The 54,616-nt window shown below is 72.3% G+C and carries 50 protein-coding genes; 32 read left to right on the top strand and 18 right to left on the bottom strand.

All coding sequences use genetic code 11. The features are described from left to right. Positions 1–179 precede the first annotated feature (179 nt). The 4 genes from gatC to AB0I32_RS22890 are packed head-to-tail and all read left to right on the top strand — an operon-like array spanning position 180 to position 4,135. Entirely contained in the window at positions 180–476 is a 297-nt protein-coding gene (gatC, locus tag AB0I32_RS22905; RefSeq protein ID WP_116676601.1) for an Asp-tRNA(Asn)/Glu-tRNA(Gln) amidotransferase subunit GatC, read from the top strand. Positions 477–490: 14 nt separating this feature from the next. Further along, positions 491–2,017 carry an Asp-tRNA(Asn)/Glu-tRNA(Gln) amidotransferase subunit GatA gene (gene gatA / locus AB0I32_RS22900; protein WP_357510257.1) on the top strand — a complete coding sequence of 509 codons (1,527 nt, stop codon included), beginning with the start codon at positions 491–493 and terminating at the stop codon, positions 2,015–2,017. Further along, complete coding sequence (gene gatB / locus AB0I32_RS22895) at positions 2,014–3,525, top strand: Asp-tRNA(Asn)/Glu-tRNA(Gln) amidotransferase subunit GatB (protein WP_357510255.1); 1,512 nt, start codon at positions 2,014–2,016, stop codon at positions 3,523–3,525. The genes gatA and gatB overlap by 4 nt, the downstream gene beginning before the upstream one ends. A 22-nt stretch (positions 3,526–3,547) precedes the next feature. After that, a complete protein-coding gene (locus AB0I32_RS22890; protein ID WP_357510253.1) occupies positions 3,548–4,135 on the top strand; it encodes a GNAT family protein in 588 nt (195 codons plus the stop codon). A 53-nt stretch (positions 4,136–4,188) separates the two neighbouring features. Here the strand turns inward: AB0I32_RS22890 and AB0I32_RS22885 are convergent, their stop codons facing one another. Next, positions 4,189–4,623 (bottom strand): CBS domain-containing protein, encoded by a 435-nt coding sequence (locus AB0I32_RS22885; protein WP_357510251.1) that lies wholly within the window; start codon positions 4,621–4,623, stop codon positions 4,189–4,191. A 185-nt stretch (positions 4,624–4,808) separates the two neighbouring features. After that, positions 4,809–5,678 (bottom strand): glycoside hydrolase family 11 protein, encoded by an 870-nt coding sequence (locus AB0I32_RS22880; protein WP_357510249.1) that lies wholly within the window; start codon positions 5,676–5,678, stop codon positions 4,809–4,811. Between the two features lie 414 nt (positions 5,679–6,092). Here AB0I32_RS22880 and ilvD point away from each other — a divergent pair, with 414 nt between their 5' ends. The 5 genes from ilvD (at position 6,093) to AB0I32_RS22855 (ending at position 11,416) form a co-directional block, all read left to right on the top strand. Then, complete coding sequence (gene ilvD / locus AB0I32_RS22875; RefSeq protein ID WP_357510247.1) at positions 6,093–7,955, top strand: dihydroxy-acid dehydratase; 1,863 nt, start codon at positions 6,093–6,095, stop codon at positions 7,953–7,955. A 163-nt stretch (positions 7,956–8,118) separates the two neighbouring features. Then, positions 8,119–8,787, top strand: a complete 669-nt coding sequence (locus AB0I32_RS22870) for a VOC family protein (protein ID WP_357510245.1) — start codon at positions 8,119–8,121, stop codon at positions 8,785–8,787. Positions 8,788–8,821: 34 nt separating this feature from the next. Beyond that, positions 8,822–9,640 carry an ABC-2 family transporter protein gene (locus AB0I32_RS22865; protein WP_357510243.1) on the top strand — a complete coding sequence of 273 codons (819 nt, stop codon included), beginning with the start codon at positions 8,822–8,824 and terminating at the stop codon, positions 9,638–9,640. Then, positions 9,633–10,454 (top strand): ABC-2 family transporter protein, encoded by an 822-nt coding sequence (locus AB0I32_RS22860; protein ID WP_357510241.1) that lies wholly within the window; start codon positions 9,633–9,635, stop codon positions 10,452–10,454. Before AB0I32_RS22865 ends, AB0I32_RS22860 begins: the two co-directional genes overlap by 8 nt. Then, on the top strand, positions 10,451–11,416 hold the full coding sequence (locus tag AB0I32_RS22855; RefSeq protein ID WP_357510239.1) for an ATP-binding cassette domain-containing protein: 966 nt from the start codon (positions 10,451–10,453) through the stop codon (positions 11,414–11,416). The genes AB0I32_RS22860 and AB0I32_RS22855 overlap by 4 nt, the downstream gene beginning before the upstream one ends. A 23-nt stretch (positions 11,417–11,439) precedes the next feature. Here the strand turns inward: AB0I32_RS22855 and AB0I32_RS22850 are convergent, their stop codons facing one another. Beyond that, positions 11,440–12,753 (bottom strand): cytochrome P450, encoded by a 1,314-nt coding sequence (locus AB0I32_RS22850; RefSeq protein ID WP_357510237.1) that lies wholly within the window; start codon positions 12,751–12,753, stop codon positions 11,440–11,442. 59 nt (positions 12,754–12,812) lie between these two features. On the opposite strand from AB0I32_RS22850, the gene AB0I32_RS22845 reads away from it, so the two are divergent. The 15 genes from AB0I32_RS22845 to AB0I32_RS22775 all read left to right on the top strand — a co-directional run bounded on the left by AB0I32_RS22845 (position 12,813) and on the right by AB0I32_RS22775 (position 29,181). Further along, a complete protein-coding gene (locus tag AB0I32_RS22845; RefSeq protein ID WP_357510235.1) occupies positions 12,813–14,018 on the top strand; it encodes a ketoacyl-ACP synthase III in 1,206 nt (401 codons plus the stop codon). Further along, a complete protein-coding gene (locus tag AB0I32_RS22840; protein WP_357510234.1) occupies positions 14,015–14,809 on the top strand; it encodes a glycosyltransferase in 795 nt (264 codons plus the stop codon). Before AB0I32_RS22845 ends, AB0I32_RS22840 begins: the two co-directional genes overlap by 4 nt. Further along, positions 14,806–16,113, top strand: coding sequence for a cytochrome P450 (locus AB0I32_RS22835; RefSeq protein WP_357510232.1), 1,308 nt, complete (start codon positions 14,806–14,808; stop codon positions 16,111–16,113). Before AB0I32_RS22840 ends, AB0I32_RS22835 begins: the two co-directional genes overlap by 4 nt. Beyond that, entirely contained in the window at positions 16,110–17,819 is a 1,710-nt protein-coding gene (locus AB0I32_RS22830; RefSeq protein WP_357510230.1) for a class I adenylate-forming enzyme family protein, read from the top strand. Before AB0I32_RS22835 ends, AB0I32_RS22830 begins: the two co-directional genes overlap by 4 nt. Continuing rightward, positions 17,816–18,790: an NAD(P)-dependent oxidoreductase gene (locus AB0I32_RS22825; RefSeq protein WP_357510227.1), complete on the top strand. Its 975-nt coding sequence runs from the start codon at positions 17,816–17,818 to the stop codon at positions 18,788–18,790. The genes AB0I32_RS22830 and AB0I32_RS22825 overlap by 4 nt, the downstream gene beginning before the upstream one ends. Before the next feature lie 48 nt (positions 18,791–18,838). Continuing rightward, entirely contained in the window at positions 18,839–20,257 is a 1,419-nt protein-coding gene (locus AB0I32_RS22820; protein ID WP_357510261.1) for an ATP-binding cassette domain-containing protein, read from the top strand. Next, positions 20,254–21,015, top strand: coding sequence for a hypothetical protein (locus AB0I32_RS22815; protein ID WP_357510225.1), 762 nt, complete (start codon positions 20,254–20,256; stop codon positions 21,013–21,015). Before AB0I32_RS22820 ends, AB0I32_RS22815 begins: the two co-directional genes overlap by 4 nt. Before the next feature lie 292 nt (positions 21,016–21,307). Continuing rightward, positions 21,308–23,188: an acetolactate synthase large subunit gene (locus AB0I32_RS22810; RefSeq protein WP_357510223.1), complete on the top strand. Its 1,881-nt coding sequence runs from the start codon at positions 21,308–21,310 to the stop codon at positions 23,186–23,188. A gap of 16 nt (positions 23,189–23,204) precedes the next feature. Beyond that, a complete protein-coding gene (gene ilvN, locus AB0I32_RS22805; protein WP_116676587.1) occupies positions 23,205–23,729 on the top strand; it encodes an acetolactate synthase small subunit in 525 nt (174 codons plus the stop codon). A 60-nt stretch (positions 23,730–23,789) separates the two neighbouring features. Continuing rightward, positions 23,790–24,836: a ketol-acid reductoisomerase gene (ilvC, locus tag AB0I32_RS22800; protein ID WP_357510259.1), complete on the top strand. Its 1,047-nt coding sequence runs from the start codon at positions 23,790–23,792 to the stop codon at positions 24,834–24,836. Between the two features lie 207 nt (positions 24,837–25,043). Continuing rightward, the gene (locus AB0I32_RS22795; protein WP_357510221.1) at positions 25,044–25,649 is read left to right on the top strand and encodes an ASCH domain-containing protein; all 606 of its coding nucleotides are present in this window, start codon (positions 25,044–25,046) and stop codon (positions 25,647–25,649) included. 91 nt (positions 25,650–25,740) lie between these two features. Further along, a complete protein-coding gene (locus AB0I32_RS22790; RefSeq protein WP_357510219.1) occupies positions 25,741–26,139 on the top strand; it encodes a VOC family protein in 399 nt (132 codons plus the stop codon). A gap of 45 nt (positions 26,140–26,184) precedes the next feature. Then, positions 26,185–26,730 carry a pyridoxamine 5'-phosphate oxidase family protein gene (locus AB0I32_RS22785; protein ID WP_357510217.1) on the top strand — a complete coding sequence of 182 codons (546 nt, stop codon included), beginning with the start codon at positions 26,185–26,187 and terminating at the stop codon, positions 26,728–26,730. A 104-nt stretch (positions 26,731–26,834) separates the two neighbouring features. Continuing rightward, positions 26,835–27,893, top strand: a complete 1,059-nt coding sequence (locus AB0I32_RS22780) for a 3-isopropylmalate dehydrogenase (RefSeq protein WP_357510215.1) — start codon at positions 26,835–26,837, stop codon at positions 27,891–27,893. A gap of 157 nt (positions 27,894–28,050) precedes the next feature. Next, the gene (locus AB0I32_RS22775; RefSeq protein WP_357510213.1) at positions 28,051–29,181 is read left to right on the top strand and encodes a branched-chain amino acid aminotransferase; all 1,131 of its coding nucleotides are present in this window, start codon (positions 28,051–28,053) and stop codon (positions 29,179–29,181) included. 52 nt (positions 29,182–29,233) lie between these two features. On the opposite strand, the gene AB0I32_RS22770 is transcribed toward AB0I32_RS22775, so the two are convergent. After that, positions 29,234–30,058, bottom strand: a complete 825-nt coding sequence (locus tag AB0I32_RS22770) for a GAP family protein (protein WP_357510211.1) — start codon at positions 30,056–30,058, stop codon at positions 29,234–29,236. A 109-nt stretch (positions 30,059–30,167) separates the two neighbouring features. On the opposite strand from AB0I32_RS22770, the gene AB0I32_RS22765 reads away from it, so the two are divergent. From AB0I32_RS22765 to AB0I32_RS22755, 3 genes are all read left to right on the top strand, one after another. After that, positions 30,168–31,568, top strand: a complete 1,401-nt coding sequence (locus AB0I32_RS22765; protein WP_357510209.1) for a histidine kinase — start codon at positions 30,168–30,170, stop codon at positions 31,566–31,568. Continuing rightward, positions 31,565–32,224 (top strand): response regulator transcription factor, encoded by a 660-nt coding sequence (locus tag AB0I32_RS22760; protein ID WP_357510207.1) that lies wholly within the window; start codon positions 31,565–31,567, stop codon positions 32,222–32,224. The genes AB0I32_RS22765 and AB0I32_RS22760 overlap by 4 nt, the downstream gene beginning before the upstream one ends. Before the next feature lie 94 nt (positions 32,225–32,318). After that, positions 32,319–34,085 (top strand): cellulase family glycosylhydrolase, encoded by a 1,767-nt coding sequence (locus AB0I32_RS22755; RefSeq protein ID WP_357510205.1) that lies wholly within the window; start codon positions 32,319–32,321, stop codon positions 34,083–34,085. An 81-nt stretch (positions 34,086–34,166) separates the two neighbouring features. Here the strand turns inward: AB0I32_RS22755 and AB0I32_RS22750 are convergent, their stop codons facing one another. After that, positions 34,167–34,751, bottom strand: coding sequence for a DUF6069 family protein (locus tag AB0I32_RS22750; RefSeq protein ID WP_357510203.1), 585 nt, complete (start codon positions 34,749–34,751; stop codon positions 34,167–34,169). Between the two features lie 159 nt (positions 34,752–34,910). On the opposite strand from AB0I32_RS22750, the gene AB0I32_RS22745 reads away from it, so the two are divergent. From AB0I32_RS22745 to AB0I32_RS22730, 4 genes are all read left to right on the top strand, one after another. Then, entirely contained in the window at positions 34,911–36,029 is a 1,119-nt protein-coding gene (locus AB0I32_RS22745; RefSeq protein WP_357510201.1) for a hypothetical protein, read from the top strand. A gap of 113 nt (positions 36,030–36,142) precedes the next feature. Beyond that, positions 36,143–36,544: a hypothetical protein gene (locus AB0I32_RS22740; RefSeq protein ID WP_357510199.1), complete on the top strand. Its 402-nt coding sequence runs from the start codon at positions 36,143–36,145 to the stop codon at positions 36,542–36,544. Positions 36,545–36,581: 37 nt separating this feature from the next. After that, entirely contained in the window at positions 36,582–37,685 is a 1,104-nt protein-coding gene (locus tag AB0I32_RS22735; RefSeq protein WP_357510197.1) for a C2 family cysteine protease, read from the top strand. Between the two features lie 32 nt (positions 37,686–37,717). Further along, complete coding sequence (locus AB0I32_RS22730; protein ID WP_357510195.1) at positions 37,718–38,020, top strand: hypothetical protein; 303 nt, start codon at positions 37,718–37,720, stop codon at positions 38,018–38,020. Between the two features lie 9 nt (positions 38,021–38,029). Here the strand turns inward: AB0I32_RS22730 and AB0I32_RS22725 are convergent, their stop codons facing one another. The 13 genes from AB0I32_RS22725 to AB0I32_RS22665 all read right to left on the bottom strand — a co-directional run bounded on the left by AB0I32_RS22725 (position 38,030) and on the right by AB0I32_RS22665 (position 52,596). After that, the gene (locus tag AB0I32_RS22725; protein ID WP_357510193.1) at positions 38,030–39,430 is read right to left on the bottom strand and encodes a nucleotide pyrophosphatase/phosphodiesterase family protein; all 1,401 of its coding nucleotides are present in this window, start codon (positions 39,428–39,430) and stop codon (positions 38,030–38,032) included. After that, on the bottom strand, positions 39,427–40,632 hold the full coding sequence (gene eboE, locus AB0I32_RS22720) for a metabolite traffic protein EboE (RefSeq protein ID WP_357510191.1): 1,206 nt from the start codon (positions 40,630–40,632) through the stop codon (positions 39,427–39,429). The genes AB0I32_RS22725 and eboE overlap by 4 nt, the downstream gene beginning before the upstream one ends. A gap of 10 nt (positions 40,633–40,642) precedes the next feature. Further along, positions 40,643–41,527: a TatD family hydrolase gene (locus tag AB0I32_RS22715; protein ID WP_357510189.1), complete on the bottom strand. Its 885-nt coding sequence runs from the start codon at positions 41,525–41,527 to the stop codon at positions 40,643–40,645. Further along, positions 41,524–42,213 carry an EboA domain-containing protein gene (locus AB0I32_RS22710; RefSeq protein ID WP_357510187.1) on the bottom strand — a complete coding sequence of 230 codons (690 nt, stop codon included), beginning with the start codon at positions 42,211–42,213 and terminating at the stop codon, positions 41,524–41,526. The genes AB0I32_RS22715 and AB0I32_RS22710 overlap by 4 nt, the downstream gene beginning before the upstream one ends. Then, on the bottom strand, positions 42,210–43,097 hold the full coding sequence (locus AB0I32_RS22705) for a sugar phosphate isomerase/epimerase family protein (RefSeq protein ID WP_357510185.1): 888 nt from the start codon (positions 43,095–43,097) through the stop codon (positions 42,210–42,212). The genes AB0I32_RS22710 and AB0I32_RS22705 overlap by 4 nt, the downstream gene beginning before the upstream one ends. Further along, a complete protein-coding gene (locus AB0I32_RS22700) occupies positions 43,094–44,113 on the bottom strand; it encodes an SCO3242 family prenyltransferase (RefSeq protein ID WP_357510183.1) in 1,020 nt (339 codons plus the stop codon). The genes AB0I32_RS22705 and AB0I32_RS22700 overlap by 4 nt, the downstream gene beginning before the upstream one ends. 5 nt (positions 44,114–44,118) lie before the next feature. Beyond that, entirely contained in the window at positions 44,119–45,318 is a 1,200-nt protein-coding gene (locus tag AB0I32_RS22695; RefSeq protein WP_357510181.1) for an inositol-3-phosphate synthase, read from the bottom strand. 129 nt (positions 45,319–45,447) lie between these two features. Beyond that, on the bottom strand, positions 45,448–46,899 hold the full coding sequence (locus AB0I32_RS22690) for an NAD(P)/FAD-dependent oxidoreductase (RefSeq protein ID WP_357510179.1): 1,452 nt from the start codon (positions 46,897–46,899) through the stop codon (positions 45,448–45,450). Beyond that, on the bottom strand, positions 46,896–47,891 hold the full coding sequence (locus AB0I32_RS22685; protein ID WP_357510177.1) for a hypothetical protein: 996 nt from the start codon (positions 47,889–47,891) through the stop codon (positions 46,896–46,898). Before AB0I32_RS22685 ends, AB0I32_RS22690 begins: the two co-directional genes overlap by 4 nt. Then, positions 47,888–48,313: a hypothetical protein gene (locus AB0I32_RS22680; RefSeq protein WP_357510175.1), complete on the bottom strand. Its 426-nt coding sequence runs from the start codon at positions 48,311–48,313 to the stop codon at positions 47,888–47,890. Before AB0I32_RS22680 ends, AB0I32_RS22685 begins: the two co-directional genes overlap by 4 nt. Positions 48,314–48,455: 142 nt before the next feature. Continuing rightward, positions 48,456–51,251, bottom strand: coding sequence for an FtsX-like permease family protein (locus tag AB0I32_RS22675; RefSeq protein ID WP_357510173.1), 2,796 nt, complete (start codon positions 51,249–51,251; stop codon positions 48,456–48,458). Continuing rightward, positions 51,248–51,970, bottom strand: a complete 723-nt coding sequence (locus AB0I32_RS22670) for an ABC transporter ATP-binding protein (RefSeq protein ID WP_357510171.1) — start codon at positions 51,968–51,970, stop codon at positions 51,248–51,250. Before AB0I32_RS22670 ends, AB0I32_RS22675 begins: the two co-directional genes overlap by 4 nt. After that, complete coding sequence (locus AB0I32_RS22665; protein WP_357510169.1) at positions 51,967–52,596, bottom strand: PadR family transcriptional regulator; 630 nt, start codon at positions 52,594–52,596, stop codon at positions 51,967–51,969. Before AB0I32_RS22665 ends, AB0I32_RS22670 begins: the two co-directional genes overlap by 4 nt. 322 nt (positions 52,597–52,918) lie before the next feature. On the opposite strand from AB0I32_RS22665, the gene cimA reads away from it, so the two are divergent. Then, complete coding sequence (gene cimA / locus AB0I32_RS22660) at positions 52,919–54,550, top strand: citramalate synthase (protein WP_357510167.1); 1,632 nt, start codon at positions 52,919–52,921, stop codon at positions 54,548–54,550. Positions 54,551–54,616 lie beyond the last annotated feature (66 nt).

Below are 54,616 nucleotides of genomic sequence, written 5' to 3'. Positions count from 1 at the left end.
GAGAGTAGGACGCCGCCGGACAACCATTCCCAGGAGGGGGTGGAGCCAGCACGAGCCCGTCAGGGTGAGTGCGGGCTCCACCCCCTTCCTGCATTTCAGGCTTGTTCCAGCCGAGATCTCACAGTGAACGCACGGGTATCCGGAAGATCGAACGCCGTCCGGCGACTAGACTTGCGGCCATGTCCACCATCTCCCGTGACGAGGTTGCGCGCGTGGCTGCGCTGGCACGGATCGACCTGCGACCGGACGAGGTCTCGCGCCTGGCCGGTGAGCTCGACGTGATCGTCGAGTCCATCGCTCGCGTGAGCGAGGTCGCTACCGCAGACGTGCCGGCAACGAGCCACCCCCTCCCGCTGACGAACGTGTTCCGAGACGACGTACCGGAGCCTGCCCTGCCGATACAGGACGTACTGGCCGGCGCCCCGCAGCAGGAGAACGGACGGTTCGCCGTCCCGCAGATCCTCGGCGAAGAGTGATGGGAACCAACGACATGACACAGGACATCACCAGGCTCAGCGCCTCGGACCTCGCGTCCGCGCTGAGGAACAAGGACGTCACGAGCGTCGAGGCGACGCAGGCCCACCTCGACCGGATCGCCGCCGTCGACGGGGACCTGCACGCGTTCCTGCACGTCTCCTCCGAGAAGGCGCTGGCGACTGCCGCAGAGATCGACGAGAAGCGGGCCGCCGGCGAGGAGCTGCACCCGCTCGCCGGCGTGCCCATCGCCGTGAAGGACGTCGTCGTGACCAAGGGTCTGCCCACGACCGCCGGTTCCAAGATCCTCAAGGACTGGATCCCGCCGTACGACGCGACCCTCGTGGAGCGCATCAAGGCCGCGGGCCTGCCGATCCTCGGCAAGACCAACATGGACGAGTTCGCCATGGGCTCCTCGACCGAGCACTCGGCGTACGGCAACACCAAGAACCCCTGGGACCTTGACCGCATCCCCGGCGGGTCCGGTGGCGGCTCGGCCGCTGCTGTCGCAGGCTTCGAGGCGCCGCTGGCGATCGGGACCGACACCGGCGGCTCGATCCGCCAGCCCGGCGCGGTCACCGGCACCGTCGGCGTGAAGCCCACCTACGGTGGCGTCTCGCGCTACGGCCTGATCGCCATGGCGTCTTCGCTGGACCAGGCGGGCCCCGTCACCCGCACCGTGCTCGACGCCGCACTGCTGCACGAGCTGATCGGCGGCCACGACCCGCACGACTCGACGTCGATCAACGAGCCGGTTCCCGGCGTCGTCGCTGCTGCACAGCAGGGTGCCAAGGGTGACCTGAAGGGCCTGCGGGTCGGCGTCGTCAAGGAGCTGTCGGGCGAGGGCTACCAGGCCGGCGTGTCCGCTCGGTTCGACGAGTCGCTCGACCAGCTGCGCGCGCTGGGCGCCGAGATCGTCGAGGTCTCCTGCCCCAGCTTCGGCTACGCGCTCGACGCGTACTACCTGATCATGCCCGCCGAGGCCTCCAGCAACCTGGCCAAGTTCGACGGCATGCGGTTCGGCCTCCGGGTCGAGCCCACCGAGGGCCCGGTCACCGCGGAACGCGTCATGGGCGCCACGCGCGGGGCCGGCTTCGGCGACGAGGTCAAGCGCCGCATCATCCTCGGCACCTACGCCCTCTCCGCCGGCTACTACGACGCCTACTACGGCAGCGCGCAGAAGGTCCGCACGCTGATCCAGCGCGACTTCGCCGCGGCTTTCGAGCAGGCCGACGTGCTGGTCTCGCCCACGGCGCCGACCACCGCGTTCAAGTTCGGCGAGAAGCTCGACGACCCGCTCGCGATGTACCTCAACGACATCGCGACGATCCCCGCCAACCTTGCCGGCGTCCCCGGTATGTCCCTGCCGAACGGCCTGTCCGACGACGGCCTGCCCGTCGGGTTCCAGATCCTGGCGCCCGCGAAGGCGGACGACCGGCTGTACCGCGTGGGCGCGGCCCTCGAGGCGGCCCTCGAGGCGCGCTGGGGCGGACCTCTCCTGAACAAGGCACCCGAACTCAAGACCACGGAGCTCGCCCGATGACCGCCGCAACGACGACCGGACTGGTCGCCTACGAGGACGCCGTCCGCCGCTACGACCCGGTGCTGGGCATCGAGGTCCACGTCGAGCTCGGCACGCTCACCAAGATGTTCTGCGCGGCCGAGGTCGCCTACGGCGGCGAGCCCAACACCCAGGTCACACCGGTGAGCCTCGGGCTGCCGGGCGCCCTGCCGGTGGTCAACGGCAAGGCCGTCGAGTACGCGATCCGGATCGGTCTGGCGCTCAACTGCACCATCTCCGAGAACTGCCGCTTCGCCCGGAAGAACTACTTCTACCCGGACGTGCCGAAGAACTTCCAGACGTCCCAGTACGACGAGCCGATCGCCTTCGACGGCTGGATCGACATCGAGCTGGACGACGGCGAGGTGTTCCGCGTCGAGATCGAGCGCGCGCACATGGAGGAGGACGCCGGCAAGAACACCCACGTGGGTGGCACGACCGGCCGCATCCAGGGGGCCGAGTACTCGCTCGTCGACTACAACCGTGCGGGCATCCCCCTGGTGGAGATCGTCACGCGGCCCATCGAGGGCGCCGGCGAGCGTGCCCCCGAGGTGGCGCGCGCCTACGTGCAGACGCTGCGCGACATCTTCCGTTCGCTCGACGTCTCCGAGGCGCGGATGGAGCGCGGCAACGTCCGTGCGGACGTCAACCTGTCGCTGCGTCCGACGCCGGAGTCGCCCCTGGGCACCCGGACCGAGACCAAGAACGTCAACTCGTTCCGCTCGATCGAGCGCGCGGTCCGCTACGAGGTGTCCCGCCAGGCGGGCGTGCTCGACGCCGGGCTGACGGTCATCCAGGAGACGCGCCACTTCCACGAGGAGGACGGCACCACGTCGTCGGGCCGCGTGAAGTCGGACGCCGAGGACTACCGCTACTTCCCCGAGCCGGACCTGGTGCCGGTGGCACCGAGCCGCGAGTGGGTCGAGGAGATCCGGGCGACGCTCCCGGAGATGCCGGTGGCGCGCCGCCGTCGGCTCCAGACCGAGTGGGGCTACGCCGACGCCGAGATGCGCGACGTCGTCAACGCGGGCGCCATGGACCTCATCGAGGCCACCGTCGCCGCGGGCACCAGCGCCGCGGGCGCACGCAAGTGGTGGATGGGCGAGCTGGCCCGGCGGGCCAACCAGGACGAGGTCACGCTCGAGGACCTCGCGGTGACCCCGGCGCAGATCTCGCAGCTGCAGGGGCTCGTCGACTCGGGCCGGCTCAACGACAAGCTCGCCCGCCAGGTGCTCGACGGCGTCCTCGCCGGCGAGGGCGACCCGGAGGCGGTCGTCGTGTCCCGCGGCCTGGAGATCGTGTCCGACGACGGTCCGCTGCTCGCCGCCATCGACGACGCACTCGCGGCCCAGCCCGACATCGTGGAGAAGGTCCGTGGTGGCAACCAGGGACCGGTCGGCGCGATCATCGGCGCCGTGATGAAGGCGACGAAGGGCCAGGCGGACGCGAAGCGGGTCCGCGAGCTGGTGCTGGATCGGATCGGCTCGTGAGTCTGGGTTCGAGGGCGGGCAGGTGACCCGCGGGCCGCTCCTGCGCGGCGAGATGATGCGTCTGCGCCCCATCGAGGGCCGCGACGCGGAACGCCTGTGGGAGGCGGTGCAGGATCCGGAGGGGACCCGGCTGACCGGGACCACCGCCACGTTCACGCGCGAGCAGATCAACGAGTGGGCGAGCACGGTCAGCGACCGGCCCGGCCGCTACGACTGGGCGATCTGTCCCGCCGCGATGCGGGACGGCAAGCCGGTCAGCGACGACATGATCGGCGAGATCGTGCTCAACGACCTCGACGAGGACGTCCGCTCGGCGAACCTCCGGCTCCAGCTGCTCCCGAACTACCGGGGGCGCGGGTACGGCCGGGAGGCCATCCAGGAGGTGCTCCGGTTCGCCTTCGACGGCGTCGAAGGCGAACCGGGGCCCCGTCTGCACCGGGTGAGCCTGGACGTGCTCAGCATCAACCCGCGCGCGCAGGCGCTGTACGAGTCGCTCGGCTTCCGTGAGGAGGGTCGTCTGCGGGACATCTACCGCGACGGCGACACCTGGGCCGACGCCGTGGTGATGAGCATCCTCGAGGACGAGTACCGGGCGATGTCGCGGTCGTAGAAGGGCACCGCGGATCCCGTGGACGGTTCCGCGGCTACGACACCGGAAGGGCTCTACGGCCCGCCGGTGATGTAGGCCGTCAGCTGGTCGCGCTCGGCCTGCACCTCGGCGATCCGGTGCTTGACGACGTCGCCGATGCTCACGATCCCGGTCAGCCGGGCTTCGACGAGCACGGGGACGTGGCGGACCCGGTGCTCCGTCATCAGGGGCATCAGCTCGTCGAGCGTCGCCTCGGGCCCGCAGGTGTGCACCGCGGCGGTCATGATCGCCCCCACAGGGCCGTCCAGGATGCCGTCGCCGTCCGAGTGCAGGCGGCGGACGACGTCGCGCTCGCTCACGATCCCGTCGACGGTCTCGCCGTCGTCGGACACCACTACGGCGCCTATGCCGTGCTGGGCGAGGATGGCGAGCAGGTCGCGCACGCTCCGGTCGCGCGAGATGGTGACGACCGAGCCGCCCTTGCGCCGCAAAGCCTCTGTTACCCGCATTCGAGTACCCCCGTCGCGTGCACGCCGGAATCCGCGTCATTGCGGGTCCCTGGTAAGACCGTACGGCACCCGGCAATGTTCAGGTAAGGGGTGAAGCCCGATCGCTCGACCCGATCGTCCGGGCCGTGGAGGGACGGGATGCGCCGCCGCTGACGCATCCCGCCCCGGTCAGTGAGGCTCGTGCGTCACGAGCACGTGGCCGTGGGCAACGTGGTGTTGCCGTTCTTGTAGACGGTGATCCCGAAGTTGTTGCCTGACCCGTTCGGCGTCGCGGTCAGCGTGCCGGTGCTCCCGGTGACGTTGGCGTTCCAGCTGCTTTGGAGCGACTGGCCGCCGGCGAGGCTGATCCTCGTGGTCCAGCTGCTGCTGCCGCTGACCGAGAGGTTCACGTTGAACCGGTCGCCCCACTCCTGGCCCCGGGTCACGTTGACGGTGCAGGACGTGCCTCCGCCGCCCCCGCCGCCGGTGCCGACGGTGATGTTCGAGTTGCCGCTGCTCTGGAAGCCCTCCGTCGCCATGATCTGGTAGTCGTGGCTGCCCAGGTTCATGCCGCGTGCGGCCCACGCGTCGAAGTGTGCGCCGGCGGAGATGGTGCCGCCCGTGCGCTTCCCCTGGCGGACGCTCCAGTACTGCGGGAACGTCCGGGTTCCCTCGATCGAGGGCTGGTTGTAGCGCATCGTCCTGTAGATGTCGTAGGTGCCGCCGTCGGTGGTCACGGTGCCCTGGTACTCGCCGGTGGGCCGGTAGGTGCCCCAGTTGTCGACCACGTAGTACTCGACGAGCGGGTTGCGCGTCCACCCGTAGAGCGTGAGGTAGGCGTTGCCGGACGGGTTGAACGTGCCGGAGTAGCTCACGTTGCGCCGGGCGCCGGTGGCCCAGCCCTTGCCGGCCACGAAGTTGCCGGTGTTGCTCCACTGGGTCGAGTAGTTGCCGCCCGAACCGAGGTTCATCGAGACGGTTCCCGGGGCGTCGGTCCAGAACGAGTAGAAGTACCCGCCGTGGTTGCCGGTCTCGTTGCGGTCCACGGCCGCCGCGGGGACGGCGGACGCCACCATCCCGGCCCCGAGGAGTGCGGCAGTGGCGCCGATGCTCGCCAGCTTCCGGAACAGGCGGCCGCGCCGCGGCCCGGAGTGTCTAGCAAACGATTTCGACGGGGAAGGAGATTCGGTAGTAAACGTTTTCGCCATGTCGCACCTCGTTGTACGTAGCAGTGAGCAGATACATGCGTGACGCGCACGGGTCCCGAACAGCGGCGTCCAGGTGGCCGGCATCCTTGCAGGCGGGGCCAGTGATCCTGAGGTCGGCAGCCCGCCGCTAGACAGTGTGCCCACGGCGCACAGCCCGGTCAAGGGTTTGCGGGTCACCCTGTGGACGCCCGGTGTCCGGCGCGGTGGACCGGAGGTAGCGTGCAGGAGCCGCCCACCCCCGTATGGCGCGCGGCCATCCAGCATCGAAGGAGCTGAACAGTCATGAGTCGTCCCCTGCGCTCCCGGACGTCCACCCACGGCCGCAACATGGCCGGAGCCCGCGCCTTGTGGCGCGCCACGGGCATGGGTGCCGAGGACTTCGGGAAGCCGATCATCGCGATCGCGAACTCGTACACGCAGTTCGTGCCGGGGCACGTACACCTCAAGGACATGGGTGACCTCGTGGCGTCGGCGATCCGCGAGGCGGGCGGCGTCGCCAAGGAGTTCAACACGATCGCCGTCGACGACGGCATCGCCATGGGACACGCCGGGATGCTCTACTCCCTGCCCAGCCGCGACCTCATCGCCGACTCGGTCGAGTACATGGTGCAGGCGCACACCGCTGACGCCATCGTGTGCATCTCGAACTGCGACAAGATCACGCCGGGCATGCTCAACGCCGCGCTGCGGCTGAACATCCCGGTGATCTTCGTGTCGGGCGGGCCCATGGAGGCGGGCAAGGCGGTGGTGGCGAACGGCGTCGCGAAGACCCCGCTGAACCTGATCAACGCGATCAACTACTCGGCCGACGAGAACGTCGACGACGCGGCGCTCGGCCTGGTCGAGGAGAACGCCTGCCCCACGTGCGGCTCGTGCTCGGGGATGTTCACGGCGAACTCGATGAACTGCCTCACCGAGGCGCTGGGCCTGTCGCTGCCGGGCAACGGCTCGACGCTCGCCACGCACGCCGCCCGCAAGGAGCTGTTCCTCGAGGCCGGCCGCACCATCGTCGACCTCGCCCGCCGGTACTACGAGGACGAGGACGACACCGCCGCCCCGCGCGGGATCGCCACCAAGGCGGCGTTCGCCAACGCGATGACGCTCGACGTCGCCATGGGCGGCTCCACCAACACGGTGCTGCACATCCTCGCCGCGGCCCAGGAGGCGGAGGTCGACTTCACGCTCGCCGACATCGAGGACATCAGCCGCCGGGTGCCGTGCCTGTCGAAGGTCGCGCCGAACCACCCGGACTACCACATGGAGGACGTCCACCGGGCGGGTGGTATCCCCGCTCTGCTGGGCGAGCTCGACCGGGGCGGACTGCTGGATCACGACGTCACGTCGGTGCACACGCCCACGCTGCGCGCGTGGCTCGACGACTGGGACATCCGCGGCGGCAAGGCCACCGAGCGGGCGCTCGGCCTGTTCCACGCGGCCCCGGGCGGGGTGCGCACCACCAAGGCGTTCTCGACGAACAACCAGTGGGAGACCCTCGACACCGACGGCGTCGGCGGCTGCATCCGCTCGGTCGAGCACGCGTACACCGTCGAGGGCGGCCTCGCCGTGCTGCGCGGCAACCTCGCGGAGGACGGCGCCGTGTTCAAGACGGCGGGCGTCGACCCGGACGTGTTCCACTTCGTCGGCAAGGCGCTGGTCTGCGAGTCGCAGGACGAGGCGGTCGAGAAGATCCTGACCAAGCAGGTCGAGCCGGGGCACGTCGTGGTCGTGCGCTACGAGGGCCCCGCCGGCGGGCCGGGCATGCAGGAGATGCTCTACCCGACCTCCTACATCAAGGGCCGCGGCCTGGGGAAGGTCGTCGCGCTGATCACCGACGGCCGGTTCTCGGGCGGCTCCAGCGGCATCTCCGTGGGGCACGTCTCCCCGGAGGCGGCAGCGGGCGGCACCATCGGCCTGATCGAGGACGGCGACGAGATCGAGATCGACGTCGACACCCGCATGATCCGGGTCAACGTGCCGGACGAGGTGCTCGCAGAGCGTCGCGCCAAGATGGAGTCCTCGGAGCGGCCGTGGCAGCCCGTGGACCGCGACCGGTACGTGTCGCCGGCGCTGCAGGCCTACGCGGCCCTCGCGACGTCGGCCGACCGGGGTGCCGTGCGGGACGTGGCACGGCTCCAGCGCCGCTGACCAGGGTGGGCGCGGCACCTCGGGGTGCCGCGCCCGGGCCCGGCGCGTCGGGGCATGGTTCGCCCGTGCCCGGCCCGACCGCGCGGCGGACGACGACGTTCGAGTGTCGGTGACTCGTGCCATGGTGGTGGGGCCCGGACGACACCCACCCCAGGAGCGACCCATGACCGACGCGATCACCGCCGCCGAGTTCACCGCGGACGAGGGGACGCGTGACTGGCGTGTGCTGAGAAGGTCCGCCCTCGCGCGCTTCGCCACCGGGTCGTTCACCCGAGGGGTGCGGCTGGTGACCCGCATCGGCGCCCTCGCGGAGGCCGCGAACCATCATCCGGACGTCGACCTGCGCTACGGGTCCGTCACGGTGCGGACCTGGTCGCACGACGTCGGCGGCCTGTCCAGGCGGGACGTCGCGCTCGCCCGCGAGATCTCGATGGCGGCCCGCGAGCTGGACGTCGCGGCGGACCCGGCGCGGGTCAGCGAGGTCGCCCTCTGCATCGATGCGATCGCAGGCCCCCAGGTGCAGGCGTTCTGGCAGGCGCTGCTGGGCCACGACGCGCACCCGGACCACGCGGACGACGCAGCCGCCGCGCGGCTGAGCGACCCGGACGGGCGGCTTCCGGCGGTCTGGTTCCAGCAGACCGACGAGCGGCGGGAGCAGCGCAACCGCATCCACGTGGACGTGTGGGTGCCATACGACCAGGCCGAGCAGCGGGTCGCGGCGGCGCTCGCGGCCGGCGGCCGGCTGGTCACCGACGAGTTCGCCCCGGCGTGGTGGGTGGTCGCCGACGTCGAGGGCAACGAGGCATGCGTATCGACGTGGAAAACAGGGTGAGATCCGGCAGCCGCGCGAGTAAGGTCTCGCGCTTGTGCGCCCGCTCCCTTCCCCCGGCCGGAACCCCTACTGGCGGTTCCTGGTAGCTGGATTCCGCGGGCAGTCCGCCTACCCGCTGGCCACGCTCGCGGGCCTGGTGGCGAACGCGACCTTCGGCCTGCTCAAGGGCGGGATCATGGGCGCGGCCGTCGAGAGCTCGGGCGGTGAGCTCGCCGGCTACTCCGCGGCGACCATGGCGGCGTTCGTCTGGCTGGGCCAGGGCATGCTCGGCTCGGTGAACTTCTGGGGCGGCAGCGACCTCCAGACCCGGATCAAGTCGGGCGACGTCGCCGTCGACTTCCTGCGGCCCGTGGGCGTGCAGGCGGCCAACGTGCTGACGGACATCGGCAAGGGGCTGTTCGCCCTGCTGCCGCGCGGGCTGCCGAGCGTCGTCATCGGGGTGCTCGTCTCCAGCATGGCCCTGCCGCCCGACGCCGCCGCGTACGCGCTGGGGCTGACCAGCCTGCTGATCGGCATCACGGTCTCGCACGCCACCGTGTACGTCGTGGCCACCGCCGGGTTCTGGCTTGTCGAGACCCGCGGCGTCAGCGTGCTCTACATGGCGGTCTCCGGGTTCTTCGCCGGCCTGTTCACGCCGATCTACCTCTTCCCGGACTGGCTGCTGACCCTCGCGCTGCTCACGCCCTTCCCGTCGATGATGCAGTTCCCCATCGACGTGCTCTCCGGGCAGGTCACCGGGCCGGGCGCGTGGCAGCGCCTCGGGGTGCAGCTGGTGTGGCTGGCGGTGGTGCTCGTCGTCGGGCACCTGACCACGCGGGCGGGGCGCCGCAGGCTGGAGGTGCAGGGTGGCTGAACCGCGGCGAGGGGCGCGGGCGCTCCGTGCCTACCGGGCGGTCCTCGCGAGCCGTGCGCGCTCGCAGGCGAGCCACCGGGCCAGCTTCCGGATGGACCTGGTCGGGGCGACGCTCGTCGGGCTCATCGAGTTCACCGAGATCTGGGTCCTGTACTCGGCGACGGACCAGATCGGCGGGTTCACGCTCGCCCAGATCATGCTCGTGTTCGGTCTGTCCGACCTCGCGTTCTCCCTGGCCGACCTGGTCGCGGGACACTGCGACAACCTTCCGACCTACGTGCGCGCCGGCACGCTCGACGTGTTCTTCCTGCGGCCGCAGCCGCTGCTGGCACAGCTGATGACCAGCGACCTCAGCCTGCGCCGGATCGGGCGGTGCCTGGTGGGTGCGACGGCGCTCACCGTGGGGCTGGCGCTCAACGACATCGACTGGAGCGTCGGCACCGTCGGCCTGCTGGTGCTCGCGCTGGCCTCCGGGTTCGCCATCTTCACCGCGCAGTTCGTCACCGCCGCCGGGCTGCAGTTCTTCCTGATCAACGGCTCCGAGATGACCAACGCGTTCGTCTACGGCGGCCGGTACGCGGCCACGCAGCCGGCCGGTGTATGGCCGCGCGCGCTGCTGGTCGTCTTCGGCGGCATCTTTCCCGTGGCCTTCGCGGCCTACCTGCCGGTGGCCACGCTGCTCGGCATGCCGGGTCCCGTCGGGCTGCCGACCTGGCTGGGCTGGTTCGCGCCGGTCGCCGCCCTCTGGGCCGTCGCCGTCGCGGGGCTGTGCTGGCGCTGGGGCCTTCGTCACTACCGAGGAGCGGGTGGATGAACATCATCGAGACCGAGGGCCTGACCCGGGTGTTCACGGGGCGGCCCGACCGGAAGAACCGGTTCCGCCGCAGCAGGCACGTCGCTGTCGACGACCTCGACCTGACCGTCGAGGCGGGCGAGGCGGTCGGCTACATCGGGGCCAACGGCGCCGGGAAGTCGACGACGATCAAGATGCTCGTCGGCATCCTGGTGCCCACGAGCGGCACGGTGACCACGGTCGGGCTGCACCCCCTGAAGCAGCGCCGCGCGCTGGCCCGCCGGATCGGCGTGGTCTTCGGGCAGCGGTCCCAGCTCTGGTGGGACCTGCCGGTGCGGGAGTCGTTCTCCATCCTCTCGGCCATCCACTCCCTGTCAGCGGCCGACGAGCGCACCAGGACCGCCGAGCTGGTCGACATGCTCGAGATGGGGGAGTTCCTGGGCACGCCGGTGCGCCAGCTCTCGCTGGGCCAGCGCATGCGGGCAGAGGTCGCTGCCGCGCTGCTGCACCGGCCCGAGCTGCTGATCCTCGACGAGCCGACCATCGGCCTGGACGTGCTGTCCAAGCAGCGCCTGCGCGAGTTCCTCGTGGCGCAGCGGCGCGAGCACGGCACGACGCTGCTGCTCACCACGCACGACATGGGCGACGTCGAGAGGCTCTGCGACCGGATCCTCGTCGTGGACCACGGCAGGCTCGCGTTCGACGGCACCCTCGGCGGGCTGGCCCGGACCGTCGGAGCGCGACGAGAGCTCGTCGTCGACCTCGCCACCCCGACCGATGACCTGGTCGACCTGGACGGCGCGGAGCATGTCCGCAGCGAGTCGGGCGGCCTGCGGCAGCGCCTCGCCTTCGACCCGCAGCGCACGACGGCGGCGCGCGTGCTCGCCGCGGTGTCCGAGCGCGCGGAGGTGCTGGACCTGTCGATCGCCGAACCCGACATCGAGGACGTGGTCCGCGAGATCTACCGCGCCACCCGCCACTGACCCAGCTGCCGCGACAAAGATGGTCAGGTGCGGGTGACGAGCAGCTCCGACCAGGCCGGGATCAGTACGCCCCGGGCCGCCCGACGGCGGACGACGCGCAGCGGCCGGTCCTCCGACCACAGCATCCGCAGCAGGGTGCCGATCTCTGCCCGGGCCAGTGCAGCGCCCAGGCACAGGTGCCGACCGGCGCCGAACCAGAGCTGGCGAGACTCGCGCACGTACGAGCGGTCGGCGCGGAACGGCCCGGCGGCGGCGTTCGCCGACCAGACCAGCAGCATGATCCGCTCGCCGGCCCGCAGCTGTGCGCCGCCCACCTCGACGTCGGCCGCCACGCCTCTGCCGATCACCGACGCCGGGCTCGTCACCCGCAGCCCCTCGCGCACCACGTTCTCGACCGGGTCCGCCTCCCCGGGGTTCAGCAGCCCGGCCGCACGCGCGTCGTCCCCTTCGACCACGGGCGTCGGGGCCGTCGCACCCGGCTCGGCAGCCGCACGGATCGCCGCGAGCATCCGGTGCTGCTCACCGGTGTCGATCAGCAGGGCGGTGATCCGGCCCATCGCGCTCGCGGCGGTCTCGGTGCCGGCGACCATGAGCAGCGACGCCAGGCCGGATGTCTCGGTGAGCCCGAGGCCGAGCTCCCGGCAGCGGCCGAGCAGGGTGTCCGGCGGTGCGTCCCGCCAGCCGTCGGGGATCCCCGCGTTCAGCTCGGCGACGATGCCCTGCGCGGTAGCCACCTGGGCAGGCGTCAGGATCGTCGATCCAGCGGTGCCGAGGGCCACCGAGGCCAGCCGCTCGCCGGTCTCGAAGATCCGCAGCGCACCCTCGTCGTCGGGCCAGGACCCGCCGTGCCCAGCGGGTCGAGGGATGCCCAGCAGGCAGATGACCATGCGGCCCACCAGGACGCGGGATAGGTGCGCGACGTCGAGCGTGCCGCCCGACCGCAGCACCTCGCCCGCGACGGCGATCCGGTCGTCCCAGGCGGCGCTCACGAGGTCACGCGAGACGGCCTCCGTGAACAGCTCGCGCGTGCGGGTACGCAGGTCGTGGTGCCCCGCGCCGTCGAACAGGTCGAGCACCCAGTCACCGAGGATCTGGGCCCACAGGTTCCCGACGCCGCCCTCGCCGAGGATCGTGAACGAACGGTGGTCGCGCAGGACCGTGCGGGCCACCACCGGGTCCGCCGTGACCCACCCGATGCCGGGCACCTTGCGAACCGGTGAACCGCCGAGGGGCGTCCCCTGGGCGGCAGTGCCGGCCAGGAGCAGTCCCGCCATCGCGGGCCGGGCGCGGTAGAGGAGGCCCAGCTCGTGCCGGGTGGTCGGAAGGGTGTGGATCACGGCCGTCACCCTACGGGCGAGTGGATCCGGCGTGGTAGGTGTGCCCTACTCTGTCGCGGGTGCTTCCCGAACCGGCCGCCGTGCTGAACCCGGCACCTACTCGACCTCCTGAGCCCTCCGCGTTGCCCCGGCTGTCCCCGCGCCCTGTCGCCCGCATCGCCGACGTCGCGGTGCACCTGCCCGAGCGCACGCGCGACGTGGCCGAGGCCGAGCGCGAGCTGCACCGCAGGAACCCGAAGGTCGCGCCCCGCATCCCGATGGTCTCGCGCCTGACGGGAGTGCGCCGCATCCACGTGGCCGACGACGACCAGCAGGCCTCGGACCTCGCCGTCGCGGCCTCCCGCACGGTCCTGGACCGCGCGGGCCTGCGGGCTGACGACGTCGACCTCCTGATCTTCGCGTCCGCCACGCAGGACATGATCGAGCCCGCGACCAGCCACATCGTGGCCGCAAAGCTCGGCGTCCGCGCACCGGTGATGGACGTCAAGAACGCCTGCAACTCGGTGCTCAACGGCATCGAGGTGGCCGAGGCGCTCATCGGCACCGGCCGGTACCGCCGCGTGCTCGTCGCGTGCGGCGAGATGCCGACGCGCGGGGTGCGGTGGGACGTGCCGGACCGCAGCACGTACGCGATGTCCGCTGCCGGCTACACCATGTCCGACGCCGGGGCCGCGGTGCTCGTCGAGGCGACCGGGAGCATGCCCGGCTTCGGGGCGGGCGCCGCGCACGGGCACGGGCACGGCGGCACGTTCGAGGACGGTTTCGAGGACGACCTGGCGGCCGAGCTCGCGGGGCTCGTCGAGCCCGTTGACCGGCCGTCGGGGATCCTGGCCTCGGTGTTCGCCGCCGAGTCGCAGCACTGGGACGTCGGCATGCTCCCGGGCGGTGGCACGGTGAACCCGCGTGACCCCGAGCGCAGCTACTTCGAGATCGACGGTTCGCGGCTGCGAGAGGCCTTCGTCGCCTTCGGTCCTGGCCCCGTCGAGCAGGCGCTGGCCGCCGCGGGGGTGACCATCGACGACGTCGCGCTCATCGCCGTGCACCAGGTGGCGGTCGCGTACCTCGCGGACGTGCACGGGGCGCTCGGCGTACCGGCCGACCGCACGATCCTCACGGTCGCCGACCACGGCAACGTCGCCTCGGCGACGCTGCCGCTGCAGCTGGCCACGGCGCTCGGGTCCGGCCGGCTGCGGCGCGGAGACGTCGTGCTGCTGCTCGGCCTGGCCGGCGGGATCAGCATGGGCGCGATGGTGGTCCGGTGGTGAGCGACGGACTGCTCGGACCGGTGGCGGGACGCCCGCGGCTCGCCGTCGTCGTGCCCGCGCTGAACGAGGCGCACGAGCACGGGATCCTGCGCACGCTCGAGGCGCTGCACGCGCAGGAGGACGACGACTTCGACCTGGTGGTCGTGGACAACGGGTCCACCGACGGCACGCCCGACGTCGTGCGCAAGGCGATAGCCGACTGGGGACGGCTGCGCTGGCAGGTCGTGACCGAGGACCAGAAGGGGACCGGCGCCGCCGCGGACACCGGCATGCGCGCGGCCATCGCGCTCGGCGCCGAGCTGCTGGCCCGGACGGACGCCGACTGCCTGCCGCCGCCGGGGTGGACCAGTGCGGTACGGGAAGCGTTCGCGTCGGGCGACGAGCTCGTCGCCGGCCGCCTCGTCCCGCGCGACGACGACCTGCCCGTCTCAAGGTTCCAGCAGGGCGTGCTGTCGTTCGCGCTGTGGGCGTCGAGCACGTTCGGCAAGGTTCGCCCGGGGAACCAGGACGAGGGGTATCTCGGTCCGTACGTCATGACGCCCGGCTGCAACATGGCGATCACCGCGTCCCTGTACGAGCGGGCGGGCGGGTTCCCGCGCACCCGGATCGAGGACCTGCACGAGGACCGCGCGCTGGTCAACGCGGTACGGCGGCTGACGACGCGGTACGCCGAGCACCGCACGGTATGGGTGCGCGCCTCGACGCGCCGCGTGCACGCCTGGGGGCTGGTGCGCACGCTCGGCTGGTACGCCGACCACCGCTACCGGCCAGAGATCGTGGACATCCGATGACGCCTTCGTTGGCAGCGGCTGCCGTGCACGATCGCCGTCCACCGGTCGTCACCGCACAGGGCCACGGCTGGGCCTCGCCCGAGGCCTTCTGGGAGGAGCGGGTGCAGCGCGCCGCGCATCCCCTCGCCTACCCGGCGCTGCGGTCCGCACGGGATCGGCCGGTGGTGCGGGTGCCCCGGATCGGGGTGGTGGTGAGCGACGCGGAGCTCGCCCGCGAGGTGCTGCTCGACCTGGACCACTTCTCGAAGGTGGGCCCGGGGGCGCCGTCGGACCTGTGGACGCCGGTGCTCGGGCCCTCGGTGCTGCTCAACATGGAGGGCGCCGAGCACGCCGCGCTGCGGCGCGCGCTCGGGCCGCTGTTCTCGCCCCGGGCGGTCCGCGAGCTCGTGTCCGCGGACGGCGACCGCGGCGCGGGCGTGCTGCCGGAGCTGACGCGGCGGCTCGCCGCGGGGGAGACCGTGGACCTGGCGACGGCGGTCGGCGCGCAGGCCGGTGCGGTGATCTGCGGGATGGTGGGGCTGCCGCCGACCGACGAGGCCGTGCGCTCGTCGATGGTCGCCGCCCAGACGATCACCGGGATGGTGCGGCTGCACCGGCACGGGCTGACCCGGTCCCAGGTGGCGCAGGCGCGTGCCGTGCTCGAGCGGCTCACGGCACCCGCGCGAGCGGCCTACCGCGCCGGCGACCCCGCGACGGTCCCCGGGCGGATGCGCGACCTGGGGCTGTCCGAACGGGAGGCGATGGGGGCCGTCGGGGCGTTCGTGCTCACGGGGACGGAGACGATCCAGTCCTTCGTGCCGCGGCTCGTGGCCATCGCGCACGACACCGGGTGGACCGCACGCCTGCTGGCCGACGACGCGGAGCTGCGGAGGCGCGCCGTCGAGGAGGGGCTGCGCGTTACCGTGCCGACCCCCGCGATGCTGCGTTCGGTGCGGGCCGACACCTCGGTGGGCGGGGTGCCGGTCAGGGCAGGGGACCGCGTGGTGATCGCCACCGTGAACTGCTGCCGGGCGGGCGGCGGGTTCGATCCCGACCGGCCGATCGAACCCGCGGTGCGGCACCTCTGGTTCGGGGCGGGCCCGCACTTCTGCCTGGGCATGCCGCTCGCGATGGCGCAGGTCGACGCGGTGCTCGACGCGCTGGCGGCGGCAGCGGCGGATGGCCGGGTGCCGGTCGTGGGACGACGCCGCGCGGCACGCGGCGTGCTGGTCCCCGCGTACGGCTCGCTGGAGATCGGCCTGCGGGGCGCGGACGGCGCCGCGAACCCGGTCACGGCGTCGGCCGGGACGCGGGAGGTCTCGTGAAGCACCTCGTCGACGAGCTGCTGGACGTCGCGCGGGGCACGCCCGACGTCGTCGCGCTCCGCTGGTTCGGCGGCCGTGACGGCGGGCGCGTACGCGAGGAGATGACGTTCGGCGGCCTTGCCGAACGGGTCGAGCGGACGGCGGCCGCGCTGCGAGCGCAGGGCATGGAGCCTGGCGACCGCGTGCTGTTCAGCATCCGGCCCCGCCCGGAGGGTGTGGTCCTGTGCCTCGCCGTCCTGCGTGCGGGTGGCGCGGTGGTGTTCGTGGACCCGGGTTCGACGCCGGAGCTGTTCGCGGCGCGGATCGCTGCGGCGCGGCCGCGCTGGGCCGCGACGGAGGCGCTGCTGTACGCGGCGTCGTCGGGTCCGTTGCGGGGGATCGCGCGGTCTCGCGGTCTGTTGCTCCCGGACTACGGGCGGCTGCCGGTGCGGCACCTGTACACCGGCCGGTGGCTCCCCGGCGTGCCGCGTGGCGCGCACCGCGTGGGGCGGCTGGGGCGGGTGGTTCCCGGGGCGGTTCGGGCTCCGGAGGAGGTGGCGGGGGCGGACGGCGAGGCGCTGATCGTCTTCACGTCCGGGACGACCTCGGACCCGAAGGCGGTGGTGCACACCGCACGCACGCTCGGCGGAATGCTTGACCTGTTCGCGCGGGTCGGGGACCTGAGACCCGGGCAGCGGGCGCATACGGACCAGATGTTCCTCGGGCTGCCTGCGATCATCGCGGGCGGCACGTGGGAGATCCCCGCGAAGGCCCCGAAGGATGCGCCGGAGGCGTTCGCGCGCGGGGTCGCGGGGGCGGACTCCTCGTTCCTCGTGCCCGCCGACGTGACCGCGCTGCTCGACGTCCTGGAAGCCGGGAGCAGCACGGGGCCTCCCCCGAGCGCGGCGGGCCCGGCCGTGCTCGCGGTCGGCGCGGCGCCCGTCACGGTCGCGCTGCTCGAACGTGGCCGCCGTGTCCTGCCGGGCACACGCTGGCTCGCCGTGTACGGCGCCACCGAGATCCTGCCGGCGGCGGTGACCGACGCGGACGAGAAGATCGCGGCCGCCGCGGCCGGGGACCTCGTCGGCCGCCCGCTCGGCGGCATCGGCGTGCGGATCGACGCGGCGGCGGCGCGGGACTCGGAGGACTCGGGAGACCGGCCCGGCTCGGAGGCCGTGGCCGACTCCGCCGGCCCGGACGACGAGCGCGAGGTGGGCGAGCTCGTGCTGACGGGACCGTCCCTGATGGCCGGGTACCTCTCCGACCTCGACGCGGGCGGGGCGCGGGCGGTCGAGCACCGCACGGGCGACCTCGCCTACCAGGACGCCGAGGGGCGGATCGTGCTCGTCGGCCGCAACCGGGACATGATCATCCGCGGGACGGTGAACATCTACCCGGGTCTGTTCGAGCCCCGGCTGCGGGAGCTGCCGGGCGTCGCCGACGCCGTGCTCGTCGGTGTTCCGGTGCCCGACGGCGACGAGCGGGTGGTCCTCGTCGTGACGGCAGAGGGCAGCATCCGGGACGCGGACGCCTCCCCGGTGGTCCGGGCCGGCACGGAGCTGGCGCGGACGGTCGCCGACCAGGTGGCGCAGGTCCTGGACCACGGTGCACTGCCCGACCTGGTCGTCGAGGCGACCCACGTGCCGGTCGCCGGCCGGTCCCGGAAGCCTGATCGCCGCGCACTGGTCAACTTGGTGTCACCGCTGACCGGTACAGTGCGCGCATGAGGGTGGCGGTGACCGGTTCGTCTGGTTTTGTTGGTGGTGCTGTGGTCCGCGACCTGGTGGCGCGTGGACATGAGGTGATCGCGTTCTCGCGCCGCGTCCCGTGCCTGCCCGTCGGCTCGCCGCAGCAGGTCTCGCACCAGGTCTGGGACCTCCGGGACGGGCCGCTGGCCAAGGAGGACCGACCGGAGCACGTCGACGCCGTCGTGCACTGCGGCGCCGCGGTGCGGGACGGCGGCAGCCATGCCCGCGCCTGGGTGGTCAACGTCGAGGGCACCCGCGCGGTGCGCGAGTCGTTCCCCGAGGCGCGGTTCGTGCACGTGTCCTCCGGCAGCGTGTACGACCCCCGCACCCCGAGCGTCGCGGTGACCGAGGCGGAGGCGCCGGTACGTGGCTACGTCAACGCCTACGGCTCCACCAAGGCGGCCGCTGAGCGGTACCTGACCGCCGACGCCGCACGCGGGGACCGGGGTCCCGTGATCGTGCTGCGACCGCACGCGGTCTACGGCCCCGGCGACACGACCCTGCTGCCGCGTCTCGAGTCGGCGGCGGTGGGCGCCTGGCTGCCGATCCCCGGTGGTGGCAAGGTGCGTCAGCACCTCACGCACGTCGACACCCTGGTGCTGGCGATCCGCGCGGCGCTGGTGGCCGACGTCGAGCCCGAGGCAAGCGCCGGCCGGCCGCTCGTGGCCAATGTGGCGGACGCCCGGCCCGTCGACCTCGACAAGACGCTCGAGCTGCTGATGTTCGCCAGGTTCCGGCCCGTGCAGGTGGTCGACATCCCTGTCCGGCTCGCGAACGCCCTGGCCTGGGCGGGCGAGCGGGTGTCCCGCTGGACGGGACGCGAGCCACGCCTGTCGCGGTACGCCATCAGCCACCTCGCGATGGAGCGCACCTACGACCTCACGGTGCTGCGCGAGCGGCTCGGCGTCGACCCGGCGCCGACGTCGCTGCACGGCGCGATGAGCTGGTGACCGACTCCGGGTCGGCGGCTGTCCGGAATGCCCTACCCTGTGCGGGTGATGCCAGGGAGCGACACAGCGGTCGAGACGCTCGGCCTGCGCAAGTCCTACCGGTCGCTGCGGGGGAGAGTCGTCGGCGTCGAAGGCCTGGATCTCCGCGTGCCGACCGGAGGCGTCCACGCGCTGCTGGGCCTGCCAGGGTCGGGCAGGACCACGACGCTGCGCCTCCTCACCGGCCTGGCGCACGCCGACGGCGGCGCCATCAAGATCTTCGGCGTACCCGTACCTGACGGCCTGCCCGACCTCGCCGGCCGCATCGGCGCCGTCGTCGGCAGGAACGGGTTCCACGGCAACCTGAGCGGCCGCCGCAACCTGGCTCTCCTCGCGAGCGCGGCCGGGGTACCGCGCGCGCGGGTGGACGAGGTGCTCGCACGGGTACTCCTCACCGACCGCGCCAAGGCGGCCTACGGCACCTACTCGGCCGACGAGGGACGCCGCCTCGCGCTCGCCGCTGCGCTCCTGGGTGACCCCGACCTGCTCGTCGTCGACGAGCCGAGCGCCGGGCTCGACGCCGTCGGCACCCGCGAGATCCGGCAAGCCCTGCGGCGCCTCGCCGACCAGGGCAAGACGGTGCTGGTCGCGACCGGCGTCCTGACCGAGGCGCAGCAGATCGCGGACACGGTGACGGTGCTCGACGACGGGCGTGTCCTCGCACAGGGCATGGTGGCCGACCTCCTGGGTGACGCCGAGGTGACCGTCCGCGTCCGCCTCGACGAGCCGGGGGCGGCGGCGACGGTTCTGCGCGCCGCCGGGTTCAAGGTCCGGGTCAGCACCGCCGACGGCGGGACGCTGCACGTCGACGGCGTCACTGAGCCGGCGGACATCACCAGGACGCTCGCGAAGCAGAAGCTCTTCGTGAGCGAGCTGGTGCCGCTGCGGGAGGACCTGGCGGCCGTCGTGGGGCGGCTGCGGCCGGTAGCGGCACCTGAACCGAAGGTCGTGAGCCGTGCGGAGGAGCGGGCCGTCCGCAAGGCCGCCGAGCGGCAGGCCGCCGACCGCAGGAAGGCGGCCGAGCAGCGCAAGGCCGACAAGGAAGCGGCAGCGAAGCAGACCGCGGCGAGCGCAGAGCTCGCCGAGAAGGCGACCGCGAAGCAGGCGGCCGCCGACGAGAAGGCGGCTGCCAGGCAGGCGGCGTCCGACGAGAAGGCCACGGCGAGGGAAGCGGCTGTGGCCGAGAAGGCGGCCAGGAAGGCGGGCAGCCAGCAGCCCGAGGCGCAGCGGCAGGACGCGCCGACGCCGGATGCCTCCAAGCCGAGCGCCCCCAAGCCGAGCGCCCCCAAGCCGAGCGCCCCCAAGCCGAGCGCCCCCAAGCCGAGCGCCCCCAAGCCGAGCGCCCCGAAGCCCAAGCCGAGAGCCGAAGAGCCGAGCGCCCCCGACCAGGGCACCTCGAAGTCGCAGCGCGCGAGGGGAAACCGATGACGGGCCTGGTGTGGGCGGAACTGCGGCGGTTCGGCGTGCGGCCGGCGATCCGCTGGATCGCCGCGGGGATGCTGGCGCACGTGGTGCTGGCGGTCGTGCTGACGACGTTCGAGGCTGACACCTCGACGCTCGCCGCGATGCTGGGCGAGAGCCGGCTCTCGTTCTACGCGATGACGTCGGTGTTCCTGGCCTACGTGGCGGGCGTGCTGCTCGTGACGGGAGACGCGGCGTCGGGCGGCACGCGGGCCCTGCTGACCGTCGAACCGCGTCGGGGACGTGTGTACTGGAGCAAGGTGGCGGCCGCGGCGCTGGCGGTCCTGCCGGGCGTGGCCGCGGCGTACGCGCTGCTCGCGGTGGGTACGTACGCGGTGCAGGCTCGCGCGGGAGCGCTCGGCGGGCCGCCGGCCGACCTGGCGCTCGCGCTCACGTGGAGCGGCGTGCGGGTGCTCGCGCTCGCGGCCTGTGCGGCGGCCGGTGGTGCGGCGCTGGGTGTGCTGGTGCGCCGCTGGTGGGTCGCCGTCCCGCTCGTCGTGGCGTGGGTCCTGGTCGAGGAGACGGTCCTGAGCGCGGCGGCCAGGGGCCGGGAGTGGTTCCCGGTCGCGAACGCGGACGGATGGGTCCGCGGCGCGCCCGACGCCCTGTCCGGGGACGGGCTGCTCGCCGTCCCGCTCGTGCACGGCCCGCTTCTGCTGCTGGGGGTCACGGCGGTGCTGACCGTCCTCGGCTGGGTGACGTTCCGGCACCGGGACGTACCCTGACCGCCTTACCGCTGCGCCGCTGCGGCGCGGGATCCTGCGGCTGGAGACCCTTGTCGTCTCGGATCGTGGGACCATCGGCCCGCTGAGTGACATCGCCGCAGATTCGGCGTAACGTGCGTCACGTGCAGACGATCATTCTTGTAGTACTTCCTGAGCGCGCGGCCTAAGCCCAGCACAGGCATCGTCCGCGCGCTCACCCTGGCAGTCCTTGCTCCCCAAGGACCCGGGGTTTTTTTGTTGTCACGAACGCTCGCTTTCGCCCCAGGACGGGGCGCGACGGCAGGAGATCCGTATGACCGGCACACCGACACCCGCACAGATCGCTGCGCGCGCCGAGGCGCGTGACCAGGTGCGCACCGAGCTTCGGTCCCGCGTGGTTAGCGGCAAGGCCGAGCCCGAGGCCGCGACGCCTCGCGTCGGTCCGGAGGAAGTCACAGGTGCGCAGTCCATCGTCCGCTCGCTCGAGGAGGTCGGTGTCGACACCGTCTTCGGTATTCCGGGTGGCGCGATCCTGCCTCTCTACGACCCGCTGATGGACTCCGCCAAGCTCCGCCACATCCTCGTGCGGCACGAGCAGGGCGGCGGCCACGCGGCCTCGGGCTACGCCCACGCGACCGGCAGGGTCGGGGTGACCATGGCGACGTCGGGCCCCGGCGCGACCAACCTGGTGACACCGATCGCGGACGCGCACATGGACTCGATCCCGCTCGTCGCGATCACCGGCCAGGTCGCCTCCGCGGCGATCGGGACGGACGCGTTCCAGGAGGCCGACATCGTCGGCATCACGCTCCCGATCACCAAGCACAACTTCCTGGTCACCGACCCGGCAGACATCCCGCGCACCATCGCGGAGGCGTTCCACATCGCCTCGACGGGGCGGCCGGGGCCGGTGCTGGTGGACATCTCGAAGTCGGCGATGCAGTCGCGCACCACGTTCTCGTGGCCGCAGGAGCTGCAGCTGCCCGGATACCACCCGGTGACGAAGCCGCACTCGAAGCAGATCCGAGAGGCCGCGAAGCTGCTGGCCACCGCGAAGCGCCCCGTGCTCTATGTGGGCGGCGGCGTGATCCGGTCCGGCGCGGCGGACCTGCTGCGCCAGCTCGTGGACCTGTCCGGGGCGCCCGTCGTGACGACCCTGATGGCCCGCGGTGCGGTGCCGGACAGCCACCCGCAGCACCTCGGCATGCCCGGGATGCACGGCACGGTGCCCGCGGTGGCGGCGCTGCAGAAGGCGGACCTGGTCTTCGCGCTCGGCGCCCGGTTCGACGACCGCGTGACGGGCAAGCTCTCGAGCTTCGCCCCGCTGGCCGCGATCATCCACGCGGACATCGACCCCGCGGAGATCGGCAAGAACCGCGAGGCGGACGTCCCGATCGTCGGTGACCTCCGCGAGGTCATCGGCGACCTGCTGCCCGAGCTGGCCAAGGAGCACGAGACGCACGGCAAGCCCGACATCGAGGGCTGGTGGCACCAGCTCGACGAGTGGCGCAGGACCTACCCCCGCGGCTACACCCAGCCGGAGGACGGCAACCTGTCGCCGCAGCACGTGATCCAGCGCCTCGGCGAGCTGACCGGGCCGGACGGCATCTACGTCGCGGGCGTGGGACAGCACCAGATGTGGGCGGCCCAGTTCATCAGCTACGAGCGGCCCAACACCTGGATCAACTCCGGCGGTCTCGGCACCATGGGCTACTCCGTCCCCGCTGCGATGGGCGCGAAGGTCGGCCAGCCGGACCGGACGGTCTGGGCGATCGACGGCGACGGCTGCTTCCAGATGACCAACCAGGAGCTCGCCACCTGCACGATCAACGACATCCCGATCAAGGTCGCGGTGATCAACAACAGCTCGCTGGGCATGGTGCGGCAGTGGCAGACGCTCTTCTACGAGTCGCGCTACTCCAACACCGACCTGCACACCGGCCACGGCACCATGCGCGTGCCGGACTTCGTGAAGCTCGCCGACGCGTACGGCTGCGAGGGCATCCGCGTGGAGCACGCCTCCGACGTCGACGCCGCGATCAAGCGGGCCAACGAGATCGACGACCGTCCGGTGGTCGTGGACTTCACCGTCTCGCGTGACGCGATGGTGTGGCCCATGGTCGCCGCCGGCGTGAGCAACGACGACATCCAGTACGCACGCGGCATCTCGCCGGCGTGGGACCGAGAAGACTGAGCGAGGACTGCATCCCATGTCGAGGCACACCCTGTCCGTGCTCGTGGAGAACAAGCCCGGCGTGCTCACGCGCGTCGCCGGGCTGTTCGCCCGGCGCGCGTTCAACATCCACTCCCTGGCGGTGGGCCCCACGGAGCACGAGGAGATCTCGCGCATCACCGTGGTGGTCGACGTCGAGGAGCACCCCCTGGAACAGGTCACGAAGCAGCTCAACAAGCTGATCCACGTGATCAAGATCGTCGAGCTCGAACCCGAGTCGTCGGTGCACCGCGAGCTGCTGCTCGTCAAGGTGCGGGCCGACGCCGCCACCCGTACCGGGGTGCTCGAGGTCGTCGAGATGTTCCGGGCGCGCGTCGTCGACGTCGTGCCGGAGTCCGTGGTCATCGAGGCCACGGGACCCGCCGCGAAGCTCGACTCCCTCCTCGCGGCGCTGGAACCGTACGGCGTCCGTGAGATCGTCAAGTCCGGGACCCTGGCCATCGGCCGGGGCGCCCGCAGCATCACCGACCGCGCCTTCGAGCGCGCCGTCCGGTCCGCGTGAGATACCGCGTGCCTGCCTGACCGCCTGACCTACCGACTTACTCTCCATCCCAGAAATCACATTGAAGGAGCAAGAACCGTGGCTGAGCTGTTCTACGACGATGACGCCGACCTGTCGATCATCCAGCAGAAGAAGGTTGCCGTGATCGGCTACGGCAGCCAGGGCCACGCGCACGCCCTGAACCTGCGTGACTCCGGCGCCCAGGTGACCGTGGGTCTGCGCGAGGGCTCGGCATCCCGCGAGAAGGCCGAGAACGAGGGCCTCGCGGTCGCGACGGTGCCGGACGCCGTCCGGGATGCCGACGTCGTCGTCATCCTCGCGCCCGACCAGGTGCAGCGGCACGTGTACGCCGACGACATCGCGCCGAACCTCAAGGAGGGCGCGGCGCTCGTCTTCGGGCACGGCTTCAACATCCGTTACGGCTACATCAAGCCCGAGGCCGGCCACGACGTGCTCATGGTCGCCCCCAAGGGGCCGGGCCACATCGTGCGCCGCGAGTTCGCCGACGGCCGCGGCGTGCCCGTGATCGTCGCCGTGGAGCAGGACGCCTCCGGTGCCGCCTGGGAGCTCGCCCTGTCGTACGCCAAGGGCATCGGTGGCCTGCGCGCCGGCGGCATCAAGACGACGTTCACCGAGGAGACCGAGACCGACCTGTTCGGTGAGCAGGCAGTGCTCTGCGGCGGTGCCTCGCAGCTGGTCCAGTACGGGTTCGAGACGCTGACCGAGGCCGGCTACCAGCCGGAGGTCGCGTACTTCGAGGTGCTGCACGAGCTCAAGCTGATCGTCGACCTCATGGTCGAGGGCGGCATCGCCAAGCAGCGCTGGTCGGTCTCCGACACGGCCGAGTACGGCGACTACGTCTCCGGTCCGCGGGTCATCGACCCGAGCGTCAAGGAGAACATGAAGGCCGTGCTGGCCGACATCCAGAACGGCGCCTTCGCGGAGCGGTTCATCGCCGACCAGGACGCCGGCGCCCCCGAGTTCAAGGAGCTGCGCGCCAAGGGCGAGCAGCACCCGATCGAGGCGACGGGCCGCGAGCTGCGCAAGATGTTCTCGTGGATCAAGCCGTCCGACTCGGACTACGTCGAGGGCTCCGCGGCACGCTGACCCTGACGAGCTGATCCAGGCAGGCTCGACGGCCTGGGGGAGCGTGTACCGATCCGGGGTGTGTTGCTCTGTGTAGACAGTGTCTACGCAGAGCAACACACCCCGGATCTGTTGTGTCGCCCGGAGCCTCCCGGCAGTTGCTCCGTCTCCGTCCGGCTCCGGCCGACCGGCTACCCGGGACCTTCGGGTACTGGCAGGATGTCCCCCGTGACCGACGACGCGACGCCTGAGAACACCGAGCGCACCTCCGAGACAGCCGGCCCCGAGGCGTTCGACCCCGCGACCTTCGACCCCGAGGCAGTGTCAGCGGAGGACTCCGCACTCGCCGGAGAGGTCCTCGACTTCTGGGCCGCCACGCGCCAGTACGCGGGCCTGGCCAAGGCGAGCATCGTGGTGGGCCAGACCGTCGGCGAGACCGTGCCGCCGCAGGCCTGGTCGTTCGGCGACGAGCCGGAGCTCGCCGAGCAGCTGCTCGGTGCGGTGCTCGCGGGGGAGAAGACGGCGACGTCGTCCGCCCTGTGGGACTACGACGCCGAGGGCGCTCCGCTGCCCGTCGCCGGTGAGCTGTCGATCCTGCTGGACGGCGAGAACCACCCGCGCGCCCTGATCCGCACGACGAGCGTCGAGACCACCACGTTCGAGGAGGTCGACGAGGACTTCGCGGCCGCGGAGGGCGAGGACGACCGGACGCTGGAGTCATGGCGCAAGGGGCACGAGGCCTACTTCCGCCGGAACCTCCCGGAGGGCCGGGAGTTCTCGCTGGACATGCCGGTCGTGTGCGAGCGGTTCGAGCTGCTCTACCCGCGGCTCTGAGGGAGTGCCAGCGGGAGTGTCAGTGACCCGTCCTACCGTGTGAGCATCGGCCCGGACCGACGGGCCGCCGTTCTCACGCGAGGTGATGGTTATGACGTTGCGCTGGTACTCGACGGTCGTCGAGTCGACCGACCACAAGAAGCTGGCCCGCTGGTGGGGCGAGGCCCTGGGCTGGCAGGTCATCTTCGAGACGGACGAGGAGTCCGTGCTGGTGCCCCCGTGGGCGCTCGAGCTCTCGGAGAAGCTGGACTTCCACCAGGTGCCGCCGGGCATGGTGTTCGTGCCCGTTGAGCACGAGAAGGTCGGCAAGAACCGGCTGCACTGGGACTTCGCGCCGCACACGAGCGACGACCGGGACGCGGAGATCGCCCGGCTGGTCGAGCTCGGCGCGACGGTGATCGACGTCGGGCAGCCGGCCGACGCCACCTGGACCGTCCTGGCGGACCCGGACGGCAACGAGTTCTGCGTGCTCTCGGCGAGGGACCAGTAGCGCAGGCGGTCGATGAGTTCTGATGCCGGCCGTCGTCGGTCCTGTATGAGCACACACATCAAGGCCAAGAACCTCGGCGGCCTGTACGAGCTGTCGCCGCTCCAGTGGGAGCCCGTCGCCGCGGCGCTCGCGGACATCGGGGACCAGGCGCCCGGCGGCCGGGGTCCGGACCGCCACTCGCACTGGCTCACGACGGTCAACGCCGACGGCAGCCCGCACACCACCGGGGTCGGGGCGTTCTGGGACGAGGGCCGGTTCTACGTCGTGTCCGGTCGTGGCGTCCGCAAGGGGCGGAACATGGAGCGCGAGCCGCGGTGCACCATCGCCGTGGCGGCGGACGACTACGACGTCGTCGTCGAGGGCGTGGCCGAGCTGGTGACCGACCGCGCCACCGTCGCGCACATCGCCGAGGTGGCGGCCGCGGGCGGCTGGCCGGCGGAGGTGGACGAGTCCGGGACCGCGCTCACCGCTCCGTACAGCGCCCCGTCGGCGGGGCCGGCGCCGTGGCACGTGTACCGCGTGACCCCCACGAAGGCCAACGCCCTGTTCGTGCGGGAGCCGGGCGGTGCGACGTCCTGGACGTTCGAGTGATGCGCAGGCCGAACCCGCTCGACGGCCGTCCGATCGGGACATTCGTGCGTCCATTCCGTGAGACCAGCGTCTCATTCACCCGCTCGCGCGCGTAGGCTCCGGACATGGCACAGGTGGGTAGGACAGAGGGCATCGACCTCGCAGTGGTCGCAGGTGACGGCATCGGCACGGAGGTCGTGGAACAGGGCCTCGCGGTGCTCGAGGCGGCGCTGGCGCCGTCGGGCACCAAGCTCTCCACCACCGAGTTCGACCTCGGTGCGCGCCGCTGGCACACGACCGGCGAGACCCTCACCGACGAGGACCTCGAGAAGATCAAGAGCCACGACGCGATCCTGCTGGGCGCCATCGGCGACCCGTCGGTCCCGAGCGGCGTGCTGGAGCGCGGGCTGCTGCTCAAGCTGCGCTTCGCGCTCGACCACTACGTGAACCTGCGCCCGACCAAGCTCTACCAGGGCGTCACCAGCCCGCTGGCGAACCCGGGCGAGATCGACTTCGTGGTGGTCCGCGAGGGCACCGAGGGCCCGTACGTCGGCAACGGCGGCGCGCTGCGCGTCGGCACCCCCCACGAGATCGCCACCGAGGTCAGCGTCAACACGGCGTTCGGCGTCGAGCGCGTGGTCCGGGACGCGTTCGCCCGGGCGAACGCCCGCCCGCGCAAGCACCTCACGCTGGTGCACAAGCACAACGTGCTCGTGCACGCCGGCCACCTGTGGCGCCGCACGGTCGAGGCAGTGAACGCGGAGTTCCCCGACGTCACCACCGACTACGCGCACGTCGACGCCGCGACCATCTACCTGACGACCAACCCGAGCCGGTTCGACGTGATCGTCACGGACAACCTCTTCGGCGACATCCTCACCGACCAGGCAGCCGCGATCAGCGGCGGCATCGGGCTCGCGGCGTCGGCCAACATCAACCCCGACCGCACCGCTCCGTCCATGTTCGAGCCGGTGCACGGCTCGGCCCCCGACATCGCGGGCCAGGGCAAGGCCGACCCCACGGCGACGATCCTCTCGGTGTCCCTCCTGCTGGACCACCTCGGCTTCGCCGCGGAGTCCGCGCGGGTGCACGACGCCGTAGCGGCGGACCTCGCGGCCCGCGGGGACGCCGTACGCACGACCGACCAGGTAGGCCGCGACATCGCGGCCCGCGTGACCGGGTAAGCACGCTGCACGACGGCGGCGCCCGGGTCACGCAGACCGAACCGGGCGCCGCTTTCGTACGTCGAAGGCCGTCCGGGCAGGCGCCCGGCTCGGAATGCTCCTCCTGCCTTGCCGGGCGTGGAAGACTGACAACAGCATTCCGGTGAAAGGCATCGACATGACGACAACGACGGATCCCATCCTCCCGACGCGGCTCGAAGACCTGGTGGCGCTCTTCGACGTGCGGCCAACAGACGTGCCGACGCCGGACGCCGAGCGCGCCGCGGCGCTCAGCGCGCCGAAGTTCGGGACGGTGTTCACGGACCATATGGCGCGGGTCTCGTGGACCAGCGCCGACGGCTGGAAGGATCGGCGGATCGAGAAGTACGGTCCGCTGCAGCTCGACCCGGCGACGGCAGTGCTGCACTACGCGCAGGAGATCTTCGAGGGCCTCAAGGCCTACAAGCACGCCGACGGCTCGGTCTGGACGTTCCGTCCGGACCAGAACGCCGCCCGGTTCGCACGCTCGGCGCACCGGCTGGCGCTGCCCGCGCTCAGCGTGGACGACTTCATCGGGTCCCTGGCGGCCCTGGTCCGCACGGACATCGACTGGGTGCCCGGTGGCGAGGACTCGTCGCTGTACTTGCGGCCCTTCATGTTCGCGTCGGAGGCGTTCCTCGGTGTGCGGCCCTCGCTCGAGGCCGAGTACCTGGTGATCGCGTCGCCGGTCGGCCCGTACTTCGCGGGCGGGGTCAAGCCCGTGTCGATCTACGTGTCCGAGCAGTACCACCGGGCGGGGCCGCCCGGAGGCACGGGTGACGCGAAGTTCGGCGGCAACTACGCCGCCAGCCTGCTGCCGCAGCGCGAGGCGCAGAAGCAGGGCTTCGACCAGGTGTGCTTCCTCGACGCCGGGAGCAGCACGTACCTCGAAGAGCTCGGCGGCATGAACGTGTTCCTCGTGATGGACGACGGGACGGTCCACACGCCCGAGCTCGGCTCGATCCTCGAGGGGATCACCAGAGCCTCGGTCCTGCAGCTCGCCGGCGACCGCGGGTACCAGGTGGTGGAACGGCGCATACCGCTCGCCGAGGTCGTGGCCGGGCTCGGGTCCGGGAAGGTCAAGGAGTTCTTCGCGTGCGGCACCGCCGCCGTCGTGACGCCGGTGGGGCGCCTCGCGGGGAGCTCGTTCGACCACGAGATCAACGGCGGTGAGCCCGGCGAGCTGACGATGGCGATCCGCCAGGAGCTCACCGACATCCAGTACGGCCGCGCCGAGGACCGGCACGGCTGGATGCGCCGCCTGGCCTGAGACTCGCGAGGTAGAGCGGGCGTCCGGACGCCCGCTCTACCTCGCGAGCTGCTCAGCTCCAGAGGCGGCCGATCGCGTCGCGCGCCACGAGGAATCCCACGATCCCCACCACCCACGCGGTGGTGCTCGCCGCGTTCTTGGTCAGCCAGCCGTCCAGCCTGCCCAGCGGCCGTTCCACGAGCCGTGACGCGAACACCCGCGCCGCCGTCAGTACGAGGGCCGGCGCGATCATGACCAGGCAGTACCCGAGGACCCACAGGCCCGACACCGGCCAGCCCGGTCCCTGCGTCCCGATCAGGCCGAGCGCCGCGAGGTAGGGAAGCATCGTCGCGACCTCGACGAGCCCGGCCCCGATCGCGAGGGCCGCGAGCGCCCGCCCGCTGCCGGACTCGCTGCTGAGCACCCGCTCGCGCCAGCGGCCCAGCCGCCCGGCCCGGCCCGGCTCGGTGGCGGGCGGCGCGACCACCTGGCCGTTCGCCGCACCGGCTGTCGCCGCGCCGTCTGCCGTGGCCCCCGCCGCCGCAGCGTCCGGCTCCGTCGGCTTCTTGCCGCCGACCGGGTCGAGCTTGAAGCTCCACGCGAAGAGCGCGACACCGAGCACGAGCTGCGCGATGAGGAACGGGCGGGTGTCGGACAGGGTGCTCAGCGTGTCGCTCAGCGCGCCGGCGCCGAGCAGGATCGCCAGCCCGACCAGCGCGTAGAACCCGGCTATCGACCCGAGGTAGAGAAGCATCCGCCCCACGCGCACCCGCCCGGGCGACATGAGGAGCCAGACGGGGATCAGCAGGGTCCCGAAGCTCGTCGAGTCGATGAGTGCGAGCACGGCCAGGGCGCCGATCAGCGCGGCCCCCGTGAGCTCGGCGGAGAAGAAGTCCATGTGGCTCAGCCTGGTGCAGGCCCTGTGCCGGCGCATCGGCCGAAGCGCCGAGAAGGGGATACATCCTTCGGATGACACACGCCGCTCCGCCGCGTGCTGAGATGGTGGCATGTCCCGCACTGCCGACCTGCTCGCGCCGATCACCAGAGTGGTGCTGGCCGAGGACCGGCGTGGAGACGTCATCACGGCGGTCGGCCTGCTGGCCATCGCGCTCGCGCTCGACGCGCTCGGCCTGGTCCGGACGTCGTGGAGCGGGCTGGCCGGCGTGTCGTCGTGGTGGTTCGTCGTCCCCGCCGTCGTCGGCTGCACCGCGCTGGTGTGGCGCCGGTTCCACCCGCTCGGGGCGCTCGGTGTCGTCACCGTCGCGTTCGCCGCGGACGTGGCGCTCGGGGGAAGCGTCGGCCTGCTCGTCGTGCTGTGGGAGGCGCTGTACGCGGTGCACCTCCACGGCCGCCCGGCGGCGCGCCGGGTCACTGCTGTCGGCGTCGGCGCGGCATCGCTCGCCTCGATGATCGTGGTCGGCGAGGCCACCGGCGAGGCGAGGTTCGCGATCCTCGCCGGGCTCCAGGCGGTCACCCTCCTGGTCATGCCGATGTGGTGGGGCGCGAACGTCCGCCAGGGCCGGGAGCTCACCGCGGCCGCGCACGAACGGGCGCGGCTCGAGCGCGAGCGGGGCACCGCGCTGCTCAGCCTCTCCGAGGCCGCACGGCACGACGCGGTCCGCGCCGAGCGCACCTCCGTCGCCCGCGACCTGCACGACGTCGTCGCCTCCCACCTCTCCGCCATCACCATCACGTCGGGTGCGGCGCTCGCGGGCGAGCCGGAGCCCGAACGGGACCGTGCGGCGCTGCGCAGCATCCGCGCCGAGAGCCTCGCCTCGCTGCAGGACATGCAGGCCATGATCCGGGTGCTCTCCGCGGGTTCCACCGGGGCGCCGGGCGGCGGCTCCGACCTGCTGGCGGCACCGCGTGTTGCGCAGCTGCCACAGGTGCTGGAGCAGGTGCGGCTCGCGGGTCTGGAGCTCACGGTGACCGATCCCGACGGTGTGCTGACCGGCGACACGGTCCTGCCGGCGGCGGTGGACCACGCGGTGTACCGCGTCGTGCGGGAGTCGCTGACGAACGTGCTCAAGCACGGCGGTGCGCGGGTACAGGTGCGGGTCGCCGCGGCCGACACGCTGGAGCTCGAGGTGTGCGACGACGGCGTCCGTCCTGGCGGCACTACCAGCGACCCGGCCGACGTCGGCGAGGGGACCGGCCTGGGGCTGGTGTCGATGCGGGAACGGGTCGAGTCGCTGGGCGGCTCGTTCGCCGCTGGACCGGTGGAGGGCGGGTCCGACTGCCCGCCCGGCGGCGCCGGCTGGCGGGTCCGGGCGGTCCTGCCGCTGCCGGCCACGGTGGCGGACAGAGCGGCGGACGAAGTGGCGGACAGAGCGGCGGACGAAGCGGCGGACGAAGCGGCGGCGGAGCCTGCGCCCTCGGACCGGGCGATCCCGGGGCTCCACGCATGATCCGCGTCCTGCTCGCCGACGACCACGCGGCCATCCGGGCGGGCCTGCGCATGCTGCTCGCGACGGCCGGTGACATCGAGGTGATCGGCGAGGCCGGTGACGGCGCGGTCGCCGTGGCGAACGCGCGGGCGCTGCGGCCCGACGTCGTCCTCATGGACGTCCGGATGCCGGGGACCGACGGCGTGACCGCTACCCGCCAGATCGTCGAGGAGGGCCTGGCCGAAGTCCTGGTGCTCACGACGTTCGACCTGGACGAGTACGTGTTCGGCGCCCTGCGGGCGGGGGCCGCGGGCTTCCTCCTCAAGACCGCGGAGGCGACGGCGCTGGTCGACGCGGTACGGCACGTCGCGGCGGGCGACGGCGTGGTGGCGCCGGAGGTGACCCGTCGGCTCATCGCGAAGCTGGCCGAACCGCAGGAGGGGAGCGGCGCAGGCGGCAGGGGCGGCCCCGTGCGGGCCCTGCCGGCGGACCTGACGCCGCGGGAACGCGACGTGCTGGCCGGTCTCGGGTGCGGCCTGTCGAACGCCGAGCTCGCCGCCGAGCTGGTGATCAGCGAGGCCACCGCGAAGACCCACGTGTCGCGTGTGCTGGCCAAGCTCGGTGTCACGTCCCGGGTCCAGGCCGCGATCGCGGCCCGCGACGCCGGTCTCGCGTAGATCATCGAAGCGCTTGCGTCCGGCTATTGACTTCACCCTGGGGCGCCCCCAGCATGGGAGCGTTCCCACAGGTGCACACGAGAAAGGCCTCGTCATGCAGAGAACTGCGCGCACCCTGGCCGGCATAGTCGCCGGCCTCGCACTGACCTTCGCCTCGGTCGCCCCGGCGGCCGGAGCCGCGACGACCACCGCCCCCGAGCCCGGCAGCGCAGCCGGACAGACGCAAGCCACGGACAAGCACAAGCCCCGGTGCAAGCCCAAGCCCAGGTGCAGGCCCACCATCGCGGACATCGCCGCCGACATGCAGCCGGGCTGGAACCTTGGCAACACCTTCGACTCGACCGGCAGCGACGAGACGTCGTGGGGCAACCCGCGCGTCACGGAGGAGTTCCTGGACCAGATCCGTGCCCAGGGCTTCAAGAGCATCCGCATCCCCGTCACCTGGGGTCAGCACCAGGGCGGCGCTCCGGACCACACCATCGACCCGGCGTATCTCGACCGCGTCGAGGAGGTCGTGGACTGGGCGCTCGACGACGGCTTCCACGTGATGATCAACATCCATCACGACTCCTGGCAGTGGGTGAACACGATGCCCACGAACCACGACGCAGTGCTCGACCGCTACAGCGACACCTGGACCCAGGTCGCCGACCGGTTCCGCGACGCCGACACCCGCCTGCAGTTCGAGAGCGTCAACGAGCCGCAGTTCGCGAACAGCGCGGGCGAGGCCGCCGAGCTCGAGCTGCTCGCCGAGCTCAACAGTGTGTTCCACGAGATCGTGCGCGGCTCGGGCGGCCGGAACGCGGTCCGGCCGCTGGTGCTGCCGACGCTGCACACGGGCTCGGATCCGGCCCTGCTCGACGCGCTGGCCGCGGAGATCGCCGCCCTGGACGACCCGAACCTCATCGCCACCGTGCACAACTACGGGTTCTGGCCGTTCAGCGTGAACATCGCCGGGTACACCCGCTTCAACGCCGAGGTGCAGCAGAGCCTGACCGACTCGTTCGACCTGGTGCACGCCGCGTTCACCGCCCGCGGCGTGCCCGTGGTCATCGGGGAGTACGGGCTGCTCGGGTTCGACCGGCACACCGGGACCGTGGAACAGGGCGAGAAGCTGAAGTTCTTCGAGTTCTTCGGTCACGCGGCCAAGCAGCGCGGCTTCACGACCATGCTGTGGGACAACGGCCAGCACTTCGACCGCACGGCGTACACCTGGCGGGACCAGGCGCTGTTCGACCAGATCTCGTCGAGCTGGACCGAGCGGTCCGGGACGGCGTCGTCGGACCTGGTGTTCGTGCCCGCCTCGGGCGACGTCGCCGCCCAGAGCCTGACGCTCAACCCGAACGGGACCACCTTCGACGCCCTCCTGCACGACGGCGCGGAGCTGTCGGCCGGGACCGACTACACGCTCACGGGCGATCAGCTCACGCTGTCCGCCGCGCTGCTGGAACAGCTCGCGGGGGACCGCACGCCAGGTCTAGCCGACGAGCTGGTGGTCCGGTACTCGAGCGGCGTGCCGTGGACCGTGCGGATCCTCAACCAGGAGACGCCGGTGCTGCAGGGCGCGTCGGGCACGACGAGCTCGTTCGCGATCCCGACGTCGTTCACGGGCGACCAGCTCGCGACGATGGAGGCGAAGTACGCCGACGGGTCCAACGCAGGGCCGCAGAACTGGACGTCGTACAAGGAGTTCGCCCACACGTTCTCGCCGAACTACGACGCCGGGACCATCTCCCTCACCCCGGCCTTCTTCGCCGAGGTCAACGACGGGACGGTCAACCTGACCTTCCACTTCTGGAGCGGCGACACGGTGACCTACACCCTGACGAAGAACGGCACCGAGATCACGGGCACCCCCTGACCGGCTGCCGACATCGTCGAGTGCGTGATTCTTGCCCCGTCAGACCGGCTGACGGGGCAAGAATCACGCACTCGACGACGGTCAGGCGGTCGTGCGGCGGACCACCGTGCGGCTCAGCGTTCCCGTGAGCAGGGACCAGACCGCGCAGCCGATGACTATCCACACGATCGCGGCGAGGATCGCCGGAACGATCTCGAACTGGCCCGCGAAGGGGACCATGGCGAGGATCACCGTGGCCAGGGCGACCACCCAGCCGAAGAACGACCTCGGCCGCGGCGTGCTCATGACGAGCAGGTAGAGCACTATCGCCGCCACCAGGGCGAACAGCGCACCTGCCACCACCCAGGCCATCATGTCGGAGCCGGTGGCGAACAGGTCGGCCTGTGCCTGGACCTCGAGGTTGAGGACCTCCTCGAGGATGAAGTCGGCGGCCAGCCCGATGAGAGCCGCCACGACCATCGTCGCCAGCGCACCTGCCCAGAACCGCCCGACCTCGAGGCCGAGCCGCGGATCCTCTGTGCCGGACGTGACCGGCTGCACGTGTGCCTCCTCGGGCGTCTGTCCCACCGCCTGGGTGGGCATACCCGGGGCCTGAGCAGGCGGCGGGTGGACCGGCGGCGGCTGCTCCCCATACTCCTGCCCGTAGGGGCGGTTCGGGTCACTCATGGTGTACCTCCCGGTTGTAAGCCCTATGTCCCACTCCACCATGGAACCGAGCCACACGCACGGCGCAACAGGAACCACGTGGGTAGAGGTGCCCATGGTGCCCGCGTGCCGCGATCGCTATGGTCTGTGCAGTTGTTCCCCGGACACTGGAGGTGGGCTGTGAGCGGGTTCGTCGGTGCCGACGTAGAGCAGCTGCGGTCGATGGCCACGTCCTTGGACGGTGAGGTCGAGCGGCTGACGAGCGCGCTGGAGGCCGTGACCCGCGAGGTCGACGGGGTGCCGTGGTTCGGGCCGGCTTCCGAGGAGTTCAACGGCCTGTGGCACGAGCTCCATCGCCCGGCCGCTCTGGCGGCGGTGGTGGCCCTGTCCGACATGGCAGGGAAGCTCCGGACGAACGCCGACGCCCAGGAGCAGACGAGCGCCGACCTCGGCGGGAGCGCAGGCGCCGTGGGTTCCACGGCCGGGCCGGCGCCGTCGATGGTGCCGGTCGCGGCCCACCTGGCCCTCCCCGGGCGGGACGGCGACGGGGATGCGCCACCGGCCCCTGAGCAGGCCCCGCCGATGGGACCGTTCGCGCCCGGGCACGCTCCCGGAGAGGCGGGCGGGCCCGGTGTGGTGATCGGTCCGCCCACGAAGCCCCACATCGAGTGGGACGAGGACTTCGAGTACGGCTCCGCCGACCCGGGTTTCAACGACTACGTCGACTGGAACGCCTGGGGGCTCAAGGAGAAGGCCGCCCACCTGCATCCCGGCCTGCAGGACGCGGCCGACTTCTACAGCCACTACCGGGACAACACCGGGCTGCCCAAGGAGTTCGACTACGAGGAGGCGTACAGCGACGACGACCACGTGCGACAGCTCGTGGACAACGAGATCGCCCGGACGCAGCAGGGCGTCGACCAGCTCATCGCGTCCGGGGCGAGCGGGGAGTTCTCCGTGACCGGGGACGCCCACGCGACCTCGGCGGACAACCTCTACCCGAAGACGGAGAACTGGCAGAAGACCATCGGTGCGTACCAGCAGTGGAGCAGCGGCGACGTCAAGGTCGTCGGAGACCAGGCGACCATGACCGTGACGGTGCACGCCGAGGACTACTACAACTTCAATTCCGGCGACGAGGACATCGCGAGCGGGGCCCCGGACGACGCCAACGGGCGGTTCACGGAGCTGGGGTGGGCGAAGCCGTTCGAGAGCCACGGTCAGGTGACGCGAGTGGTCACGTGGACGGTCGGAGACCCGGGCAGCGTCAAGGTCGCGGAACCGGAAGGTGGTCGCTGATGAGCAGGCATCGCAGAGGGGCGCTCGTCTCTGGGCTCGCGGCAGTGCTGCTGCTGACCACCGCGTGCGGCGGGTCGAACGGTACGGACGGTACAGGCGGACGAGGAGACGGCATGTCTGAGAAGTCGGCGATCGGCGAGAAGTTCGGGGACGGCGAGCTGCGGACGGACCTGGAGCCGTTGACCAAGCGGTTCTCGGCCCTCGGCACGCCGGTCGGCGCCGAGTGGATGGGCGGGACGCTGGGTGACGCCCCAGGGCCCACCACCTACTGGATCGACGCGGTGATCGAGGTCGAACCCGCAGTCGCCGACGAGCTGCGTGCCACCTACGCGCCCGAGGCGGTCAGCACGCCGCCCGACGTGGTCAGCGGTATCCAGGACAAGCTGCCCGCGGGCCCGCTGCTCTCCTCCGACGCTCTCGACAGCGCGGTAGCGGGTGGAGGGTTCGCCACCGACGTCTACGTGGCCCAGGACGAGCCGTTCGTGGTCCTGGCGGCGTACGGGTCATCGAGCTAGGCCGCAAGCCCTATTCTCTGCACGTGGAGGAGTTGATATGAGCGAGATGTACGGCGCAGACGTCGAGGCGTTGCGGGCGCTGGGCACCGCGATGGAGCGGCACGGCGAGACCCTCGAGCTTGCGGTCGGGCAGCTCACCGAGGCCGTGACGTCGGTCCAGTGGTCCGGGCAGGACCACGAGGAGTTCCTCAACGAGTGGCAGGTCCGCCACGCCGTGGCGCTCCTGGCCGTGGCGCAGGCGATCGCGGCCGCTGGGGCGAAGGCGGTCGCCAACGCGGACGCGCAGGAGCAGACGAGCGCGTCCTACGACGGCGGCGGTGGCGGTGGCCCGTCAGGGATCCCGGAGGGGACTGACGGGAGCTCGTCCGAGGGGCAGGGGAGCAAGGAGAAGGAGCCGGCGGGCGCGGCGGGCGACATGGGCAAGGTCGAGGACATCGGCCAGGTACCGCTCGACGAGACGGCGATCGACGCGAGCAAGATCGACCAGGGGCGGCTCGCCGACTGCTGGTTCCTCGCGTCCGCGGGCGCCGTGGCCGAGAGCAACCCGAAGTGGATCCAGGAGCACATCAAGTACAACGCCCAGGACGGCACCTACACGGTGACGTTCTACCGGGACGGCGAACCGGTACACATCACCGTCGAGGACACCGCCTACGAGAACGCCGCGGGCGACCCGAACGGGAAGGCGTCGTGGATCACGGTCTACGAGAAGGCAGCAGCGGTGTACATGGGGGGTGAGTACGAGGACATGAACTACGACAGTGCCGAGACGGCGCTGGAGATGATCACCGGCAAGGACACCTCGAGCGAGTCGCTCGACCCGGTCCTGCCGTGGGAGGACCCGCCAAGCCTCCAGTCCATCGGCGAGCGCGTGAAGAACGGCGAGCCCGTCGTCGCCGCGTCCCCGGACGGCGGTGGCTGGTTCGGCGACCCGCCACCGGACAACAAGGTCGTCGGCAACCACGTGTACACGGTGCAGGGCGTCTCGGAGGACGGCAAGACGATCACCCTGGTCAACCCGTGGGGGCCGACCGGCGGTACCGGTTCGGACGGCGTCTCGAAGCCCGGCACGCTGACGATGTCGGCCGAGGAGTTCTACAAGAACTTCGACTCGGTGACCTACGGTGAGCGGACGAAATGACGGACGTTGATACCGGAGCCGAAGGAGCTGCCGTGACCGACGAAGGAAGCCCCGCCGTGCCCGCGGACTCCGTGGTCCGGGTGAGGCAGAGCACTCAGCTGCGGATCGGCACGGCACGGATCGGCGTGATGATCGCCGGCCCCCGCCACGGTGTGCCGACCGCGCGCCTGCTCGTGCGCGCCGACGACGGCCGGCACGCTCAGTCGGACGTCGAGGTGGGGCAACGGGTTGACCTGTTCGACGAGGGCGAGCTCGAGCTCGTCGGCGTCGAGGGCGGCCGGGACCCGAAGGAGAAGAGCGCCGTCCTCGTCCGCCACGTCCCCCGCCGGCCCTGAACAGAGCCCTTAACGGAGGTTCTGGAGGTCCAGGACCAGCTCCTTGACGGCGGACGCCGGCACCTGGCCGGCGTCGTCGTCGACCCACCTTGCCACCGACCCCGGGACGTCCGCGTCGGAGCACAGCACGAGCGGCGTGTCCGCCGACGAGTCCGGCAGGCGCCCGTGCGTCCCGCGCACGTAGGACGCGTCGAGCGGCGTGGTGCTCATCGCGTACCGCAGGCCGAGCTTCTTGCGCACCAGGTTCAGGCCTGCCTTCGCCTTGGCCAGGGGATCGGCGGGGTTGAAGAACAGCTCGGCGGGGTCGTAGCCGGGCTTGCGGTGGATGTCGACGCCGCGCGCGAACTCGGGCGCCCGGTCGTCGTCGAGCCAGTAGTAGTACGTGAACCACGCACCCGGCTCGGCCACGACGACCAGCTCGCCCGAGCGCTCGTGGTCCAGCCCGTACTTCGCCTGCGCCTCGCGGTCCAGTACCTCGTCGACGCCGGGCAGGCCCCGCAGCAGGTCCGCCACCCGCTTCACGTCCGAGGCGTCATCGACGTACACGTGCGCCACCTGGTGGTCGGCGACGGCGAAGGCGCGCGACGTCCACGGGTCGAGCTGTTCGCGGCCGTCCTGGGTGTAGACCTCCAGGAAGCCCTCGCGCCGCAGGACCCGGTTGATGTCCACCGGCTGGTTCGCGGGCCCGATGCCGTACTCCGACACGACGACGACGGTCACGCCCGCCGCCTCGGCGTCGTCCAGGAGCGGGGTCAGCACGGCGTCGAGCTCCGCCGCCGCCCGGTCCGCCTCGGGCGACTCCGGCCCGAACCGCTGCAGGTCGTAGTCGAGGTGCGGCACGTACGCCGTGGTGAGCTGGGACTTCCGGGTCCGCAGCAGGTGCCTGGTCACGTCGACGATCCACCGCGACGAGGCGATGGACGCCGTCGGGCCCCAGTAGGTGAACAGCGGGAAGTCGCCGAACCGGCCGATCAGGTCGTCGTGCAGCGCGGCCGGCCGGACGTACGCGTCAGGCGACTTGCGCCCGTCGGCGTGGTAGATCGGGCGGGGCGTGATCGTGACGTCGGTCGTCATGCCCATCGCGTACCACCAGCACACGTTGTCGGCCGTGTACATCGGATCGTGTCCGCGGCCCGCCTCCCAGATCTTCTCGCCCGCGACCAGCCTGTTGTGCTGGCGCCAGAGGTACACGTCGCCGAGCTCGCGGAAGTACCAGCCGTTGCCGACGATCCCGTGCTCGGCGGGCATCAGCCCCGTGAGCATCGTCGACTGCACGCTGCACGTCACCGCGGGCAGCACGGTGGCGAGCTCGGACTGCCAGCCGGCCGCCGCGAGCCGGCGCAGGCGCGGCATCCGGGCCAGTGCACGGGCGGTGAGCCCGACGACGTCGAGCAGCAGGACGGGCCTCATGCGTACGTTCCTTCCGTTGAGGTGGCAGTGGCGTCGGCGCGGACCAGCAGGTTCTCCCGGGCCCAGCGCAGCTCGGCGGCGATCCCGGTGACGAGCTCGTCGGCACCCTCGGGCAGCACGTCGGGCGGCAGGACCGACCACGTGTACGTCTCGACGTCGAGATGCGCCTCGGAGCCGTGCGGCGCGGCCCGGACGGCGGCGACGGCGTCGCGCAGCACCTGGGTCGTCGCGGTGAGCGGCGGCGCGGGCTCGTGGTGCAGCGGCACGTGGAAGTGCACGCGCCACGGCCCCTCGCCCGGCAGGCCAGGTCGCCGCTCGGTGTCCCCGAGCGCCACGGGCAGGTCGTCCGAGGCGAGCACGTCGCCGGCCGCCGTGAGCTCGCGCACCTGGTGCAGGTAGCGCTTCTCGACGAACCGTCCGACGGCGTCCCGTGCGCCCGGCTCCGACAGGTCCGCGACCTCCAGGGCCGCGGACGCCTGCACCTTGACCACGCGCAGACCCGCATCGGTGATCCGGCGGACGGCGCCCGCCGGGTCGGCGAACGACACCGCCAGGTGGCACGTGTCCAAGCAGACGCCGACGTACTCGGGGTCGATCCGCCGGTCCTCCGGCCACTCGGAACTCGTCCGGGCGGCGAGCCACGCGACGACGTCCTCCACCGTGTCGAGCACGCAGCCCGGCTCGGGTTCGACGGCGATCCGCACGGTCTTGCCCGTACGCCGTTCCAGCTCGCGCAGCTCGGCGGACAGCGTGGCGAACGCCTTGGTCGCCTCGTCGTCGTCGGCGCGGGTCCAGGGCGCGCGCCACGCCAGGGGGAGGGTGGAGATCGACCCGGAGGCGCCGTCGGGCAGCAGGTCGGCGAGCACCCGGGCGCACGCGAGCACGTAGTCGAGGCGGGCGCGCTCGGCCCAGGTGGGGGAGTAGACGGCGAGCTTGACCACCTCGCGGTGGAAGCCGCCGTACGGGAAGGCGTTCAGGGTGTGCACCTGGAGCCGGTGCTCGGCGAGCGCCGCGCGCAGCCGTTCCCGGTCCTCTGCGGACGCGTCGAGGCGGTGCGCCAGCTCGGCGGGCAGCCACAGGCCGACGCCGAGCGTGTCGAGGCCCGCTGCCTCGCGCACCGGCCCGGAGTAGCTGGCGAGCTGGTCGATGACCCCGTCGAGGTCCTCGGACGGGTGCACGTTGGTGCAGTAGGAGAGCAGCATCGTGATCCCCTCAGGCCCGCGCGCCGCGCAGCACGGACGAGCCCTCGAACTCGACGCCGGGGGTGGGCGGCGCCCCCTCGGTGAACCCGGGGACGGGGTCGAGCACGAGGTTGCCGGACTGCCCGTAGAACGCGACGGGGTTGCGCCAGAGCACCTGGTCGACGTCGTCGTCGGTGAACCCGGCGGCGAGCATCGCCCGGCCGGTCTTCGCCGTCTTGAGCGGGTCGGAGCGGCCCCAGTCGGCGGCGGAGTTCACGATCATGCGCTCCGTCCCGTACTCCTTGAGCAGGGCGACCATGCGGTCCTCGTCCATCTTGGTGTCGGGGTAGATCGAGAACCCGGCCCAGGCACCGGCGTCGCGCACCAGTGCCACGTTGGTCTCGTTGAGGTGGTCCACGAGCACGCGCTCGGGTGCCAGGCCCGACTCCTGCACCACGTCGAGGGTGCGGCGCGTGCCGGCGAGCTTGTCGCGGTGCGGGGTGTGCACCAGCACGGGGAGCTCGGCGTCGCGCGCCATCTGCAGCTGGGCGGCGAACACCTCGTCCTCCTCTGGAGTCATCGAGTCGTAGCCCACCTCGCCCACGGCGACCACACCGTCCTTGAGCAGGTAGCGGGGCACCTCGGCGAGCACCTCGCGGCAGCGCGGGTCGTTCGCCTCCTTGGGGTTGAGCGCGATGGTCGCGTGGTGCCGGATGCCGAACTGCGCGGCCCGGAACCGCTCCCAGCCGAGCAGGGAGTCGAAGTAGTCGGTGAACGAGCCCACGCTGGTGCGGGGCTGGCCCAGCCAGAACGCCGGCTCGACGACGGCGCGCACACCAGCGGCGTACATGGCCTCGTAGTCGTCGGTGGTGCGGCTCGTCATGTGGATGTGGGGGTCGAGGATGCGCAACGTCACTCCTTCGTGAGCCGGTCGAGATCGGGGGGTACGGGGCGGCCGGCCGCCTGGCGTTCGGCCGCGAAGTCGCGGGCCATACGGTCCAGCTCGTCGTCGGCCCGGGCCGCGAGACCGCTGGCGGCCGCAAGGCTCACGCCCTGGAAGACGAGCTTGAGGATCGCGTGCCGCCACGTGTGCTGGTCCAGGTACCGGGCACCGAAGGGGCCGACGGCGGCCGCGACGAGGCTCGGGTCGTTGGTGCGCAGGGCGTCGGCGGCGAGGTCGAGGCCTGCGGCGACGAGCGCCCCGGCGTCACCGCCCCGTTCCGTCAGCGCGTCGAGGCCGCGCAGCACGCCGCGCCGCTCGGCGGCGTCGCCCTGCCGGTAGAGGGAGACCAGGCGTTCCGCGCAGTCGGGACCGGTGCCCGCCGCGTCGGCCAGTGCGACGACGAGGGCCGCCCTGGCGGCGTCGTCGACGGTGCCGTGCACGACGCCGGACGGGTCGGTCTCGGGCTGCCGCGGCGCGCGACCCACCCGGCGGGCGGCGAACGCGAACGCGCGGGTGATGCTGTCGGGGTCGCGGGCGACCTCGGCGAGGGCCGAGGCCAGCCAGTCCGAACCCGCCCGGTCGAGGGGCAGGTCGGTGGGCACGCCGCTCGGTAGATCATTCGGCAGAGCGGTCGCACCAGCGGGATGGTCGGCGTTCATGACCCGGTCCTTTCTCCGGTGGGCGTGCCGATGACGGTGCCCCACGCCCGCATCAGGGCCGCGCGGCTGTCGAGGGCGAGCCGGGGGGCGTCGTGCGAGTGGCGGGGCAGCTCGACGGCGGCGACCCCCGTGTAGCCGACGTCGGCCAGGGTGGCGAGCACCATCGGCAGGTCGATGGCGCCCTCGCCGAACGGCCTGTGCTCGTGGTGCGTGCGCGGCATGTCGTCGAGCTGCACGTTGCTCAGGTACGGCGCGGCGGCGCGGAGCGCGCCCTCCACGCCGTTGCGCTCCACGACGAGGCAGTGCCCGACGTCGACGGTGATCCCCAGCTCGGGCGGCAGGCCGACGTCGGAGAGGAGCCGCAGGGCGTCGTCCACGGTCTCCACGAGCATGCCCGGTTCGGGCTCGACCGCGAGCCGTACCCCGCGTTCCCCGGCGTACTCCACCAGCGCCGGGATGCGGTCCAGGAGCCTCGCCCAGCCGTCGGCCGGCGCGGCGTCGTCCGGCAGGATCCCGGAGAAGAAGGAGACGCAGCTGGCATCGAGGTCCGCCGCGATCTCGATGGCCCGTTCGAGGTAGCGCATGCGCAGCGTGGCGTCCCGGTCGACGAGCGTGGGCCGGTGCTTGTGCAGCGGGTCGAGCAGGTACCTGGTGCCGGTCTCCACGACCACCGCCGCACCCGCACCGCCGCGCATCCGCGCGAGGTGGGCGCGGAGCGCGGTGACGTCGTCGCCGGCCAGCGGCGCGAACGGGTCGAGGTGCGGAAAGCCGAGGGTGAGCGCCACCGCGTCGTACCCGACGTCGTCGAGCACGTCGAGCGCGCGGTGCAGGGGGTGGTCGCCGAAGCCGTTGGTGCCGTAGCCCAGCAGGAACGGGGGCCTCATGTGATGCTCACCCCTGCCTTGCCGCGAGCGCGGCCAAGGAGCCGCAGCCCGTACCCGACGGCGGCGACGCCGGCCAGGAGCGCCGTCGTGCCGAGGCCTCCCGAGCGGGCCGCCCAGGTGGCCTGGAGCGGCACCATCGCCTGGATCCCGGACCGGGTGGCGGTCCGGGCGTTGCCGGCGGTCGGCGTGACCGCGGCGCGGACCTGCGCGGGCAGGCAGGCCGCCGCGTAGGCGCCCGCAGCCGCGACGGTCGTCCAGCGGACGGCGGTGCGGCGGTGCGGAGCGGCGAAGCCGGCGGCAGGCGCGGTCGCCGCGCCGGCGACGGCCCCAGCGAGGGTCCCGACGGCGACGCCGCCCGCGACCTGCGTGGTCGTGCCGTGCACCTCGCCGCGCGAGAGCACCGTGACGCCGAGCGTGTGGGCGGCGAGGCCGGCGGCGGCCGGGAGCGCGGACCGCAGGCGCCCGGGCGTCGCGCCGAGCAGCACGTCCAGCCCGCGGCACGCGGCCATGACGAACGGACCCGTGGGGTGGTCCTTGGCGACCAGGTCGTAGGTCCAGACGCAGGCGGCGAGCGGGACGGCGACCGCAAGGGCCCGGCGTCCGCCGGCGACGCCCGCCGCCGCCACGCCTGCCGCGGTGAGCGCCGTGCCCACCGCGAGCGCGCCGCGCGGCGTGACCCGGCCGGAGGGGATGGGCCGTTCGGGGCGTTCGACGGCGTCCAGGTGCCGGTCGGCGTAGTCGTTCAGTGCCATGCCGCCCAGGTAGAGGCAGGCCGACGCGACGGGCAGCAGGGCGTGGCGACCCCGGAGCGCCGTCGGCGTCCCCGCGCGGGCGGCCGCGAGCCCGGCCAGGGAGTCGCCGACCACGCTCAGCGCGGCAGGCGCCCGCACCAGCTCGCCGAGGTCCCGGAGGCTCGGCCGCAACCCAGGCAGGCGTTGAGCCGTATACCGGACGGGCTCGTCCGACGAGTCGCCGAGCGGGGGGTCGAAGCGGGGGGCGAACCGGGGTTGCGGCACCCGGTTCATCGTTGGACCTGCGCCGATGCGCGCCGGACCCATTCCTCGAGGGCGCGGGCCTGCTCGGCGGCGTCGTGCACGTCGGAGCCCCACGGGTCCTTGAAGAAGAACCCCAGCTCCTCGATGGCCCCGCTGATCCCCGCGGCGTGCGCGAGCGCGAGCAGGCGGGCCAGGTCCAGCACGAGCGGCGCGGCGAGCATCGAGTCGTGGGCGCTCCAGGTGGTCTGGAGCGTGAGCCGCGACCCGAGGAAACCCTCGACGTGCACGTGGTCCCAGGCGACCTTGATGTCCCCGAGGTCGGGCACGTTGTCGATGTGCAGCGGCGTCGTCTCGCTGCCCGTCAGCGCTGTCAGGCCACGCGCCTTGGTGGCGAGCTTGCTGCGGACGGCGTCCGGGTCGGCGAGCGTCGCGCCGTCGCCGCCACCCAGCAGGTTGGTGCCGGACCACGACAGGACCTTCAGGTTGCGCGCGGCGAACGCCGGGGCCAGGACGGTCCGCAGCCAGGTCTGGCCGGTCTTGCCGTCCTGCCCCGCGACGGGGATGCCGCGCTCGCGTGCGAGCCGCGCCAGGGCAGGTATGCCCATGCCGGCCGACGGCGTGAAGGCGGCGTACGCGGCTCCGGCAAGGATCGCCGCGTACGCCGAGACGGAGGACGCAGGGAGCACGGCGCGGGTCGGGTCGGCCAGGGCGGCCAGCAGGGCGTCGGTGTCGTCGTGCTCGGGCACGTGGACCACCGGTGGCTCCGTCGAGGAGAGGTCCACCAGCACTACCCGCGCCAGGTCGTGCCGCTCGCGGAAGGAGGTGATGTCGGCGGCGAGACGTTCGGCGACCGCCTGCTGGGAGGCGTTCTCCTTGCCCGCGCGCGGGTCGTACCCGGGGCGCACCTCGGCGTCGGCCCGTTCGAGCGCGTCGTGGGTGGCGGCGAGCAGCCGCGGCGGGATCATCCCTGTCTCGACAAGGCTCTCCGCGCGCTTCGTCATGGTGACGGAGGAGATGTCGTGCCCGCCCACCACGAGGTCGGCGAACCCGGGCAGCCCCGCTGAGGCGAACGGTTCGCGTGCCGTGACGCAGCCCGTCGGCGGGGACTGCCCGTCGGCGATGGCCGCGAGGCCTGCTGTTGCGGTACTGGCCACGGAGCCCCTGGCTCCGACGAACCAGATCCCTGTGCGTTCTGCTGCATCGTGACGTGCAGAGGCGTCGTGCATCATCGCTCCCCGGTTCGACGTCGTCGTCCCGAGCAACCTATCCCGCACTTATGGCGATTAGCAAACAAAAGTTCAAAGATCCGCGCAAGAAGCGAGATGCCCGACATCTGCCGGAACTTTTCCGCCCCGTCAGGCGAGCCGCTCCAGTGCGCGCCGCGCCGCATGCACCCCGGACAGGCCGTGCACGCCGGGGCCGGGCGGGGTCGAGGCCGAGCACAGCCATACGCCGTCCACGCCCGTCGCGTACGGGTCGCGCAGCCGTGCGGGCCCCAGCGCCAGCCGGGGGAGCGTGAGCGCCCCGCCGAGGATGTCGCCGCCGACGAGCGCGGCGTTGTGGTGCGCCATCCGGGCCGCCGGCACGCACCGGGAGCCGACGACGACCTCGCGGAAACCTGGCGCGAACCGCTCGATCTGCCGGACGACGTCCTGCGTCACGTCCCGGTCGGAGCCCAGCGGCACGTGCGCGTACGCCCACAGCGGCCGCACCCCGTCGGACGCCCGTCCCGGGTCTGCCACCGAGGGGTCCGAGACCAGGCACACCGGCCGCTCGGCATGCCGGCCGGCCGCCACGGCGGTCTCCGCCCGGGCGATGTCCGCGAGGCTGCCGGACACGTGCACCGTCCCGGCCCTCCCGACGTCGGACACCTCCCACGGGACCGGGCCCGAGAGCGCGAAGTCGACCTTGGCCGCCGCCCCGCGCCGGGCGGGCGTCGCGAGCCGACGCCGGACGGCCGTGGGCATCAGGTCGCCGAACACGGCTGCCGGCACCTCGGGCGCGGTGTCGAAGAGGTAGGCCCGCGCGGGCGGCAGGTCCGCGCGGGTGGCCACCCGGTGGCCGGTGACGATCTTCGCCCCGGCCGCGTCCAGCGCGGTGACGAGCGCGTCGACGATCGCCCGCGACCCGCCTCGCGGGACCGGCCAGCCGCCTGTGCCGTGCGCCAGCGCCGCGAGCAGCAGCGCGACGGCCGCCGCAGGCACCGAGGGCAGCGGCGTGATGGCGTGCGTACCGACCCCGGCGAGCAGCGCGGGTGCGACGTCGCCCCGGAACCCCAGGGCTCGCTCGCCCCCGGGCCGGAGCATGGTCCCGGCCGCAGCGACGCGGGCGCCCAGCCCGGCGAGCAGAGCCAGGTCCTTCGCGCCGGACGTACCCCGCAGCACGGCGCCGGGCAGCCGGGGCAGGTCGCCGAGGGCGAGCCCGGCGAGCCGGGCGGCGTCCTCGGACAGCCGGCCGACCATCCGCTCCCACGCCCGCCCGTCCGTGCCGAGGCCCTCGACGGTCCGGTCGAGGGAGCGGTACGCGATCCCGGCCCGGCCACCGGGCAGCGGCTGCGCGTACGACACCTCCGGCGTCAGCAGCTCGATGTCCAGCTCTCCCAGGAAGGGTGAGGCCCAGGCCATCGGGTGCACCGCCGAGCAGATGTCGTGGACGATGCCGGGCGCGAGCCCCAGATCGAGCGTGCGCGCCCCGCCGCCCGGTGTGTCCTGCTCCTCCAGCACCGTCACGGTCAGTCCGGCACGGGCGAGCACGAGGGCGGCGGCCAGCCCGTTCGGCCCTGCCCCGACGACGACGGCGTCCGTCACGTCGCCTCCCCGGGCCTGCCGGCTCCGGCGATCCCCGTGCCGGAGAACCCGCTGCGGGCCGTCGGGCGCCGCTCCACGGAGGTCCGCCGTGCGGCCCCGGGCCGGCCGCGGGTGGCGGACCAGCGTGCGGGGACGCCCGTGGCCAGGGCCACGGCCCAGGCCGTCAGTGCCCATGCGGAGTAGTCGAGGCCGAGGAACGCCCAGATGCTGCAGTGCATGAGCGTCACCGCGGCGGCGAACGGAAGCCGGGCCGGCCGCCAGGCGAGCCACAGCGGCGCCGACAGCTCGAGCGCCAGGGCACCGCCCGCCAGGAGGTTCGGCAGGACCGGTGCGTCGGCGACGAGGTGGGTCAGCCACGGCCCGAAGGGCGACGTCCCCTGACGCAGGATCCACGCCATCGAGTCGCCGAGCACCCAGTCGGCGCCGCCGTTCGCCAGCTTCTGCGCGCCGGTCAGGAAGTAGACGGTGCCCAGCACGCCGAGCGCGGCACGGGGTGGCCAGCCCCAGGCTGGGTCACGGTCCTCGGCAGAGGGCTCGTGCGGGTCCCCGAACCGGTCCCCGGGGTCGTCCGGCATCCGGGCGAACAGGAGCGGGAAGGCGACGGTGAGGCCCAGCAGGTCGTTGTGCGTGAACTTCCCTGACGCACCCCAGAGCCCCGCCAGCACGAGCAGCGCACCCCAGGCGAGGGCGAACCCGGCACGCGGCGCCCGGCGGGTCAGCACCAGCGCGACACCGGCGAGCCCCGCGACCTGCAGAGCGGTCAGCACGGGCGCCGGCATCGGGCCCGGCAGCCAGCCGAGGAGCCAGAGGTGCTCGGTGAGCTCCGCCGGGCGGTGCGCGATCAGCGTCCAGTCCCGCGTCGCGAGCCGCAGGCCGAACAGGAGGACCAGCAACGTCTGCAGGGTGAGGAGACGTCCGCCCGGGCCGGGGGAGACCAGCGCGGCGTCCAGCCTCCGGAGCAGTGCGGCCATGCTCCGGAACAGGGAGCTCACAGCCCGCTCCCGGTGACGGGGCCACCGGTCCAGGAGACGCTCTCCACGGTCTCGGACCAGGAGAGCGTCGTGGGATCGACCACCCGGAGCACACGTTCGGTACGCAGCTCGCGGACCTCCGCCGGGTCCAGGCCGGCCTCCTCCAGCCAGGTGGTGAGCATGACCCGTCGCGTGCCGGGGTCGGCGTCCGCGAGCCGGGGGAGGAAGCCCTGGGTGGGGCTGAGCACGGGATCCGTGCCCCGGCCGACCGTGGCCTCCCGCCCGTCGTCGAGGGTGGCGACCAGCCGGGTGGAGGTGACCGTGTCGGTGCGCACGCCACTGAACAGCTTGTAGGCGGACAGCGGCCAGAAGTCGACCTGTGCCACGGCCGTGGCGAGCAACATGCTGAGCGTGCCATAGGTGACGCGGCGTGCGAGCCTCATCGGTCCTCCTCGGATCCTGGACGGTTCGGGGTGCTGCGGGCATGGGCCGTCGGCATAGGTCGGCGTGTGGTCTTGCGTAGCAAGGCTTGCCTCGCAAGTCTTGCATTGCAAGCCTTGTGATGCAAGGTCCGGATCGCCGTGCTCACGAGGGCCGACGGCGGGCCGGGGTGACGCGGGTGCTGGTCACCGTCCAGGCGGCGACCGTGGCCAGGACCGGTACGGCGATCGCGAGCGCGGCGAGCTGCTGCCACGGGACGGCGAGCGGAAAGCTGGTCAGCAGCGTCCACCCGACACCGATCAGCGTGCCCACCACGAGACCGAGCACCGATCCGATCACCGAGATCGTCGCCGCCTGCGCCGCCACCACCCGGCGCCGGGCCGACGGGCCGGCGCCCACCGCGGCGAGTGTCGCCAGGTCGGGCCGGGCGTCGACCGCGGACAGCGCCACCGCCGACCAGGTACCGACGAGCGCGAGGAACACCGCGGCGAGCGCGATCGCCAGGCCCATGACCGGCTGGGCACCGCCGCTCCACGGTGTGGCGAAGGGCCCCACCACGTTCGAGACGTAGCCCTCCGCGTGCTCGCCCGACTCGACGTCGACCCTCAGCCTCCTGTCCGTGTCGAAGCCGACGAGCTCGGCGTCGGCCCGGGCCTGCAGGAGCGTCACCTGTTCGTCCGACGGGACCGCCGGGTTCTCGATCAGGTACGCACCCGTCGCGGGCTCGGCGCCGATCTCGTCCAGGAGCGCCTCCGGCAGGATCGGGAGGTTCGGGAGCCGTTCCTGGGGGCCGCCGACGGCGACCGCAGGGAGCACCACGTCCTTCCGGGGCGAGACGTCGCTGAATGCCATGCGCACGCTCACACGCGCGTTCCCGTTCTTGTCCACGTACGAGGACGGCAGCGGGAGGCGTCCGTCGGCGAGCGCCTCCGCGACCTGGTCGACGTGGTCCTCGGGGATGCCGAGCGCGTGCAGCAGGTCCCGGTCCGATCCGTCGCTGACGACGGGGCCAGGCCACCGGCCGAGGTCGGCGAACAGGACGTCGTCGCTGTCAGCCGCACCGACCGGGCGGACGAACAGGTCGATCAGACCCCGGTGAGAGCCTGTTCCCGCATCACCGGCGGCGTCGGCGGGAGCCAACGCCATCGGGACGGGCAGGACCGGACCGGCGTCGGGGAGCGTCCCGTCGACGATCTCCTGAAGTCGTTCGGACTCGTCCTTCGAGAAGACCCGCCCGTAGCCCGGTGTCAGCGCCACCGTCCCGGTCGAGGCCCACGGCTCGTACTGCGGGAGCTTCATGACGACCTCCTCGGCGTCCAGGTAGGTCAGCGCCGCGGACGCTCCGGCCATGGCGACCAGCACTGCCGCGATGGCCGGCACGGTGCGGGCCCGGTACCTGGCGGCGTCACGCAGGGCGAAGCGCCAGGTCCAGGGCAGCCGGTGGGCGGCCCTGCCGAGCAGGGCGACGATGCCGCCGCAGGCGAGGATGAGACCGAGGTCCGCGACCACGATGCCGGCCGCCAGCCCGACGGCCCAGCTCTGGGTACCCGCGACCACGGCAAGGACGACGCCGCCGACCGCCGCGGCCGCGCCGACGACAGTGAGCCGGTGCGATGCGGTGACCGTGGGCCGCCGTCCGGCCAGCGCCATGACGACGTCGGCGCGGGCGGCCCGCCGGGCGGGCGGCCAGGCGGAGGCGACGGCGACAAGGACGCCGACCAGCAGGACGACGGCGAGCGAGACTCCGGGCAGGCGTAGCGCGGGGAGCCGGTCGGGGACCGCCTGGACGAGCACGGCCGCCGCCGCGATCCCCAGGCCCAGGCCGACGACTGACCCGACTGCCCCGGTGAGCAGCCCGCGGGCGAGCATGACGGCGCGCAGGGTCGGTGCGGACGCCCCGTTGACGGCCAGCAGGGCGAGCGACCGAGTGTCGCGCCGCGCCCCGACGGCGAAGGCCGGCCCGATGAGCCAGATCGCCTCCAGGAGCCCGACGACGACCAGCGCAAGGATGACGGCGACGGAGTCCCAGCTGATGTACCCGAGCCCGGAGTCCTCGGCGGACGTCGGCGGCGGGTCGAGAAGTACGTCCCTGCTGGTCACGAACGCGCCGGCGGCATTGATGTCCTGGACATCGGACCAGGTGACGGGTTCGTGCCCTGTCACGTACCACAGCGGGAAGTCGAAGCGTGCCGAGGTGACCTCCTCCGGCGGGGAGAGCGGCCCGGGCTCCGGCAGGAGGACCGGCGAGATCCTGCCGATGTACCGAGGTGCGACGCCGCTGATCGTCGCGGTGGTCGTGGTTCCGTCCTGCAGCGTCACCTCGACGGTGTCGCCGAGGTCGAATCCCAGGTCCCTGTGGTGCTCGGTGACGGCGATCTCGCCGCCGCGGGGGAGCCGGCCCTCGTGGAGCGGGAACCGGGCCGCGACGTCGGGTTCGGTGAAGTCCGTCTGGACGGCGACCGACATGGTGGCGTCGTCGCCGTCCTCCAGGCGGACCTCGCCCTTGAGCGCCCGGACCAGCCGGTCGCCGTCGGGCAGGAGGTTCTCGATGTCCTGCTCGAGCTCCTCGTACGACGTGGTGACCAGGTCGTCCTCGTAGTACGTGTTCCAGCCCACCGGGTCCCAGAACCAGCGATCGTCGTCCGGCTGCCGGAACTGCGCGACCGGCCCGCCGATGCCCTCGATCGTCGCCTGCAGCCCGGGCCCCAGCTCCGCCTCGACCTTGGCCGGTGCGTACGGTTCGTTCGACTCCAGCGTGGTCACCAGGAACGACCCCGCCGCCACGGGCAGCGCCACCATCACCGCGATGAGCACCGCCCGCCCGGTGTGCCGGCGCAGCTCGCGCCGCGCCAGCCGGAGTGCGAGCCGCCAGCGGCCGAGCGCCTGCCGGTACCGCGTGCCTGTGGTCGGCCGGTCGCTGCCCGGGATCTGGCCACTCATGCGTCCGCGCCCTGCAGCTCGTCGAGGTCCGTACCGAGACCGCCGTCGGTCCCCGCGACCAGGCCGTCGCGCAGGTGCACCGTCCGGTCCGCCCACGCCGCGTACCGTGCGTCGTGCGTGACGAGCAGCCCTGCCGCTCCGGAGTCGACGCGTGCGCGCAGCAGGCGCAGCACGGACTCGCCGGTCACGGAGTCGAGCGCTCCGGTCGGCTCGTCCGCCAGCACCAGCCTGCGCCGCCCGACCAGGGCGCGCGCGATCGCCACGCGCTGCTGCTGGCCGCCCGACAGGTCTTCGGGGAACCGGTCCGCCACCTCGGGCAGCCCGACCTCGGCGAGCGCCGCCTCGGCGTCGGCCCGAGCGGCGCCCGGCCGCACGCCGTCGAGCTCGAGAGGCAGTGCCACGTTCTCCACGGCGGTGAGTGCGGGCACCAGGTTCAGGTCCTGGAACACGAAGCCGACGTCCCGCCGCCGCACGGCGGCCCGCTCGCGCGCACCCAGGCGTGCGATGTCCGTACCGGCTACGTGCACGCTGCCCGACGTCGGGCTGTCGAGGCCACCGGCGATGTTCAGCAGGCTGGACTTGCCCGATCCGGACGGTCCCATGACCGCCACGAGCTCACCCTCGCGGACCGTCAGGTCGATGCCACGCAGGGCGTGCACCTCGCCCGCGCCGCGCCCGTGGGTCCGGGTGATGCCCTTCATCTCGAGCGGGACACTCATCGCGTCATCTCCTTGGTCGGTGCCCCGGTGGGCGTGCTGGGCCTGGTGTTCCCACCTGCTGTCCCTGCTGTCTCTGTATCTGCTGTTCCTGCTGTTCGTGTTCGCGCCGGCCCGTACGCGGCGACCGACGCCTCCACGTGGTCGAGCCAGCGCACCTCGGCCTCCGCGGCGAAGACCTGGGACTCCAGCACGAGGGAGTGGGCGAGGTCGGTAGCGGGGTCGAGGTCGCGCTTCTGCCTGGTCAGCGTTCGCAGGGCACGCAGCGTCTCGTCCCGCTGCCGCCGCACCACCGCCGCGACGTCCACCCCTGGCACGGTGACCGCGAGGGCGAGCTTGATCGCCAGCTCGTCGCGGCCCGGCCGTTCCCGTCCGACGGCGGTGCTCCACCAGACCTTGGCCTGGGCGATGCCTGCGCCGGTGAGGCGGAACTGCTCGGGTGAGTCCTCTGCGCCGTCCACGACGGGTTCCACGAGGCCGTCGCGCTGCAGGCGCGAGAGCGTCGTGTAGGCCTGCCCGATGTTGAGCGGCCACGCGCCGCCCGTGCGGCGCTCGAACTCCTGGCGGAGCTGGTAGCCGTGCATGGGCTGTTCGCTGAGCAGTGCGAGGAACCCCTGGCGGATGGACACGCGGGCTCACTCTCCTTGTCGTTTGCTTACCGGGTAACTACGTCCCGGTCGCAATAGTTACCGAGTAAGTATCGGATGTCAACGGAAGGTGGTCCGCCTGCTGGTCACGACTTCCGTCGCCTGCGGGGCTGTGGCACGATGACCCGCATGACGACCCCGCGCTCCACCCTGCGACTGGTGATCATCATTTCTTAGCGCGTCCGGAGACACCCCACCGGACGCGCAGACCTTCCACACTCGGAGGGTCTTTTTTTGTTGGCCAGTCAGTCCCGCTCCAGCGGGCCCGGCAGCCATCTCGTCAGACACATCGTTGGGAGCATCGATGACCACCGCCTCGTTCCAGGTGTACGACACGACGTTGCGCGACGGCGCGCAGCAGGAGGGGATGAGCCTCTCCGTCTCCGACAAGCTCGCTATCGCGGTACTCCTCGACGAGCTGGGCGTCGGCTACATCGAGGGCGGCTGGCCGGGTGCGGTCCCCAAGGACACCGACTTCTTCGCGCGGGCGGCCACGGAGCTCACCCTGAAGAACGCGGTGCTCGCGGCGTTCGGGGCGACGCGCCGAGCCGGCGTCCGGGCGGGCGACGACCCGCAGGTGCGCGCCCTGCTCGACGCCGCGACCCCTGTCGTGACGCTCGTGGCCAAGTCGGACGTGCGGCACGTGGAGCGGGCGCTGAAGACCACCCGCGCCGAGAACCTTGCGATGATCGCCGACACCGTCAGCTTCCTCGTCGCGGAGGGCCGCCGTGTGGTCCTCGACGCCGAGCACTTCTTCGACGGCTACCGGCACGACGCCGAGTACGCGACGAGCGCCGTCACCACCGCGTTCGAGGCGGGGGCGGAGGTCGTCACGCTCTGCGACACCAACGGCGGCATGCTGCCGACCTGGGTCGGCGAGGTGGTGCACGAGCTGCGCGCCCGGACCGGCGTCGGCCCGGAGCAGAGGCTCGGCGTGCACGCGCACAACGACAGCGGGTGCGCCGTCGCGAACTCGCTCGCCGCGGTCGAGGCGGGCGCGACGCACGTCCAGGGCACGGTCAACGGGTACGGCGAGCGCACGGGCAACGCCGACCTCGTCACCGTCGTCGCCAACCTGGAGCTGAAGGCCGGCATGTCGCTCCTGGCCGACGGCGGCCTGCGGGAGGCCGCCCGGATCTCGCACGCCATCAGCGAGATCACGAACATCTCGCCCTTCGCGCGCCAGCCGTACGTCGGGGCGAGCGCGTTCGCGCACAAGGGCGGCCTGCACGCCAGCGCCATCCGGGTGGACCCGGACATGTACCAGCACACGGACCCCACCCTGGTGGGCAACGACATGCGCATGCTCGTCTCCGACATGGCCGGCCGGGCCTCGATCGAACTCAAGGGGCGCGAGCTGGGCTTCGACCTCGCGGGCCAGGGCGAGCTGCTGTCCCGGGTCACGAACCGCGTGAAGGAGGACGAGGCGGCCGGCTACACCTACGAGGCCGCCGACGCGTCGTTCGAGCTGCTGCTGCGGTCGGAGCTGGGCGAACGCCCGGAGTTCTACACGGTCGAGTCGTGGCGGACCATCATCGAGACCGTCCCCGCCGGCGCGGCGCCGCCGTCGGTCCACGCGCCCGACGCCGTCGCGGTGGCCGAGGCGACCGTCAAGATCCGGGCCGGCGGCGAGCGCATCGTGACGACGGGTGAGGGCAACGGCCCGGTCAACGCGCTGGACCACGCGCTGCGGACCGGGCTGTCCCGGGTCTACCCGGAGCTCAGCCGGTTCGAGCTCATCGACTTCAAGGTACGGATCCTCGACCAGGAGCTCGGTACCGACGCGATCACGCGTGTGCTGATCGAGACCACCGACGGGGAGCACTCGTGGTCCACGGTCGGCGTGGGGCCCAACGTGGTCGAGGCGGCCTGGGAGGCGGTCACCGAGGCGTACGTGTACGGCCTCCTGAAGTCGGGCGTGGCGCCCCGCCTGTAGCAGGGTCTGCGAAGTAGAGCGCCTGTCCGAGTCTCCCTGGCGATACCCAGAGAGACTCGGACAGGC

Origin of the sequence: Promicromonospora sp. NPDC050249, from assembly GCF_040656015.1 — a bacterium.
Taxonomy (GTDB): domain Bacteria; phylum Actinomycetota; class Actinomycetes; order Actinomycetales; family Cellulomonadaceae; genus Promicromonospora.
Note: the sequence above shows the minus strand (reverse complement) of the source record. Positions and strands in the feature narration are given on the sequence as shown.

Bases quoted from the DNA above. Each gene is read 5' to 3' on its own strand.
- ilvD (WP_357510247.1), top strand. From the start codon at position 6,093: ATGAGTCGTCCCCTGCGCTCCCGGACGTCCACCCACGGCCGCAACATG.
- AB0I32_RS22750 (WP_357510203.1), bottom strand. From the start codon at position 34,751: ATGAGTGACCCGAACCGCCCCTACGGGCAGGAGTATGGGGAGCAGCCG.
- AB0I32_RS22680 (WP_357510175.1), bottom strand. From the start codon at position 48,313: ATGAGGCTCGCACGCCGCGTCACCTATGGCACGCTCAGCATGTTGCTC.
- gatB (WP_357510255.1), top strand. From the start codon at position 2,014: ATGACCGCCGCAACGACGACCGGACTGGTCGCCTACGAGGACGCCGTC.
- AB0I32_RS22810 (WP_357510223.1), top strand. From the start codon at position 21,308: ATGACCGGCACACCGACACCCGCACAGATCGCTGCGCGCGCCGAGGCG.
- AB0I32_RS22760 (WP_357510207.1), top strand. From the start codon at position 31,565: ATGATCCGCGTCCTGCTCGCCGACGACCACGCGGCCATCCGGGCGGGC.
- AB0I32_RS22775 (WP_357510213.1), top strand. From the start codon at position 28,051: ATGACGACAACGACGGATCCCATCCTCCCGACGCGGCTCGAAGACCTG.
- AB0I32_RS22885 (WP_357510251.1), bottom strand. From the start codon at position 4,623: ATGCGGGTAACAGAGGCTTTGCGGCGCAAGGGCGGCTCGGTCGTCACC.
- AB0I32_RS22670 (WP_357510171.1), bottom strand. From the start codon at position 51,970: ATGAGTGTCCCGCTCGAGATGAAGGGCATCACCCGGACCCACGGGCGC.
- ilvN (WP_116676587.1), top strand. From the start codon at position 23,205: ATGTCGAGGCACACCCTGTCCGTGCTCGTGGAGAACAAGCCCGGCGTG.
- gatA (WP_357510257.1), top strand. From the start codon at position 491: ATGACACAGGACATCACCAGGCTCAGCGCCTCGGACCTCGCGTCCGCG.
- AB0I32_RS22675 (WP_357510173.1), bottom strand. From the start codon at position 51,251: ATGAGTGGCCAGATCCCGGGCAGCGACCGGCCGACCACAGGCACGCGG.
- AB0I32_RS22705 (WP_357510185.1), bottom strand. From the start codon at position 43,097: ATGAGGCCCCCGTTCCTGCTGGGCTACGGCACCAACGGCTTCGGCGAC.
- eboE (WP_357510191.1), bottom strand. From the start codon at position 40,632: ATGCTGCTCTCCTACTGCACCAACGTGCACCCGTCCGAGGACCTCGAC.
- AB0I32_RS22880 (WP_357510249.1), bottom strand. From the start codon at position 5,678: ATGGTGGCGTCCGCCGTCCCCGCGGCGGCCGTGGACCGCAACGAGACC.
- AB0I32_RS22820 (WP_357510261.1), top strand. From the start codon at position 18,839: ATGCCAGGGAGCGACACAGCGGTCGAGACGCTCGGCCTGCGCAAGTCC.
- AB0I32_RS22770 (WP_357510211.1), bottom strand. From the start codon at position 30,058: ATGGACTTCTTCTCCGCCGAGCTCACGGGGGCCGCGCTGATCGGCGCC.
- AB0I32_RS22725 (WP_357510193.1), bottom strand. From the start codon at position 39,430: ATGAGGCCCGTCCTGCTGCTCGACGTCGTCGGGCTCACCGCCCGTGCA.
- AB0I32_RS22755 (WP_357510205.1), top strand. From the start codon at position 32,319: ATGCAGAGAACTGCGCGCACCCTGGCCGGCATAGTCGCCGGCCTCGCA.
- AB0I32_RS22815 (WP_357510225.1), top strand. From the start codon at position 20,254: ATGACGGGCCTGGTGTGGGCGGAACTGCGGCGGTTCGGCGTGCGGCCG.
- AB0I32_RS22780 (WP_357510215.1), top strand. From the start codon at position 26,835: ATGGCACAGGTGGGTAGGACAGAGGGCATCGACCTCGCAGTGGTCGCA.
- AB0I32_RS22790 (WP_357510219.1), top strand. From the start codon at position 25,741: ATGACGTTGCGCTGGTACTCGACGGTCGTCGAGTCGACCGACCACAAG.
- AB0I32_RS22695 (WP_357510181.1), bottom strand. From the start codon at position 45,318: ATGCACGACGCCTCTGCACGTCACGATGCAGCAGAACGCACAGGGATC.
- AB0I32_RS22825 (WP_357510227.1), top strand. From the start codon at position 17,816: ATGAGGGTGGCGGTGACCGGTTCGTCTGGTTTTGTTGGTGGTGCTGTG.
- AB0I32_RS22740 (WP_357510199.1), top strand. From the start codon at position 36,143: ATGTCTGAGAAGTCGGCGATCGGCGAGAAGTTCGGGGACGGCGAGCTG.
- gatC (WP_116676601.1), top strand. From the start codon at position 180: ATGTCCACCATCTCCCGTGACGAGGTTGCGCGCGTGGCTGCGCTGGCA.
- cimA (WP_357510167.1), top strand. From the start codon at position 52,919: ATGACCACCGCCTCGTTCCAGGTGTACGACACGACGTTGCGCGACGGC.
- AB0I32_RS22785 (WP_357510217.1), top strand. From the start codon at position 26,185: ATGAGCACACACATCAAGGCCAAGAACCTCGGCGGCCTGTACGAGCTG.
- AB0I32_RS22855 (WP_357510239.1), top strand. From the start codon at position 10,451: ATGAACATCATCGAGACCGAGGGCCTGACCCGGGTGTTCACGGGGCGG.
- AB0I32_RS22870 (WP_357510245.1), top strand. From the start codon at position 8,119: ATGACCGACGCGATCACCGCCGCCGAGTTCACCGCGGACGAGGGGACG.
- AB0I32_RS22735 (WP_357510197.1), top strand. From the start codon at position 36,582: ATGAGCGAGATGTACGGCGCAGACGTCGAGGCGTTGCGGGCGCTGGGC.
- AB0I32_RS22835 (WP_357510232.1), top strand. From the start codon at position 14,806: ATGACGCCTTCGTTGGCAGCGGCTGCCGTGCACGATCGCCGTCCACCG.
- AB0I32_RS22710 (WP_357510187.1), bottom strand. From the start codon at position 42,213: ATGAACGCCGACCATCCCGCTGGTGCGACCGCTCTGCCGAATGATCTA.
- AB0I32_RS22765 (WP_357510209.1), top strand. From the start codon at position 30,168: ATGTCCCGCACTGCCGACCTGCTCGCGCCGATCACCAGAGTGGTGCTG.